Source organism: Alishewanella tabrizica (genome assembly GCF_014652375.1).
In the GTDB taxonomy this organism is placed as follows: Bacteria; Pseudomonadota; Gammaproteobacteria; order Enterobacterales; family Alteromonadaceae; genus Alishewanella; species Alishewanella tabrizica.
Genome location: NZ_BMYR01000008.1, coordinates 173,014 through 230,684, shown reverse-complemented (window position 1 = coordinate 230,684; position 57,671 = coordinate 173,014). Strand labels below are relative to the sequence as shown.

Annotated in this window: 56 protein-coding genes (2 of these 56 only partly in view); 13 read left to right on the top strand and 43 right to left on the bottom strand. The window is 45.6% G+C overall.

The window, feature by feature from the left end; genetic code table 11:
- The 7 genes from IE070_RS11135 to IE070_RS11105 all read right to left on the bottom strand — a co-directional run.
- Positions 1–194, bottom strand: partial view of a regulatory protein RecX gene (locus tag IE070_RS11135; protein WP_189483258.1) — the beginning only. Its footprint begins 256 nt before the window's first position; 194 of the gene's 450 nt are visible here — the first part of the coding sequence; its start codon is at positions 192–194; the stop codon falls past the left edge of the window.
- Complete coding sequence (locus tag IE070_RS11130) at positions 194–937, bottom strand: hypothetical protein (RefSeq protein WP_229797042.1); 744 nt, start codon at positions 935–937, stop codon at positions 194–196. The genes IE070_RS11135 and IE070_RS11130 overlap by 1 nt, the downstream gene beginning before the upstream one ends.
- Positions 938–1,103: 166 nt before the next feature.
- On the bottom strand, positions 1,104–3,725 hold the full coding sequence (metH, locus tag IE070_RS11125; RefSeq protein WP_189483256.1) for a methionine synthase: 2,622 nt from the start codon (positions 3,723–3,725) through the stop codon (positions 1,104–1,106).
- Positions 3,725–4,792, bottom strand: a complete 1,068-nt coding sequence (locus tag IE070_RS11120) for a homocysteine S-methyltransferase family protein (protein ID WP_189483255.1) — start codon at positions 4,790–4,792, stop codon at positions 3,725–3,727. The genes metH and IE070_RS11120 overlap by 1 nt, the downstream gene beginning before the upstream one ends.
- 3 nt (positions 4,793–4,795) lie before the next feature.
- Positions 4,796–5,719 (bottom strand): homoserine O-succinyltransferase, encoded by a 924-nt coding sequence (locus IE070_RS11115; protein WP_189483254.1) that lies wholly within the window; start codon positions 5,717–5,719, stop codon positions 4,796–4,798.
- Between the two features lie 223 nt (positions 5,720–5,942).
- Positions 5,943–7,004: a recombinase RecA gene (gene recA, locus IE070_RS11110; protein ID WP_189483253.1), complete on the bottom strand. Its 1,062-nt coding sequence runs from the start codon at positions 7,002–7,004 to the stop codon at positions 5,943–5,945.
- A 60-nt stretch (positions 7,005–7,064) separates the two neighbouring features.
- A complete protein-coding gene (locus tag IE070_RS11105) occupies positions 7,065–7,559 on the bottom strand; it encodes a nicotinamide-nucleotide amidohydrolase family protein (protein ID WP_189483252.1) in 495 nt (164 codons plus the stop codon).
- A 31-nt stretch (positions 7,560–7,590) separates the two neighbouring features.
- Here IE070_RS11105 and mutS point away from each other — a divergent pair, with 31 nt between their 5' ends.
- Together mutS and IE070_RS11095 are read left to right on the top strand one after the other, a co-directional pair.
- On the top strand, positions 7,591–10,188 hold the full coding sequence (gene mutS / locus IE070_RS11100; protein WP_189483251.1) for a DNA mismatch repair protein MutS: 2,598 nt from the start codon (positions 7,591–7,593) through the stop codon (positions 10,186–10,188).
- Between the two features lie 18 nt (positions 10,189–10,206).
- Entirely contained in the window at positions 10,207–11,370 is a 1,164-nt protein-coding gene (locus tag IE070_RS11095) for a benzoate/H(+) symporter BenE family transporter (protein WP_189483250.1), read from the top strand.
- A 272-nt stretch (positions 11,371–11,642) separates the two neighbouring features.
- Here the strand turns inward: IE070_RS11095 and rpoS are convergent, their stop codons facing one another.
- The 10 genes from rpoS to IE070_RS11045 form a co-directional block, all read right to left on the bottom strand.
- Positions 11,643–12,632 (bottom strand): RNA polymerase sigma factor RpoS, encoded by a 990-nt coding sequence (gene rpoS / locus IE070_RS11090; protein ID WP_189483249.1) that lies wholly within the window; start codon positions 12,630–12,632, stop codon positions 11,643–11,645.
- Positions 12,633–12,754: 122 nt separating this feature from the next.
- Positions 12,755–13,543, bottom strand: coding sequence for a peptidoglycan DD-metalloendopeptidase family protein (locus IE070_RS11085; protein ID WP_189483248.1), 789 nt, complete (start codon positions 13,541–13,543; stop codon positions 12,755–12,757).
- Between the two features lie 81 nt (positions 13,544–13,624).
- Complete coding sequence (locus IE070_RS11080) at positions 13,625–14,545, bottom strand: DUF368 domain-containing protein (RefSeq protein ID WP_189483247.1); 921 nt, start codon at positions 14,543–14,545, stop codon at positions 13,625–13,627.
- Between the two features lie 20 nt (positions 14,546–14,565).
- Positions 14,566–15,204 (bottom strand): protein-L-isoaspartate(D-aspartate) O-methyltransferase, encoded by a 639-nt coding sequence (locus IE070_RS11075; protein ID WP_189483246.1) that lies wholly within the window; start codon positions 15,202–15,204, stop codon positions 14,566–14,568.
- Positions 15,205–15,206: 2 nt separating this feature from the next.
- Positions 15,207–15,959, bottom strand: coding sequence for a 5'/3'-nucleotidase SurE (gene surE / locus IE070_RS11070; RefSeq protein WP_189483245.1), 753 nt, complete (start codon positions 15,957–15,959; stop codon positions 15,207–15,209).
- A complete protein-coding gene (truD, locus tag IE070_RS11065) occupies positions 15,960–17,054 on the bottom strand; it encodes a tRNA pseudouridine(13) synthase TruD (protein WP_229797041.1) in 1,095 nt (364 codons plus the stop codon).
- Positions 17,055–17,090: 36 nt separating this feature from the next.
- Entirely contained in the window at positions 17,091–17,570 is a 480-nt protein-coding gene (gene ispF / locus IE070_RS11060; RefSeq protein WP_189483244.1) for a 2-C-methyl-D-erythritol 2,4-cyclodiphosphate synthase, read from the bottom strand.
- On the bottom strand, positions 17,570–18,262 hold the full coding sequence (ispD, locus tag IE070_RS11055; protein ID WP_189483277.1) for a 2-C-methyl-D-erythritol 4-phosphate cytidylyltransferase: 693 nt from the start codon (positions 18,260–18,262) through the stop codon (positions 17,570–17,572). The genes ispF and ispD overlap by 1 nt, the downstream gene beginning before the upstream one ends.
- On the bottom strand, positions 18,262–18,540 hold the full coding sequence (gene ftsB / locus IE070_RS11050) for a cell division protein FtsB (RefSeq protein ID WP_189483243.1): 279 nt from the start codon (positions 18,538–18,540) through the stop codon (positions 18,262–18,264). Before ftsB ends, ispD begins: the two co-directional genes overlap by 1 nt.
- Before the next feature lie 66 nt (positions 18,541–18,606).
- On the bottom strand, positions 18,607–19,260 hold the full coding sequence (locus IE070_RS11045; protein ID WP_229797040.1) for a hypothetical protein: 654 nt from the start codon (positions 19,258–19,260) through the stop codon (positions 18,607–18,609).
- Between the two features lie 147 nt (positions 19,261–19,407).
- Here IE070_RS11045 and IE070_RS11040 point away from each other — a divergent pair, with 147 nt between their 5' ends.
- Positions 19,408–19,926, top strand: a complete 519-nt coding sequence (locus IE070_RS11040) for a DUF1569 domain-containing protein (protein ID WP_189483242.1) — start codon at positions 19,408–19,410, stop codon at positions 19,924–19,926.
- Between the two features lie 75 nt (positions 19,927–20,001).
- Here IE070_RS11040 and IE070_RS11035 read toward each other — a convergent pair whose 3' ends face one another.
- The 6 genes from IE070_RS11035 to rlmD all read right to left on the bottom strand — a co-directional run bounded on the left by IE070_RS11035 (position 20,002) and on the right by rlmD (position 28,383).
- A complete protein-coding gene (locus IE070_RS11035; RefSeq protein ID WP_189483241.1) occupies positions 20,002–20,613 on the bottom strand; it encodes a hypothetical protein in 612 nt (203 codons plus the stop codon).
- 153 nt (positions 20,614–20,766) lie between these two features.
- On the bottom strand, positions 20,767–22,059 hold the full coding sequence (gene eno / locus IE070_RS11030; protein ID WP_189483240.1) for a phosphopyruvate hydratase: 1,293 nt from the start codon (positions 22,057–22,059) through the stop codon (positions 20,767–20,769).
- A gap of 59 nt (positions 22,060–22,118) precedes the next feature.
- Positions 22,119–23,756: a CTP synthase gene (pyrG, locus tag IE070_RS11025; protein WP_189483239.1), complete on the bottom strand. Its 1,638-nt coding sequence runs from the start codon at positions 23,754–23,756 to the stop codon at positions 22,119–22,121.
- A 196-nt stretch (positions 23,757–23,952) separates the two neighbouring features.
- Positions 23,953–24,720, bottom strand: a complete 768-nt coding sequence (gene mazG, locus IE070_RS11020; protein WP_373296968.1) for a nucleoside triphosphate pyrophosphohydrolase — start codon at positions 24,718–24,720, stop codon at positions 23,953–23,955.
- Positions 24,721–24,801: 81 nt separating this feature from the next.
- Positions 24,802–26,997, bottom strand: coding sequence for a GTP diphosphokinase (relA, locus tag IE070_RS11015; RefSeq protein WP_189483238.1), 2,196 nt, complete (start codon positions 26,995–26,997; stop codon positions 24,802–24,804).
- Between the two features lie 63 nt (positions 26,998–27,060).
- Positions 27,061–28,383, bottom strand: coding sequence for a 23S rRNA (uracil(1939)-C(5))-methyltransferase RlmD (gene rlmD / locus IE070_RS11010; protein ID WP_229797039.1), 1,323 nt, complete (start codon positions 28,381–28,383; stop codon positions 27,061–27,063).
- Between the two features lie 89 nt (positions 28,384–28,472).
- Here rlmD and barA point away from each other — a divergent pair, with 89 nt between their 5' ends.
- Positions 28,473–31,226: a two-component sensor histidine kinase BarA gene (gene barA, locus IE070_RS11005; RefSeq protein ID WP_189483236.1), complete on the top strand. Its 2,754-nt coding sequence runs from the start codon at positions 28,473–28,475 to the stop codon at positions 31,224–31,226.
- Here barA and acpS read toward each other — a convergent pair.
- From acpS to rpoE, 11 genes are all read right to left on the bottom strand, one after another.
- A complete protein-coding gene (gene acpS / locus IE070_RS11000; RefSeq protein ID WP_189483235.1) occupies positions 31,193–31,570 on the bottom strand; it encodes a holo-ACP synthase in 378 nt (125 codons plus the stop codon). The genes barA and acpS overlap by 34 nt on opposite strands.
- A complete protein-coding gene (pdxJ, locus tag IE070_RS10995) occupies positions 31,570–32,301 on the bottom strand; it encodes a pyridoxine 5'-phosphate synthase (protein WP_189483234.1) in 732 nt (243 codons plus the stop codon). The genes acpS and pdxJ overlap by 1 nt, the downstream gene beginning before the upstream one ends.
- 35 nt (positions 32,302–32,336) lie before the next feature.
- Entirely contained in the window at positions 32,337–33,077 is a 741-nt protein-coding gene (recO, locus tag IE070_RS10990) for a DNA repair protein RecO (RefSeq protein WP_189483233.1), read from the bottom strand.
- A gap of 8 nt (positions 33,078–33,085) precedes the next feature.
- Complete coding sequence (gene era / locus IE070_RS10985) at positions 33,086–34,003, bottom strand: GTPase Era (protein WP_189483232.1); 918 nt, start codon at positions 34,001–34,003, stop codon at positions 33,086–33,088.
- Positions 33,993–34,667 carry a ribonuclease III gene (rnc, locus tag IE070_RS10980; protein ID WP_189483231.1) on the bottom strand — a complete coding sequence of 225 codons (675 nt, stop codon included), beginning with the start codon at positions 34,665–34,667 and terminating at the stop codon, positions 33,993–33,995. The genes era and rnc overlap by 11 nt, the downstream gene beginning before the upstream one ends.
- Positions 34,668–34,676: 9 nt before the next feature.
- The gene (lepB, locus tag IE070_RS10975; RefSeq protein ID WP_189483230.1) at positions 34,677–35,600 is read right to left on the bottom strand and encodes a signal peptidase I; all 924 of its coding nucleotides are present in this window, start codon (positions 35,598–35,600) and stop codon (positions 34,677–34,679) included.
- 25 nt (positions 35,601–35,625) lie between these two features.
- Positions 35,626–37,425 (bottom strand): translation elongation factor 4, encoded by a 1,800-nt coding sequence (gene lepA / locus IE070_RS10970; RefSeq protein ID WP_189483229.1) that lies wholly within the window; start codon positions 37,423–37,425, stop codon positions 35,626–35,628.
- A gap of 124 nt (positions 37,426–37,549) precedes the next feature.
- Positions 37,550–38,023: a SoxR reducing system RseC family protein gene (locus IE070_RS10965; RefSeq protein ID WP_189483228.1), complete on the bottom strand. Its 474-nt coding sequence runs from the start codon at positions 38,021–38,023 to the stop codon at positions 37,550–37,552.
- A 65-nt stretch (positions 38,024–38,088) separates the two neighbouring features.
- Positions 38,089–39,036 carry a MucB/RseB C-terminal domain-containing protein gene (locus IE070_RS10960; RefSeq protein WP_189483227.1) on the bottom strand — a complete coding sequence of 316 codons (948 nt, stop codon included), beginning with the start codon at positions 39,034–39,036 and terminating at the stop codon, positions 38,089–38,091.
- A complete protein-coding gene (locus IE070_RS10955) occupies positions 39,033–39,650 on the bottom strand; it encodes a sigma-E factor negative regulatory protein (RefSeq protein ID WP_189483226.1) in 618 nt (205 codons plus the stop codon). Before IE070_RS10955 ends, IE070_RS10960 begins: the two co-directional genes overlap by 4 nt.
- 37 nt (positions 39,651–39,687) lie before the next feature.
- Positions 39,688–40,263, bottom strand: coding sequence for an RNA polymerase sigma factor RpoE (gene rpoE / locus IE070_RS10950; protein ID WP_189483225.1), 576 nt, complete (start codon positions 40,261–40,263; stop codon positions 39,688–39,690).
- Between the two features lie 197 nt (positions 40,264–40,460).
- On the opposite strand from rpoE, the gene nadB reads away from it, so the two are divergent.
- Positions 40,461–42,065 carry an L-aspartate oxidase gene (nadB, locus tag IE070_RS10945; RefSeq protein WP_189483224.1) on the top strand — a complete coding sequence of 535 codons (1,605 nt, stop codon included), beginning with the start codon at positions 40,461–40,463 and terminating at the stop codon, positions 42,063–42,065.
- Here the strand turns inward: nadB and IE070_RS10940 are convergent.
- A complete protein-coding gene (locus IE070_RS10940; RefSeq protein WP_189483223.1) occupies positions 42,062–42,490 on the bottom strand; it encodes a protein YgfX in 429 nt (142 codons plus the stop codon). The two genes, nadB and IE070_RS10940, sit on opposite strands and share 4 nt — an antisense overlap.
- Complete coding sequence (locus IE070_RS10935) at positions 42,459–42,725, bottom strand: FAD assembly factor SdhE (RefSeq protein WP_229797038.1); 267 nt, start codon at positions 42,723–42,725, stop codon at positions 42,459–42,461. The genes IE070_RS10940 and IE070_RS10935 overlap by 32 nt, the downstream gene beginning before the upstream one ends.
- A gap of 175 nt (positions 42,726–42,900) precedes the next feature.
- Here IE070_RS10935 and ygfZ point away from each other — a divergent pair, with 175 nt between their 5' ends.
- From ygfZ to dbpA, 5 genes are all read left to right on the top strand, one after another.
- Positions 42,901–43,869 (top strand): tRNA-modifying protein YgfZ, encoded by a 969-nt coding sequence (ygfZ, locus tag IE070_RS10930; RefSeq protein ID WP_189483222.1) that lies wholly within the window; start codon positions 42,901–42,903, stop codon positions 43,867–43,869.
- Positions 43,870–43,878: 9 nt separating this feature from the next.
- Entirely contained in the window at positions 43,879–44,364 is a 486-nt protein-coding gene (locus IE070_RS10925) for an FKBP-type peptidyl-prolyl cis-trans isomerase (RefSeq protein WP_189483221.1), read from the top strand.
- 204 nt (positions 44,365–44,568) lie between these two features.
- On the top strand, positions 44,569–45,519 hold the full coding sequence (locus tag IE070_RS10920; RefSeq protein WP_189483220.1) for a M23 family metallopeptidase: 951 nt from the start codon (positions 44,569–44,571) through the stop codon (positions 45,517–45,519).
- A gap of 8 nt (positions 45,520–45,527) precedes the next feature.
- A complete protein-coding gene (locus IE070_RS10915) occupies positions 45,528–45,854 on the top strand; it encodes a bactofilin family protein (protein ID WP_229797037.1) in 327 nt (108 codons plus the stop codon).
- Positions 45,855–45,928: 74 nt separating this feature from the next.
- The gene (gene dbpA / locus IE070_RS10910; protein WP_189483218.1) at positions 45,929–47,317 is read left to right on the top strand and encodes an ATP-dependent RNA helicase DbpA; all 1,389 of its coding nucleotides are present in this window, start codon (positions 45,929–45,931) and stop codon (positions 47,315–47,317) included.
- Between the two features lie 83 nt (positions 47,318–47,400).
- Here the strand turns inward: dbpA and arfB are convergent, their stop codons facing one another.
- From arfB to yaaA, 3 genes are all read right to left on the bottom strand, one after another.
- Entirely contained in the window at positions 47,401–47,817 is a 417-nt protein-coding gene (arfB, locus tag IE070_RS10905; RefSeq protein ID WP_189483217.1) for an alternative ribosome rescue aminoacyl-tRNA hydrolase ArfB, read from the bottom strand.
- A gap of 39 nt (positions 47,818–47,856) precedes the next feature.
- On the bottom strand, positions 47,857–49,155 hold the full coding sequence (locus IE070_RS10900) for an inosine/guanosine kinase (RefSeq protein WP_189483216.1): 1,299 nt from the start codon (positions 49,153–49,155) through the stop codon (positions 47,857–47,859).
- A 61-nt stretch (positions 49,156–49,216) separates the two neighbouring features.
- Positions 49,217–49,990 carry a peroxide stress protein YaaA gene (gene yaaA, locus IE070_RS10895; RefSeq protein ID WP_189483215.1) on the bottom strand — a complete coding sequence of 258 codons (774 nt, stop codon included), beginning with the start codon at positions 49,988–49,990 and terminating at the stop codon, positions 49,217–49,219.
- Positions 49,991–50,250: 260 nt separating this feature from the next.
- Between yaaA and tal the strand changes: the two genes are divergently transcribed.
- The 3 genes from tal (at position 50,251) to IE070_RS10880 (ending at position 53,208) form a co-directional block, all read left to right on the top strand.
- Positions 50,251–51,201 carry a transaldolase gene (tal, locus tag IE070_RS10890; RefSeq protein WP_189483214.1) on the top strand — a complete coding sequence of 317 codons (951 nt, stop codon included), beginning with the start codon at positions 50,251–50,253 and terminating at the stop codon, positions 51,199–51,201.
- 18 nt (positions 51,202–51,219) lie between these two features.
- Positions 51,220–52,848, top strand: a complete 1,629-nt coding sequence (gene pgi / locus IE070_RS10885) for a glucose-6-phosphate isomerase (RefSeq protein ID WP_189483213.1) — start codon at positions 51,220–51,222, stop codon at positions 52,846–52,848.
- A gap of 186 nt (positions 52,849–53,034) precedes the next feature.
- Complete coding sequence (locus IE070_RS10880) at positions 53,035–53,208, top strand: DUF3545 family protein (RefSeq protein WP_189431374.1); 174 nt, start codon at positions 53,035–53,037, stop codon at positions 53,206–53,208.
- Positions 53,209–53,369: 161 nt separating this feature from the next.
- Here the strand turns inward: IE070_RS10880 and ung are convergent, their stop codons facing one another.
- The 4 genes in view from ung to thrA are tightly spaced (at most 4 nt apart) and all read right to left on the bottom strand, a layout consistent with a single transcriptional unit that may run on beyond the window.
- Positions 53,370–54,035 carry a uracil-DNA glycosylase gene (ung, locus tag IE070_RS10875; protein WP_189483212.1) on the bottom strand — a complete coding sequence of 222 codons (666 nt, stop codon included), beginning with the start codon at positions 54,033–54,035 and terminating at the stop codon, positions 53,370–53,372.
- The gene (gene thrC, locus IE070_RS10870) at positions 54,035–55,318 is read right to left on the bottom strand and encodes a threonine synthase (protein ID WP_189483211.1); all 1,284 of its coding nucleotides are present in this window, start codon (positions 55,316–55,318) and stop codon (positions 54,035–54,037) included. Before thrC ends, ung begins: the two co-directional genes overlap by 1 nt.
- A 3-nt stretch (positions 55,319–55,321) precedes the next feature.
- On the bottom strand, positions 55,322–56,275 hold the full coding sequence (gene thrB / locus IE070_RS10865) for a homoserine kinase (RefSeq protein WP_189483210.1): 954 nt from the start codon (positions 56,273–56,275) through the stop codon (positions 55,322–55,324).
- Between the two features lie 4 nt (positions 56,276–56,279).
- Positions 56,280–57,671, bottom strand: partial view of a bifunctional aspartate kinase/homoserine dehydrogenase I gene (thrA, locus tag IE070_RS10860; RefSeq protein WP_189483209.1) — the 3' portion only. Its footprint extends 1,065 nt past the window's final position; 1,392 of the gene's 2,457 nt are visible here — the last part of the coding sequence; its start codon lies beyond the right edge, outside the window — the gene reads right to left on this strand; it ends in the stop codon at positions 56,280–56,282.

Here is a 57,671-nt window from a genome sequence, read left to right as displayed (position 1 = left end):
TTACGAACTAGCATATATAAAAAGCGTTCTTCATTTAAATAGTTTTGCGCGCGGCACCAAACCAGTACCTCAGCAATGTCCGCTGCACTTGCCCCTTTACGTTGTAACTTTAGGCTTAACTCAGCACAACTATAATCACGGCGACTTAAATAGGCCAATGCAGCTTTACGTAAAGCCTGTTGTTGTTCAGTCATTACACTTCCAATATACCATCCTGCCGAGCGTTCACTTGTAATGCAAATAATTCATTAAACGACAAAAAGAAGGCAATATGTAGTATCGGTACAACCACAATTAATCCTAGGAGCATGGTAGGTATGGTTAACACGATCAGCCCCAAACTCAGTAGACCAAATAAACCAAGCGCAGACATATTACGCCAACAGGCTAAAAAGCTCGCTTGTAAAATTAAACTAATGCGTTGTTCTTTTAAAAAGTACGCAATCGCCACGGCATAAGCAAACAACATACTGATCAGTAATGTGCCTAACATTAATAATAGAAGTTGCCATGTTATGGCAGGATCCTGCACGCCTGTTTCCGCTGCTTGCGTCATGGTAATAAAAAGTTGCTCACGAAAGTGCACTAGAGGTACCGAAATAAAAAAATTCGCACTCGCAATTAACATCAGGATGCGTCGACAAGCGGATTCTTTAAACGCTTTAAATAACCAGTCAATACTGATGGTTTGTTTTTGTTGCACACCGACAATGGCATTATAAAATCCGGCGGTAAAAAACGGGCTAGCAAGTACGCCTAAAACCAGGGTAATGGGGTGTAAAGTAGCTAAAAAGGTGAGTACCAGCGTTAATAAAATCATTTGTACAAATACAAATGGCGCCTGTTTGAAAATTTCCCAAGCCTGCTTGAGCCAAGCAATGGCCGATGTGGCTACAACACGACGAATAATAAGTTTTATCTGAAACGGCTTTTCCACACGAACTCCATAACCAAACGCGGCGGTTATCACCAGCTTGTTGGTTCTTATCATACTGTAAATGGCAGCTAATTAAGAGACATAGCGACTGAAAAAACTGTGGTAACGACTAAACGCAGCCAATTACGGCGCGTTTAGTCGATTATTGCGAGGAAGAACGCAGTACTTAGCGGATATTAGGCGCTAACCAACTCTCGGCGGTGGCGAGATCCCAGCCTTTGCGCTGGGCATAATCACTGACCTGTTCAGCATCAATTTTACTTACAGCAAAATACTTACTGTGCGGATGCGCAAAATACCAGCCACTTACTGCTGCGCCTGGCCACATGGCATAGCTTTCCGTTAACTGCATGCCTATTTTGGAGGTCACGTCGAGTAACTCAAATAAGGTGCCTTTCTCGGTATGCTCTGGACACGCAGGGTAACCTGGTGCCGGACGGATCCCTTGATACAGTTCACGAATTAATTGTTCGTTGTCCAGCGTTTCGTCTGGTGCAAATCCCCAATATTCTCGGCGTACTTTCATGTGCAAATATTCAGCTAAGGCTTCAGCTAAGCGATCAGCAAGCGCTTTAACCATAATACTGTTGTAATCATCATGCGCTTTCGCAAATTCAGCAGCAAACTCATCGGCACCAAAGCCAGTACTGACGGCAAAAGCCCCTACATAATCGGCAACGCCCGATCCCACTGGTGCAATAAAATCGCTTAAACAGCAATTAGGCGCATTATTTCGCAATGCTAATTGTTGCCGTAATCCATATAAGCGACAGCGTTCGGTGTGGCGATGCTCGTCGGTGTAAATGATAATATCATCACCATCACTGTTCGCTGGAAAAAAGCCAAAGGCGGCTTTGCCTGCGATCCTGCGCTCTTGAATCATCTGATCTAAAATGGCATTAGCATCTTGGAATACTTTACGCGCCTCTAAGCCAACTTCAGCATGATTTAGGATGGCAGGGTATTTCCCAGAGAGCTGCCACGTTAAAAAGAAAGGTGTCCAATCAATATATTCACGCAGCGCCTGTAAATCAATGTCATGCCAATAGTGCACGCCAGGCTGTTTTGGAGCTGCCGCAACTTTGCTTAAGTCTAACGGAAAACGATTAGCACGGGCCTCTGTCAAACTCAGCATTTTTTCACCCGGGCGGCTACGATGATGCTGTTCTACCGCAATGCGATATTCTTCACTAACTCGAGCTAAATAATCAGGTTTATGCGTTTTACTGATCAACGATTGCACAACAGACACACTGCGGGAAGCATTGGGCACATACACTACACCATGTGCATAATGCGGTGCTATTTTAACTGCCGTGTGCGCCTTAGACGTTGTAGCGCCGCCAATGAGTAATGGCACCGTGAAGCTCAGGCGAGTCATTTCTTTAGCAACATGTACCATTTCATCAAGCGAAGGCGTAATTAAGCCAGATAAACCAATAACGTCTACCTGACGCTCTTTGGCAACGCGTAAAATTTCCGCACAAGACACCATTACGCCTAAATCAATGACTTCAAAATTATTACATTGCAACACAACACCCACAATATTCTTGCCAATGTCGTGTACATCTCCTTTCACGGTGGCCAATAGCACTTTACCTTGCGCCTGCCCGCCTTCTTTTTCTTGCTCAATAAAAGGTTGTAAATAAGCTACCGCCTTTTTCATCACCCGAGCAGATTTAACCACTTGTGGCAAAAACATTTTCCCTTCGCCAAACAAGTCTCCGACCACGTTCATACCGTCCATTAACGGACCTTCAATAACATGCAGTGGTTTTTCTGCTTGTTGGCGAGCGTCTTCAGTATCTTGGTCAATGAAGTCGGTTATGCCTTTTACCAAAGCGTGCTCTAAACGTTTGCCTACAGGTAAGTTGCGCCACGCATCATCTACCTTTTCTGCCACGCTGCCATCACCTTTGAACTGAGCAGCAATCTCGAGCAAGCGTTCTGTTGCATCGGCTCGGCGATTTAAAATAACGTCTTCCACGCGCTCACGTAACAATTCAGGGATATCATCATATACCGTCAATTGACCCGCATTGACGATCCCCATATCCATACCAGCACCGATGGCATGATACAAAAAGACCGAATGAATGGCCTCACGTACCGCATCATTACCACGAAACGAAAACGAAACGTTTGATACCCCCCCAGAAATTTTGGCATAAGGGCATAGGCGTTTTATATCACGGGTCGCCTCAATAAAATCGACAGCGTAATTGTTATGCTCTTCAATCCCTGTGGCAACCGCAAAAATATTAGGATCAAAAATGATATCTTCAGGAGGAAAACCAACCTGTTCAATCAATAAGTTATACGCCCGCTGACAAATCTCGACTTTACGGGCGCGCGTATCTGCTTGGCCTTTTTCATCAAACGCCATGACCACCACAGCGGCGCCATAACGGCGTAATAAACGAGCTTGCTGTAAAAAGGGCGTCTCGCCCTCCTTTAACGAAATAGAATTAACAACGGCCTTGCCTTGAATACATTTTAAAGCGGCTTCAATAACCTCCCATTTCGACGAGTCGACCATTATTGGCACTCTTGAAATATCGGGTTCTGATGCCAATAGGCTTAGATAACGCACCATGGCCGCCTTGCTATCAAGCATGGCTTCATCCATATTGATATCAATTATTTGCGCACCACTGGCTACTTGCTGCCTTGCAACATCAAGGGCGGTTTCGTAATCGCCTTTCAAAATGAGTTTCTTAAAACGGGCTGAGCCCGTCACATTGGTTCGCTCACCTATATTAATAAATCGTGCTTGTTGACGCATTACCACTCCACCGAAAACGCTTCTAGCCCTGCTAAATGAAAACTATGATCTGTCGCTTTAGGTTGCCGCGGTGGTGCGTTTTTCACCGCATCACTAATCGCTTTAATATGTTCTGGCGTGGTGCCACAGCAGCCACCCACAATATTTAAAAAACCTTGTTGCGCCCAATCAGCAATCTCTGCCGCCATGTCGCTAGCCCCTAAATCATACTCACCGAATTCATTTGGCAATCCTGCATTCGGGTGTACCGATACATAGGCCTCAGAAATGCCAGATAAGGTTTCAACATAGGGCCGCAACAAATCGGGACCGAGCGCACAATTAAGGCCAAAACTCACTGGTTGAACATGAGCCAATGAATGATAAAACGCTTCTGTGGTTTGCCCCGATAACGTACGCCCTGAGGCATCGGTAATAGTACCGGATATCATCACCGGTAAGGCATAACCACTGTCTTCAAATACTTGCAATACCGCAAAAGCAGCGGCTTTAGCATTTAAGGTATCAAATATGGTTTCTAGCATGATGATATCGGCACCACCGGCAATCAAAGCACGTGTCGATTCCATGTAAGCAAGTACTAACTCATCAAAACTCACATTACGAAAACCGGGATCATTCACATCAGGCGAAATAGAGGCTGTACGGTTAGTAGGCCCTAACACACCAGCGACGTAACGTGGCTTAGCAGGGTTTTGCGCAGTAAACTCATCACAAACACGTCTGGCCAGGGCGGCAGCTTCCTGATTGATGCGAGCCGACAAATGTTCCATTTGATAATCGGCCATAGCAATGGTCGTGGCATTAAACGTATTTGTTTCAATAATATCGGCACCGGCTTGTAAATATTGTCGATGTATCTCTGCAATTAACTCAGGTTGCGTTAACACCAACAAATCGTTATTGCCTTTTAGATCCGTAGGCCAAGCAGCGAACTCAGCGCCTCGATAACCGGCTTCATCTAACTGGTGTTGCTGAATCATGGTGCCCATAGCGCCATCCAAAATAAAAATACGCTGCTGCAATTGCTCACGGAATGCGCTTGGACTTAATCGTGCTGTTGTCATGCTTTATTTCCGACCAATTTGGTTAATATCAAAAGGCGTCGCTTGATACACATAATAGTTTAACCAATTACTGAATAATAAAAAGGCGTGTGATTGCCATAACTTTTGAGGACCTTGCAAAGGATCATTGTGCCGATAGTAATTTTCTGGCACTCGGGCTGAAAGACCTGCGCTAATGTCTCGTTTATACTCATCATCTAGGGTAGTAAGATCATACTCAGGATGGCCTGTCACAAAAATGCGACTGCCACTACTATTTTGTAATAAATAGGCACCGGTTACATCGGCTTCTGCCAGTATGTGCAAATCGGCATGTTGCTGATACTTTTGTTTAGGAACTTGTGCATAACGCGAATGAGGCACGAGGAACTGATCATCAAAACCTCTCACTAGTGGGCTTAGCGGTTGTGTAACCTGTTGCCAATATACCCCAGACAGTTTTTCACCTCTGATTTCTCGCTGTAACCCATAATAATGATATAGCGCGGCATGAGCTGCCCAACAAAGAAACAACGTTGACGTAACATGGGTATCAGCCCAACGTAATATCTCGCCAAACTGCTGCCAATAAGTCACATCTTCGTAATCCACTAAGCCTAGTGGCGCGCCGGTGATAATCAGGCCATCATATTTTTGTTGTTGTACATCTGAAAAAAACCGGTAAAAACAATTTAAATGGCTCTCAGAGGTATTTTTACTAACGTGATCATCAATACGTAGTAATTCAATATCTAACTGCAAGGGACTATTCGCCAATAAACGTAAGAGTTGTATCTCAGTGACGATTTTATTAGGCATCAAATTTAAAATAGCAATACGCAGTGGCCGAATGTCCTGTGCGGCAGCACGACTCTCAGTCATCACAAAGACATTTTCTGCCGAGAGGGCCTCAACAGCAGGTAATTGATCGATTACTTTTACAGGCATAACAGACTCCACGCACAGTTTAAGATGCCACTTTGCGTAAAAAAGCTGGAAAAGTCAACTTCTATACGTTTAGACGTCTAAAGATTGCGCTGGAGTACAAAAAAAGTGTTGGAAGCAACGAATAAAAAAATCCCTATGCTCAGATAGGGATTTTTATCATGCTTAGCGCTTGTTTAGAGAAGCGCTGACACGCTTGCTATCGCTTCTGCCTAACGATGCTGTTTTAGACATCATCAGCGTCAGGCATCTCATCAAGCTCAGGCACATCGGTAGCTTGGGCAATGGGCGACTCACCCGGTTTTAGTAATAAACGCTCACGTAATATTTTCTCAATTTCATCGGCTATAGCGGGGTTTTCAGCTAAAAATTTCATGGAATTGGCTTTACCCTGACCAATTTTATTGCCTTTGTAAGCGTACCAAGCACCGGCTTTATCAACCAGATTTTGCTGCACACCTAAATCAATGAGCTCGCCTAGCTTATTAATACCGGCACCATATTGAATAATAAATTCGGCTTGTTTAAACGGCGGTGCTACTTTATTCTTAACCACTTTTACCCGTGTTTCATTACCGGTAATTTCATCACCTTCTTTCACCGAGCCGATGCGACGAATATCTAAACGTACGGAAGCATAAAATTTTAAAGCATTCCCCCCCGTCGTAGTTTCTGGGCTACCAAACATCACACCAATTTTCATACGAATTTGGTTAATGAAAATACACAGCGTATTAGAGCGTTTGATATTAGCGGTTAATTTACGTAATGCCTGCGACATTAAACGGGCTTGTAAACCCATATGGCTATCACCCATATCGCCTTCAATTTCTGCCTTAGGCGTTAACGCTGCGACCGAGTCAACAACCACAACATCTACTGCTGCTGAACGCACTAACATATCGCAAATTTCTAACGCTTGCTCACCGGTATCGGGTTGCGAAACTAAGAGTTTGTCGACATCTACGCCAAGCTTTTTCGCATAAATAGGATCCAGTGCGTGCTCTGCATCTATAAAAGCACAGGTTTTGCCGGCCTTTTGTGCCTCTGCAATCACTTGCAAGGTGAGTGTTGTTTTACCCGATGATTCTGGACCATAGATTTCGACAATACGGCCATAAGGTAATCCACCGATACCCAACGCAATGTCTAAGCCCAAGGAGCCGGTAGAAACCGCTGCAATATCTAAGGCAGTACTATCACCCAATCGCATAATTGAGCCTTTACCAAATTGGCGTTCGATTTGGCTTAAGGCGGCACTAAGGGCTTTTTGTTTGTTGTCGTCCATTATTTGCTCCGGAAAAGTCGGTCAGATTCTAGCACTGTATGAGCATACAGTAGTCGAGTTTTACTGTGCTGTCAACAGCAAGATGCATTGTTGTAAGGCATGATCGATCGCTTGCTGGCGAATGTGTTGGCGATCACCATTAAACAAACACGTCTGTGTGGTTAACTGTCCCATCACCATAAAACCAAAACATACCGTTCCCACGGGCTTTAACACTGAGCCACCACCGGGCCCAGCTATACCTGAAATGGCTACAGCAACTTCAGCGGTCGCCGCTTTGGCTGCACCTTCAGCCATTTCTCTCACGGTTTCTTCACTTACCGCGCCAAATTGTAATAAAGTGGCACTGCGTACGCCAAGCAGCTGTTGCTTCGATTTATTACTGTAGGTGATAAAACTGCGATCAATATAAGCAGAACTGCCTGCTATGGCGGTTAACCAATAAGCTAGGCCACCACCCGTGCAGGATTCAGCAGTGGTGATACTGCTTTTTTTCCGTAATAATAGCTGACCTAACTCGCTGGCAAGCTCAACAGTTGTTATTGCCTTTGTCATAGTTAATCCAATGGGAATGAATAGTCACATTATGCCGTCAGACCAGAAACCGGAGCAAGCCCTAAGCGCACACACCCCTATGATGCAACAGTATCTAGGGCTTAAGAGCCAACATCCACATATTTTACTGTTTTATCGGATGGGCGATTTTTACGAATTATTTTATGACGATGCGAAAAAGGCCGCGGCATTACTAGACATTTCGCTTACTAAACGTGGACAAAGCGCAGGCGAACCCATACCCATGGCAGGCGTGCCTTATCATGCGGTTGAGGGCTATTTGGCGCGGTTAGTGCAATTGGGCGAGTCGGTGGCAATCTGTGAGCAAGTAGGTGATCCGGCAACAAGCAAAGGGCCGGTAGAACGTAAAGTCGTACGGATAGTAACGCCTGGCACGGTTACTGATGAAGCATTACTCAACGAGCGACAAGATAATTTGTTGTGCGCCATTAGTCACAGCCGTCAATGCTATGGCTTAGCACAATTGGATCTAAGCAGTGGTCGCTTCTTACTCAATCAAGTTACTCATCTAGATGATCTCGCGGCCTTGTTACAACGCTTAAATCCAGCCGAACTGCTGTATCCAGAAGACTTTAATCAGAGCACTATAACCAGTGGCAAAGGCGCGCGCCGTCGCCCTGTTTGGGAATTTGATCTCGCCAGCGCTGAACGCACGCTGTGTCAGCAGTTTGGCACGCGAGATTTACGCAGCTTTGGCGTCAGTGAGGCGCCAGTGGCACTCATGGCCGCCGGCTGTTTAATGCAATATGTTAATGATACACAGCGCGCACAGCTTCCGCATATTCGCAGCATCGCCTTAGAACGTCCAGAAGATTATATTGTGTTGGATGCGGCTACCCGCCGTAATTTAGAACTTACCAGCACCTTGTCTGGGCAAACTGATAATACGCTTGCAGCGGTGTTAGACCGCTGCCAAACCGCGATGGGATCACGTTTATTAAAACGCTGGATCCATGCGCCACTGCGCGATCATGCGCGCTTAAACCAGCGTTATGACGCCGTATCCGAGTTAACAGATGATTATGAGGTATTGCAACCGCATCTTAAGCTTATTGGAGACATTGAACGCGTGATCGCACGGATTGCCTTAAGAAGTGCCAGGCCACGTGATTTTGCTCGTTTACGTCAAGCGCTTATGGCACTGCCCGAATTACAGCAACAGCTTCAGTTAGCCAGAAGCTCGCTTTTATTACAACACGCGAGAGACAGTAAACCGCTACCGGAGTTACTGGCTTTATTAACGCGTGCCATTGTTGAATCGCCTCCGGCACTCATTCGTGATGGGGGTGTGATTGCCACTGGCTATAATGCTGAACTTGATGAGTGGCGTAATCTCGCCACTGGCGCTACCGATTATCTACAGACATTAGAATTACGCGAGCGTGAGCGCACGGGAATTCACTCCTTAAAAGTAGGGTTTAACAAAATCCATGGTTTTTATATTGAGACCGGCCGCAGCGCAGATAATAAAGTACCTGCTGATTATGTCAGACGGCAAACACTGAAAAATAATGAACGCTATATCATTCCTGAGCTAAAAGAGTATGAAGACAAGGTATTAGGTAGCCAGAGCAAAGCGTTAGCGTTAGAGAAACGCTTGTATGAGGAATTATTTGAACTGGTTAGCCCAGCACTTGCTGCGTTACAACAATTAGCAACGGCCTTGGCAGAGTTAGATGTGCTAGCCAGTTTTGCCGAAGTTGCCATCGTGCAACACTATTGCCGCCCTCAACTGAGTGAACATACTGGTATTAACATTGAAGCAGGGCGACACCCGGTGGTAGAGCATGTGCTTAAAGAGCCTTTTATTGCCAATCCATTGCACTTGCATCAACAACGCCGGATGTTAATTATTACTGGCCCCAATATGGGCGGGAAATCAACCTATATGCGCCAAACCGCACTGATCACTTTAATGGCAGCGATAGGCAGTTTTGTACCGGCAAAAGCGGCGATTATTGGGCCAATTGATCGTATTTTTACCCGCATTGGTGCATCAGATGATTTAGCCTCTGGGCGCTCTACGTTTATGGTAGAAATGACTGAAACAGCCACCATTTTGCATCATGCCACCGCACACAGCTTAGTATTAATGGATGAAATTGGTCGAGGCACCAGCACCTATGATGGGCTAAGTTTAGCCTGGGCCTGTGCCGATCATCTGGCAAACCGGATCCACGCGTTAACCTTATTTGCAACGCATTATTTTGAGTTAACCCAGTTACCCGCGTTATTACCCGGCGTTGTTAATGTGCACTTAGATGCGGTAGAACATGATGACAGTATTGTGTTTATGCATCATGTACAAGAAGGCGCAGCAAGTAAAAGTTTTGGCTTACAAGTTGCGCAATTAGCTGGCGTACCCAAACAGGTTATTTCACAAGCCAAACAAAAACTACTGCAGCTGGAACAACAAGCACCCGCTTCCCTCCCCCCCGTTGCTTATGCAGCGCAGAGGTTAGCGACATCGCCGCAGCAATTACCCTTGCTCGCCCCTGAGCACCCTATTATCCGTCAGCTCAAACAATTGCAACCAGATGAATTGACCGCTCGACAAGCATTAGAAATATTATATAAATTAAAACAAGAACTCGATGCAGAGCACTAATCGCGTAAGGATATCTTTATGATACAGAAGGATTTGAGTCTATCTGCTATCGTGGCAGGCTTTGTTGCGGTACTCGTTGGCTTTGCCAGTTCTGTCGCTATTGTTTTTCAAGCCGCAGCGGCTGCAGGGGCAAGCAACGAAATCATGGCTTCTTGGCTATTAGCCTTGGGTATTGGCATGGCCATCACGTGTATAGGCCTATCGTGGTATTATAAAGCCCCTGTTATTACCGCGTGGTCAACCCCTGGTGCCGCTTTGCTGGCCACCAGTTTACAAGGGTTAACGCTGGCTGAAGCAACCGGGGTCTTTATTTTTACCGCGATATTGGGCGTAGTCATAGGTTTAACGGGCATGTTTGATCGTTTAACCAAATTACTCCCCTTGCCTTTAGCCAGTGCCATGCTAGCCGGTATTTTATTACAGTTTGGTTTAGCCATCTTCAGTGCAATGCAACAAGAACTCGTGTTAGTCAGCGTTATGTGTCTTACTTATTTAGTCGCAAAAGCGCTCAGCCCGCGTTACGCTATTTTATTGGTTCTACTTAGCGGTGTGATTACCGTTATTGTTGCTGGAAATCTCGACTTGTCTGGCGTTACCTTAAGTTTGGCAACGCCTGTCTGGGTGAGCCCTGACTTTTCACTAACGGCAATGCTTGGGGTGGGCTTACCGTTGTTGTTGGTGACGATGGCGTCACAAAATATTCCAGGCGTAGCGGTGTTACGCACCAGTGGCTATGACACACCCGTTTCCCCTCTGATCACGGGTACTGCATTAAGTACCCTATTACTCGCCCCTTTTGGGGCATTTTCAATTAACCTTGCGGCAATTACCGCAGCCATATGCAGTGGTAGTGAAGCCCATGCCAATCCAACTAAACGTTATATTGCGGGTATCGCTGCGGGGGTGTTTTATTTGTTGGCGGGACTTGCTGGCGCTACCGTTGTCGCACTGTTTGCGGCCTTTCCGCACGCCATGGTCGCTGCGTTAGCTGGGCTTGCCCTCATCAGCACGATTGCAACAAACCTACAAGCCACCACCGCAGATCCAGAATATCGCGATGCCGCGGTGATCACGTTATTGGTAACCGCTTCTGGCGCAAGTTTTTTTGGGATTGCTTCGGCGTTTTGGGGTTTGGTAGCTGGCGTGCTCGCATTGCTCGTGCAGCGTGTTCGCCGTCAATAACATAAGATACGTGGTTGTTCGACGCTATATCACAGCGTCGTCTAGGCGTTAATAAGTTAGCCCAAATTTAAGCATGTTGGTAAGGAAATGTATGGCGCACTTTACCTGCCGCCAAGAGAGGTACGGAGTAACAGTGTTTTAGAATTTAACGTGCTTACTGCCAGCCTGTTGCCACGACAACAGGCTGGCAGTGTACACAATACACCAAAAACCTAACGCAAATAGCGTATAACACGCGCTCACAGAAAATTGATTACAGGTGTCACTCGCACTTATTCTTGAAACAGTGTTTCAATATTCAAGCCTTGATGGGTCACAATTTCCCGCAAACGACGTAATGCCTCTACTTGTATCTGACGCACGCGCTCTCGGGTTAAGCCAATTTCATGGCCAACATCTTCCAACGTTGAAGGCTCATAGCCAAGCAATCCAAAACGCCGGGCTAACACTTCTCGCTGTTTTGGATTTAACTCTCCCAGCCAAATTACAAGATGCTGTCGAATATCGGCGTCTTGTAATTCCAGTTCAGGACCAAGCTCTTTATCATCAGCAATAACATCTAATAATTGTTTTTCAGTGTTACCAGCTACGGGCGTATCAACAGACGTAATTTTCTCATTTAATTTGAGCATCTTACGAACATCTTCAACAGGTTTATCTAACGCAGCAGCAATTTCTTCAGCTGAAGGTTCATGATCAAGTTTTTGTGAGAGTTCGCGCGCAGCCCGTAAATAAATATTTAGCTCTTTCACCACATGTATGGGTAAACGAATCGTGCGGGTTTGATTCATAATCGCCCGCTCAATAGTTTGACGGATCCACCATGTAGCATAGGTAGAAAAACGAAAACCGCGTTCTGGATCGAATTTCTCAACCGCTCGGATCAGGCCTAAATTACCTTCTTCGATAAGATCCAATAGCGCTAAACCGCGATTAATGTAACGTCGTGCAATTTTCACCACTAACCGCAAATTACTGACGATCATGCGTTTCCTGGCATTTTTATCGCCTTTTAACGCTAACCTAGAAAAATATACCTCTTCTTCAGCAGAGAGTAGCGGAGAAAAACCAATTTCACCCAAGTAAATCTGGGTAGCGTCCATGGTTTTTTGGCTATCATCTTTTACAAATAGCTCATCTTCTATCCCCTCATCGACTGACAGCTCCATCAATTCGGGATCTAAGTCGTCGTCAGATAAAATACTGTCTTCAACTAATTCGTCTTCTTTAAACTCTGCCTGACCATTGTCTTTTGTTGCCATATCCATTCTCCCCTACTCAGTCCATGCTTAACTGCACGCCTTTGCTTCCATGCAAGTGATCATCGATTTTTAGTTTTTTTTTTAATCTGAGTTATCGTTTTTAACATTAATTATTTTCGTCTTTACTTTGGCAGATACCTGAGTGGATCAACAGATTGACCTCGGAATCTGATCTCAAAGTGTAATCGGGTACTCGCAGCATCGGTATCACCCATTTCAGCTATTTGTTGTCCCGCTTTTACGTTTTGCCGTTCTTTTACCAAAATACGCTTATTATGGGCATAAGCGCTCAGATAATCATCGTTATGCTTTATGATAATTAAGTTACCATAACCTCGCAATGCATTGCCGGCGTAGACAACCTGCCCATCCGCAGCCGCGTTGATACGGCTGCCATCTCGGCCCCCAATATCAACGCCTTTATTGCCCTGCTCGGCACTGGAAAACCGCGCTAAAATTTGACCTCGAACTGGCCACTGCCAATTAACCCGCCCAGTATTCAGTGGTGAAGGTTGCGCTGATTCACGTGATACGGGCGCTGAACGTACTTGACCATAACCGTTTTGCGGAGAAGCCGCAACTGGTTTAGTTGTATTTGCGCTATTCTCACGACTACCAGTAACCACCGTTCTCGTCGCAATACTCGAGTTTACGTTGGCAGAAGCCGGTTGCAATTGAATGACTTGACCTGGAAAAATGGTATAGGGCGCACGAATATTATTGCGCGCCGCTAAGGTCCGAAAATCTTGACCGGAACGAAAAGCGATAGAATAAAGTGTGTCACCACGCTGCACCACATAACGACTATTCGTTAAACGCGCTTGCTGCTGTTGATGTTGCTGCTTTCTGAGTTCCAGCGTGGTAACGGGAGCGGGGGTAGAGCGACCAGCACAACCAGTTAGCAATACCATAAATACCAGCGTTGCAAGCCCAATGTAGCTTACAGCACCGAAGGTATGTTGCTTTACCGATCGTATTGGACCAATAATAGATTACTCCTTATTCTGTTGCTGTGTTGCAGCCATTACGGACGTGTTCTCTGTTGTTTGTCCTAGCCATTTTTCTAAGTTTAATAACAACAACATCACGCCAATCGCTACAATAAAACAGCCCGTCGCTAACAATACATCATGCTGCCCAAACATTGTTGCGTAATCACTTGGGCTATACATGGTTGTACCTTGCTGCCAAGGCCACAGTCGATACATCGCCCCTACCACAACTCCCGTTAATAGCGCTAAAGTGGCATCATGGTAACGTTGTAATAGCCATTTAAGAAAGTGCGAAAAACTCAATAAACCAACAACACAACCTGAAGTAAACAATAATAAAACGCTGAGCTGCAGTTCACGCACCGCCAAAATCACTGGCGCATACATCCCAGAGACTAACAGAATAAAACTACCTGAAATGCCGGGTAAAATCATAGCGCAGATGGCAATGGCTCCAGCGATAAAAAACATCCAACTGGCTGGCTGTACTTGCACAGGTGCCAACATGCCAATCGCAATAGCGAACGCAATGCCTATCACAAACAACACGCTACGCCATAAGGTCCAGTTTACTGCCCGCAGTAAAAATGGCAACGCGGTAAGCATAAGGCCATTAAAAAACGCCCATAAAGGCACAGGTCGATGTTCTAATAACCAACTGATTCCCGATGCTAGTGAAAAAATACTCAGCAAAATACCGGTAAATAAACAGACCAAAAAAGTCCCATCAATGTGTTGCCAAAACAGTTGAAAGCGACCTTTAAACACCAGTTGCACTGCCTTACCATTAAACGCGCTAATGGCATTGAGCAAGCGATCATAAATGCCTAAAATAAACGCTAATGTCCCTCCTGATACCCCAGGCACCACATCGGCCGCGCCCATCGCCATGCCTTTAATCATCCATTGTAAATAGTTCATACACTTCCTGAAAGTTGATATTATGCCAAAGCACCCGGTACTAAAGGGACAAAACGCACAGTTTCTATATCTTGACTATGCCATTGTTCAGCGTGACGCTGATATACCCTTAAGACTTGTTGCTCTGAACCTACGGGGATCACCAAGCGCCCGCCATCGGTCAATTGTTCCAATAACGCTTGCGGCACGTCAACTGGCGCGGCGGTAACAATAATGCTATCAAACGGGGCTTTACTTAACCATCCTTGCCAACCATCGCCATGTTTCATCGAGACATTATGTAAATCTTGCTGTTGTAATCGCCGCTTCGCTTGGAATTGTAACGATTTGATGCGCTCTACGGTGCACACGTGGCTAAATAGACGCGCTAAAATGGCCGTTTGATAACCAGAACCCGTGCCAATTTCTAGCACTTTGCCACAACTGCCACCTTGAAGTAGCAATTCTGTCATTCTTGCCACGATATAAGGTTGAGAAATGGTCTGCCCCTGACCAATGGGCAACGCGGTATTTTCATATGCTTTATGCGCAAGTACGGGCTCAACAAATAAGTGTCGAGGGGTCAGCGCTATGGCGGATAACACGTTCGCGTCTCGGATCCCTTCGCTTTGTAATTTCTGTGCCAACACCTGAGCACTTCGAGACGTTACCACCGCCATAACTATAAACGGATCCCATCAAGCCACGTTGCCAACGTTTCCATACTTTTATAAGCAGACATATCGACATGTAACGGTGTAATAGAGGCGTAACCATTTGCAATGGCATAAAAATCTGTGCCTTCCCCTGCATCTAATTCTGGTCCCAACGCACCATACCAATAAATTTTACGTCCCCAGGGATCGATTGCACTGCTCATGGTCTCGGCTTTATGTCGCCGGCCTAAACGCGTTACCTGAATGCCTTTTAACTCACTCAGCGGAATGGCTGGCACATTTATATTGAGGATTTGATCAGCAGGTAACGGATGCGCTTGCAGTTTACGAATCACTTCAACGGTAACATGGGCCGCAGTGGCAAAGTGCTGTTCATCGTGGCCTGCTAATGACACCGCTATTGCAGGCAGACCGAGATGTCGCCCTTCCGTGGCGGCTGCAACAGTACCAGAATACAGTACATCATCGCCCAAATTGGCACCATGGTTAATCCCCGCCACCACCAAGTCTGGGGTAAAAGGTAACAACTGACTAATGGCAAGGTGCACACAATCGGTTGGCGTGCCATTAACGGCAATAAAGCCATTCTCCAGTGTTTGCGTCCGTAGCGGATTGAGCAGGGTGAGAGAATTACTGGCGCCACTGCAGTTTCGATCAGGGCCAACGGTCGTGACCTCGGCTAATTGCATTAGGGCTTGGTGCAGCACTTGAATACCACGGGCATAAACCCCATCATCATTGCTTAATAATATTCGCATTTAAGACTCCATTTGGGCGAGTTCGCGGGCACTGTCGCGGTACGAGACTAATTCCCTTAACACACTGGTGGCAAAGCAGCCTGCGGGTAAGGCAAATCGTAAAATAACGCTATCGTCTTCAATCTCAGCCTGAAGCTGCTGCGGGAGCACTCTGATACTTCTTCGCCCTGCTTGCACCCGTAACGCTTGTAACCCTGTTTGCCAATGTGACCAAGCGGCAATAACCGCTTGCTCAAACGCTGCTGCATCAGCGCTAACCATATTATTACCCTCGCCCACCAGCGGTGCGGTAATATGCAGATCAGTGTCTTGCAGCCGCTGGCTTAGTAATTCATCCACCTCATGCACCGCAAAAATAGAGCCTGAACCATCCAGTTGCACCACATCACCGGCTAATAGCGTTGTGAAATACTGTTGCGTAATTCGTGCGCTAAGCACCTGATTAAATAAAAATGAACGACTAGCCGATAACGCTAAACCACGAATTTTTCTGTCTGCAATACTTTCACCGGCAAACAATCGTTCAGCTAAGTGCAAATTCCCACCCTCAATACCAAAGCGTTGCTCACCAAAATAATTGGGAACACCTGCCTGCACAAGCGCTAATCTATCTAGCAGTGCTTGCGGATCGGACACTTGACTTAATCGAATAGTAAACTGATTTTGCTTTAACGCCCCAAGCCGTAATTTGCGAAAATGCCGAACGACGTGCAATACCGTTGCACCTTCAATCTGCCAATCTTGCCACCGTAACTCGGCTTTAATGGGCCATTTAAAACAAAACCATTGTCGGGTAACAGCATGGCGATCTTTTAGGCCAGCAAAGCTAATGTCCCGTACACGCAACCCCGTTAAGCGCGCTAACTCACGCGCAATGAATTGAGTATTTTGTCCTGTTTTTTCAATGTGCAGTAATACATGTTCTCCGGCGCCACTGGGCTGAAAGTTTAAGGTCTCAACAACCTGAAAATCAGCAGGTACTGCCCGGATCCGCGCTTGTATAGTCGGCTGACCGTACAAATGCGCTAACGGATAGTGTTCAAGTAAATTCCCCGACTGCGCGGTAAATGGCGTATCCATCGTTGTTTTATCCATGCTGCAAAGAACTCGTTATGCTAACAGTACTATGCATTATTTCTGACATAACAGTACCACCGCTTCTACTGCAATACCTTCTTTACGACCAACAAAACCGAGCTTTTCCGTCGTGGTCGCTTTTACATTAACTTGGGACAGGGCGCAATTCAGATCAATCGCAATACACTGGCGCATCGCATCAATGTGCGGAGCCATCTTGGGGGCTTGTGCCATAATAGTAATATCAACATTACCTATGTGGTAGCTGCGTTGTTGTACCTCTGCAAACACTTTACGTAATAGAATTCTACTGTCGATACCGTGATACGCGGCATCGGTGTCAGGAAAATGGTGTCCTATGTCGCCTAGGGCAACAGCGCCTAATAAGGCATCAGAGAGGGCATGTAACACAACATCGCCGTCAGAGTGCGCTAATAAGCCTTGTTCATAGTCAATTTTTACACCGCCTAATGTCACAGGGCCATCGCCACCAAAAGCATGCACATCAAAGCCATGACCAATTCGTATTGTCATTATCGGTTTTGCTCCAGATAAAATGCGGCCAATTGTAAATCTGCCGGTCGGGTAATTTTGAGATTATCACTGTGACCTTCTACGAGTAATACCGGCTCATTAGCCCACTCGATTGCCGAGGCTTCATCGGTGATGGTTACGCCTGCAGCCAAGGCTCTAGTGATACAATCACGTAATAATGCTGTCGGAAAAAATTGCGGCGTTAACGCATGCCAAAGTTGCTGCCGATCGACGGTATGTTGCACAAGCTGTGATCCACGCTTCATCGTATCTCTCACCGGCGTAGCCAAGATGCCACCATGGCCAACCGCCATACAACGTGTAATCAATAGTTCAATATCCTCACGTCGGACTAACGGCCTTGCGGCGTCATGCACTAAAACCCATGGGGTCTCAGTGGCGTCAATATGTTGCAGGGCATTGAGTACAGAGTTAACGCGTTCGGCGCCGCCGTCAACACGAATCAATCGCTCATCGGTTAAGCCCGTTGCTGAAAAATAAGGATCATCAGGACTTAATGCCAAATACAGATGTTTAACGGCATCTAGCATAAACAGCGGTTTAATACTGTGCTCAAGAATGGTTTTACCATGCAACCGCAAGTATTGTTTTGGCTTATCAGCCTGCATGCGCTGGCCAACCCCAGCCGCAGGGATCACCGCAGAAATAGCGGGAAACGAATTGATTGGCATCATGGATCTCGCGGTATTATCCGAAAAAAAACTTCATCTGCAGCAATTAAGCCTAGTTCGTTGCGAGCACGCTCTTCAATAGCTTCCTGTCCCTGACGCAAATCATTTACATCGGCCAACAACATTCTGTTGCGTTTAATCAGTTCTTGATTACTCGCTTGCTGCTGAGCAATTTCTTCTTGCTGTTTTAAGTAATCGGTAACACTAAGCTGACCAAACCATAATCGGTATTGTAAGGCTGCTAACGTTATCAATAATACGGCAATTAATATACGCATAGTCGATATCAGGTAATCTCTGTCAGTTTATTATGAAGCGTCTAGCGCTGACTGCAAAGCATTAATTTATAGCGTTTTACCAAGATGAGGCCTAGCAAAGTTACGCCAATTCAGTCGACTGGCCAGTAATAGCTCGCGCAATGCAAGTAATCGCGGTTCTTTCTTCTGCAGATTCAGCCATTGATGACCACAACACGCCGCCGTCATTATCGTTTTGTCAGGTTTAAGCAAAAACATATTACTGTTTTCAGATTGTAACGGCATACCGCTAAAAGCAAACCAACCATACTGATTACAATGAAGTTTTTCTTCCAGTAGATCAATTTCATCCACACTGTCTAACACAATACTTTCTAGCGTTTTGTCTTCAACGTACAGTGGCACAATCAATCCCAGTTTCGCGGCCTTACGATAAAACCGATCGATGGGTTCTGCTTGCTGCTTATTGGCTGGGCAACGACTATATTGTTTGGCATACCATGACGCATTTTGACTATCTAGAGCCAACGCGGTGGAATACTGCAAAATATTGCTGGCGGCTCGCCGGATATAAAAAGGTAAACTGGCTAAGCGTTTGGGCAATAGCGCTAACTCATCAGCCCGACACTGCGCTAAGCGCGCAAGCTCGCGCTCATACAAAGCATTGCAGAGCTCTGTATAAGTCTGGTTATCTGGCGTAACTTGCCAGAAGTGTGGTTGATTTTCATGCGTCATCGTCATGTGTCGATGTTAGCCAATCGCTCAATTTTTGTAAAACGCTAAATACGCAATTAATACGATAAGATCAAGCGAACGCCAGCATTCGCTATAGACGCTGTTTTAGAAAAACGGTAGTTTAAAGGAAATAGACTTAACACATTATCCTGTATGAATCGCCGACAATTTTTACAAGCCGCCGCTATCTCCCCCCTAGCTGTTGTCTTAGGGCTGAAATTTATTGCAACGCTACGCCCCTATCCACTACAAACCTTGCATACTCGCTTAAGAGGGCTGCAACCCGATCGGCTAATCAGCACGGGCACATGGCGTGTCAGCCAGATATTTCAGCATTGTGCGCAGAGTATTCGTTACTCTATTCATGGCTATCCTGAACATTATTCTGCGCTGTTTAAAAACACCGCAGGGAAGTTGGCGTTAAATGCTTTTGCGGCTTCGGGCAGTATGTCACACCCGCTGGATGAGGTTATTCCCGGTGCACCAGCACTCGCGCCTGACGTACCAAATGATGTTGCCCTACGGGAATTGCTACACGAACTCCAGCAATTTATTAATTGGCAAGGTGAACTTGAACCCCATTTCGCTTACGGCAGCCTTACTAAAGCTCAATATTACAGTGTGCATTACTTGCATCTAGAAAATCATCTCTTGGAGATTCAACAAGGTTAATGTGCGTGTATCCGCGGTGTACGATTTAGCAGGTTAGCTTAACGACTTAACGTTTCTTATTAAAACAAGTCTTATCTAAGGGGTGTTTAAGCTGTTGTCACGAAGCTCAAATTCACTTTGCGCTACGCCTTTGGCAAAAGGTTCGCATTTAATCTGCACCCGATATCCGAAAACACTGTTATCGGCAGGATCAGGATGGCCCTGCTTATTTAATCGAAGAGATACAGAGTGTGGCCCGTAAAAATGCTGCTGATTATTGGGGCTATATTGTTGACGTAAGCCATCTAATTGCTCATTACCTAATGTTAAACATTCTTCAGGAGTAGCACCAAGCTGAGCTTGCGTTTCCATACTAATCCAGTAAACCTGCAGTTGCGCATTAAAATGAATATCCAACAAAGTACTTCCTGCGGCGCCAGCCTGCTGCGCCTGACATTGCCGCTTTACGCATTTAAACGCGGCAATACTGGCTTTATCGCTTTGTTTTGACGTCGAAAAACGCTGCTGCAAGAGTGCTTCAACCTGTGCTTTATCCATACCTAAAGTCACATCATTTATGCTAATTTTACTTAGGTCAGTCTCAGTGAGTTGCGTTTTAGCCGAAGCGCTCGTGTTCACCTGCGACACCACAGCACTATTTAGTCCAGCAAAAACCAGCAGAGTAGGTATCGAAAACATTACAGACATAGCAAACCTCTTTGCAATAACAGCAACGAACTATAACGCAATACTATCGTAAAAAGCAGCGTATACAGAAGATAATAATTGTAGTGAGAGGAAAAGTGGCGGACGGAGACTGTTAAAAAAGAGGTTGCAGACGCAACCTCTTAGTGGGCAATATTACTGCCCTTTAATTTCGCTACGACCTTTATAGGGCGCTTGCGAACCTAATGCTTGTTCTATACGTAATAATTGATTGTATTTAGACACCCGATCAGAGCGGCACAACGAGCCCGTTTTAATTTGGCCAGCTGCAGTACCTACCGCTAAATCAGCAATGAAGGCATCTTCTGTCTCACCACTACGGTGTGAAATTACAGCAGTAAAACCGGCATCTTTTGCCATTTTAATCGCGGCTAAGGTCTCGGTTAATGAACCAATTTGGTTAAACTTGATTAAGATCGAATTACCAATGCCTTGTTCAATACCGCGGGTTAAAATTTTAGTATTGGTTACAAATAAATCGTCACCCACTAGTTGGACCTTATCACCAATTTTATTGGTTAAATCTTTCCAACCATCCCAATCGCTTTCATCTAACCCGTCTTCGATAGACACGATCGGATAACGCTGAGTCAGACCGGCTAGGTAATCGTTAAAGCCATAAGAATCGAAGCTTTTATCTTCACCACTCAGCACATATTTGCCATCTTTATAGAATTCTGAGGCGGCACAGTCTAAAGCAAGCGTGACATCTTTGTTCATCTCGTAACCAGCTGCTTTTACTGCTTCTACAATTACAGATAACGCTTCTTCATTTGATTTTAAATCTGGGGCAAAACCGCCCTCATCGCCCACGGCGGTATTCAGGCCGCGTTTTTGTAATTCTTTTTTCAGGCTATGGAAAATCTCTGCGCCCATCCGCAATGCTTCAGCGAATGTTTTTGCACCCACTGGCTGTACCATAAATTCTTGAATATCAACATTATTGTCAGCATGTTCGCCGCCATTAATGATATTCATCATAGGTACTGGCATGCTGTAAACACCCGACGTGCCGTTTAAATCAGCAATATGCTGGTATAACGGGATCTTTTTGTCCGCCGCTGCCGCACGCGCCACAGCTAAAGACACCGCTAAAATCGCGTTAGCCCCTAAGTTTGACTTACTTTCAGTACCATCTAAATCGATCATCAGTTGATCAATGTCTGCTTGTAAGTAGGCGTTTTTACCGATTAACGCCGCTTGAATTGGCCCGTCGATATTTGCTACCGCTTTGGTAACACCCTTGCCTAAATAACGACTTTTATCGCCATCACGCAGTTCTAGTGCTTCACGTGAACCGGTAGACGCACCTGAGGGCGCACAACCACGCCCCATAGCACCACTGGCTAAGTACACATCGGCTTCAACCGTTGGGTTTCCCCGTGAGTCCATAATTTCACGGGCGATAATTTTCACAATTTCTGACATAGCAATAAATCCCCTGTTAAAAACGAAAAAGCCGTGCAATATATCACGGCTTTGTAAAGTTATACGCGCTGCTGTTTTTGAAACTTGTGCGCTGCGGCAACAAAGCTTTGAAACAGCGGATGACCATCACGCGGTGTAGAATTAAATTCTGGATGAAATTGTCCAGCGACAAACCAGGGATGATCTGGGATTTCTATCATTTCTACCAACTGATTATCTGCTGATAGACCTGAAATCACCAAACCGGCCTCTTCTAATTGTGGGCGCAGGTTATTATTCACTTCGTAACGATGACGATGCCGTTCCTGAATAACCGACTTACCGTAAATATCACGAGCTTTGGTATTGTCGATAAGGTTACAGTTTTGACTGCCAAGGCGCATGGTGCCACCCAAGTCAGACTTATCGGTGCGAACTTCCACTGAACCATCGGCATCACGCCATTCAGTGATAAGGCCTACAACCGGGTAAGGTGTTGCTTTATTAAATTCAGTTGAATGTGCACCGCTTAGTCCAGCAACATTCCGGGCGTACTCAATCAGCGCCACTTGCATACCTAAACAAATACCCAAATACGGGACTTTTTGTTCACGCGCATATTTAGCCGCTAAAATTTTACCTTCGACACCACGCTCACCAAAGCCACCTGGCACTAAAATACCATCTAGACCGGCAAGTACAGCAACGCCTTTGCTTTCCACATCTTGCGAATCGATGTATTTAATGTTCACGGTTACGCGATTTTTTAACCCTGCATGGCCTAACGCTTCATTGACCGATTTATACGCATCGGGCAATTCTACATACTTACCCACCATACCAATGGTAATTTCGCCGGTAGGATTGGACTCTTGATACAGCACTTGCTCCCATTCCACCAAATCCGCTTCTGGGGCTTCAATATAGAATCGACGGCACACTAAATCGTCTAAGCCTTGAGACTTTAATAACGCAGGAATTTGGTAAATGCTGGACACGTCTTTTAACGAAATAACGGCTTTTTCTTCCACATTAGTAAACAACGCAATCTTAGCGCGTTCATTGGTTGGAATAGCCCGATCTGAACGACACACCAGAATATCTGGCTGGATACCGATAGAACGTAACTCTTTCACCGAATGCTGGGTAGGTTTGGTTTTGATTTCACCTGCCGTGCCTAAATATGGCACTAAGGTTAAATGCATATAGAGGGTACGCTCACGGCCAACCTCGGTTCCTAACTGCCGAATCGCCTCTAAGAAAGGCAATGACTCGATATCACCAACAGTACCGCCAATTTCGACAATCGCTATATCATAACCTTCAGCACCTGCCACCACCCGGTTTTTAATCTCATTGGTGATATGGGGGATAACCTGAATAGTCGCCCCTAAATAATCACCGCGACGTTCACGCCGCAGCACGTCAGCATAAATACGCCCTTGCGTGAAGTTGTTCAGTTTTGTCATTTTAGTGCGGATAAAACGCTCATAGTGACCTAAGTCTAAATCGGTCTCAGCGCCATCTTCGGTGACAAAGACTTCACCATGCTGAATGGGGCTCATGGTGCCCGGATCCACATTGATATAAGGATCAAGTTTAAGAATGGTCACGTTCAGACCACGCGCTTCCAGTATAGCCGCCAATGAGGCTGCAGCAATGCCTTTACCAAGCGATGAGACAACCCCACCCGTCACAAAGATATATCGTGTTGTCATAAGACCCCAGAAACGCAGTAAAATAAGATTAAGCCAAACCGGAAAAAGCAAAATGTCCGGTAAACAAAGTGATTACTGGAAACTTTAGGCTTTAACTATTTGGTATCAGGACGGGAGGAAAGTATAGCAAAGCACCAAGCGCGGCTCAATCTAAAGAAGGTCGAAGTGCTAACTTATTTCGTTTGCAGCTCTCGATTCAGCAACGCGATAGCTGTTTTACCTGCTGCCACAGTGCATCCATTTCTGCTAAATCACTTTGTTCAGGTGTTTTGCCTTGTGCTGCCAAGGCCTGTTCCACTAAACGAAACCGCTGCTCAAATTTGCTGTTGGCGGCCCGTAATACCGCTTCGGGATCTAATTTATGTTTGCGCACCACATTTACCATGGCAAACAGTAAATCGCCCAACTCTTCGGCTAACTCAGGGCTATCAGCTTGGGTTTGCTCTACTTCCAGCACTTCTTCTTTTACTTTATCCCAGCACCCAGCGACATCAGGCCAATCAAACCCCACATTGGCGCAGCGTTTTTGTAACTTATACGCGCGGCTTAAGGCTGGCATAGCCTGTGGGATATTATCTAAAACACTGTGCTGCCCCACTTGCTGGCGCTCATGGCTTTTTAACGCTTCCCAGTTTTTTAACACGGTATCTGCGTCGGCAGCGACTACATTGCCAAAAATATGCGGATGACGTCGCTCTAACTTGTCGCAAATAGCCGCAACACAATCCGCAAACTGAAAACGCGCTTCTTCTTGTGCCATTTGGGCATAAAACACCACTTGAAACAATAAGTCTCCCAGCTCGTCTTTCAGCTCATCAAAGTCCCCACGCGCAATAGCATCGGCAACTTCATACGCCTCTTCCAAAGTATAAGGCACGATAGTGCTGTACGTTTGTTTTAAATCCCAAGGGCAGCCATTGGCCGGATCACGTAACCTCGCCATAATAGTTAGCAATCTGGCGATATTGCTCTCGGGCGTCTTACCAGTACTTGCTTGTTGCTGACTATCAGCGAGTTGTGAATATGACACGGACAATTTTACCTATTAATGATGAAAACGCTTGGCTTCAATAACATCGTCAATTTGACTGACTTTACTGAGTAATTTATTTAACGAATCTAAATTATACAGCTCCATCGTCATATTGATTACGGCAGTTTGCGCTTTAATATCGGAGCTGCTGCTCATTTTAGTCACATTGGCTTTTTCGTTGGCTAAAATACTGGTGATATCGCGCAATAATCCGTTACGATCATGCGCGACAATACGAATATCTACTTCGTAACCCGAGGCATATTTATCGCCCCACGTTGCCTCAACCACCCGCTCAGGATGGGCATCGAGCAACGTTTTAAACTGCTCGCAATCATCGCGATGAATAGCAATACCGCGGCCTTGCGTAATGTAACCAATGATGGCATCACCCGGTAAAGGCTGACAGCACCCGGCCATATGGCTTAATAGATTACCGACACCTTGCACCACCACATCACTTTTCACTTTAGTGACTGGCAGCGGTTTTGTTTTTAACCTTGGATCAATCTCTGGCAATTCATGTTTCGGGCTCTGGCTCTGAATAAAGTGGACAACTTGTGTCACTTTAATTTCGCCGCCGCCAATCCCCACCAAAAGCTCATCCATGCTATTCACATTAAAACGCGCCAGCACCTTAGTTGGGAAATCCATCACTAAATTTAAACGATTTAACTCAGCATCAAGCAATTCGCGACCCGCTTGCAGATTTTTATCCCGATCTTGCAGCCGAAACCAATACTGCACTTTTGAGCGAGCGCGGCTCGATTTTAAGTAACCTAAATTGGGGTTTAACCAATCTCGGCTTGGATTGGGTTCACGTCCAGTTAAAATTTCGACTTGATCACCCGTTTTCAATTGATACGTAAAGGGAACTATCCGACCAGATATTTTAGCGCCAATACAACGATGGCCCACATTAGAATGCACATAATAGGCAAAGTCGAGCGGTGTGGAGCCTATCGGCAAATCGACAATATCGCCTTTTGGCGTAAACACGTAGACTCGATCTTCTATAACTTGCGTACGCAATTCTTCGGCTAAGTCGGTACCATCGGTTAAATCTTCTTGCCACTGCAACAGCTTGCGCAACCAACCAATTTTTTCATCATTTGCAGCAGTTTTTCCAGCTGCAGCGCCTTCTTTGTAGCGCCAATGCGCGGCTACGCCTAACTCAGACTCTTCATGCATTTGCCGAGTGCGTATTTGGATCTCAATAGGTCGGCCTAAAGGCCCCACTACTACCGTATGAATAGATTGATAGCCATTTTGCTTAGGTGTAGCAATATAATCGTCAAATTCTTTAGGTAAATGACGCCAGCCCGTGTGCACTAACCCCAGCGCCGCGTAGCAATCTTGTACCCGCTCAGTGATAATTCGGACGGCACGAATGTCATACAGCTGCTCAAAAGACAGCTGTTTTTTTTGCATTTTTTTCCAGATACTAAAAATATGCTTCGGTCGGCCATAGACCTCCGCGTGTAATTGCGCATCCTGCATTTTTAGGCGAACCGCCGAGACAAAATCTTGCATATATTGCTCACGATCCAACCGACGCTCCTCAAGCAAGCTCGCCACTTGCTTATAGGTTTGTGGATGTAAATACCGAAAAGCCAGATCTTCTAATTCCCACTTTAACTGACCAATTCCTAACCGATTGGCCAGAGGGGCAAAAATAGCGTTGGTTTCTTTCGCGGCTAAAACACGGGTTTCTTCATCGGCATTTTTAACATCACGCAAATAACAAATTTGCGCCGCCAGCTTAATCACCACCGCACGCACATCTTCTACCATGGCCAACAGCATGCGCCGTAAATTGTCGGCCTGCTGACCATCTGCACCTTGTTTAACACTGGTGGGAATAGTGCGGATGGCTTCCATTTGCTGTACTGAGGTTAACAAGGCGCTGACCGCCGCAGAAAAGTGTTGTCCCAATACGGGTAAATCTAATAAGCCCGCCTCAAACGCGGGAAATAGCAACGAAGCAATTAACGCATCATGATCCATTCTTAGCTCAGCCAGGATTTCAACCATCTCCCAACCGGTACGAACCTCAGCAACGTCATCATCTAATTGCTGTTGCTTGAGCCAACTGGCACACTCTAACAGCGCACCAATTTTTTTATCTGATAGACCTAATGAGCACAACCACTCTATTGTCTCACCTCCATGGTAACCACTGCTGTGTGATTGGCGAACCCTAACCATGCTCTGTCCTCATTCAATGCGCTGCGCAGCGAGTCTGCTGTACAACTTAATTAAGCGTCATGATTAATGACGGCTGAATAGTGCCATAAGTTCAAAATGACTGGTATGAGGAAACATATCCATTCCAGCAATTTTTTGTAATTGATACCCCGCATTAAGTAACCCTTTGCTGTCTCTAGCAAAGGTAGCGGCATTACAAGATACGTACAATATTTGTGCCGGTTTCAATGCAACTATCTGAGCAATGGCACCCTCTGCACCCGCTCGGGCTGGGTCCAATACGACTTTATCGTATAAGGGACGATTCCATTCCGCATTCCCCCAAGGTAAGTGTAAATCGGCTTGCCAAAAATGCACATTGTGTAAGTCATTAACCTGCGCATTATGCTGCGCTTGCTGCACCATTTTTGTCAGACCCTCAACACCATGCACCAATTTAGCGCGCTGCGCCAGCGCTAGGCTGAAGTTACCCATCCCAGCATAAAGATCAAGAATGGTTTCATCTGCTGTCGGCGCTAACCAGGCCAAAGCTTGATTCACCATCTGTTGATTAATCTGTGCATTTACTTGAATAAAATCGTCAGGGGCAAAAGATAACGACAATTGTTGATCGGCTAAAGTATACATGGGTGAGGCACGGTCAGTTTGCCAATAGCACAATTCGCCGGCGGAGGCTTCGCCTAGCCACGTTGCTTCAGGCCACGCGGCAACAAACGCCTGCCGTTGAGCTTCTGTTAAGGCCGCAGTATGGCGTACCACGACAAAGGGTTGCCCCTGTGCGTCAATCACTTCGGCATGAGTAATACACCCTGGCTGCGGCAATGCACTCACAACTTGTTTTAAAACGGCAAAAATTGGCGTTAAAACGGGACTGAGTACCGCACATGCCGCAATTGGGGTAAGGGCCTTATTGGCTGGCTGACGAAAGCCCACGATAACGTTTCGCGTTTTTTTATCAAACCACACACCAATCCGTGCTTTACGCCGATAACCTTGCGCTGCACCGCTTAATAACGGTTGCCATGGTAGCTCAGCAAGCTGTAATTGATGACGCAACAACGCATCAATACCCTGCTGTTTTATTTGTTGTTGCGCAGTTGCCGACAGATGTTGCAATTGACATCCGCCACATTGATGAATGTGTGCACAGAACGGTTCTATTCGTAATGGACTTGGTTGTATAACCTGCTCTGTGCGCGCTTTTAAAAATCCTGGTTTGTCTTCAATTATCTTAACCAAGACCTGTTCGCCAGGCAAAGCGCCACTCACAAAAGTGATCCTGTCTTGATAACGCGCAATACCGTTACCTTCATAATCCGCACGGTCTATCAGCAACTTCAATTGCTGACCGGTGCGCTGCGTTTTTTGTTTCTGTTTATAGAGCATTACCATTCGAAGCAGGTCTTATAGGCATTTTACAATGGATGTGTCATTATGACATGGCTGAGCTTAATTGTAACAAGTGCCGAGCCCTGATGAAGAAAATTGGTTTACGCTTTTGGTTAATTTTATGCAGTGTATTGCCTGCATTGCTAGTTGCATTGCTTCTGGGCAGCTATTTTAACCATAAACAACAGCAAGAAAGCGCGCTACATTTACGAGAGAGAGCCGCGAATATTGCACTATCATTAGCGATCAGTAGCCAAGAGCTACTGCAGCAACAGCAATTACAGACGATCAAATTATTATTAGAGCAGGCGCATCGGCTAAATTCGCCCTTGGTGATCAGCATTTCACTGTTTAACGCTAAGGGCGATCTATTACTCACCAGTAACACACAACACGATTTAAGCGCAGAAGCCTGGCATCAAAACACGGCTAAACCAACACATCTGAGTTATTTAGATCAGCAACAACACTTGTTGGTATATCAACCATTATTAAAAACGAATCCCCTGCGGGATATCGAGCCCGGTTATTTGTTATTGCAATTTGAACAACAACAATTGTTGTTAGAACAAAAAATTGGGTTTTTACACAGCAGCTTATTAGTAGCGTTGGCGCTTTTTCTCGCCTTATGTTTGGCCTTTTATTTAATTCAAAAGTTACAGCCAGAAATTCATCGCATCAAAAAACAAATGCAACAATTGATGGATGGGCAATATCGCGTTCGCGCCTACCCACTAGGGATCCGAGAATTAGATCAACTGCAAACCGGTATTATGCAACTGGCTGATCGTTTAGCGCAGTTTGAGCAAGATATGCAACAAAATATTGAGCAAGTAACCAGCGATCTCCAACAAAGTATGGAACAGCTCGAAATACAAAATATCCAACTGGACTTTGCCAAGCGTAAAGCGCTTGAAGATAATCGTCAAAAATCAGATTTTTTAGCCAAGATGAGCCACGAGTTGCGCACGCCGCTAAATGCCGTGATTGGCTTCACCCGACAATTGTTAAAAACCCCACTCAGTCATCACCAAAGTGATTATTTACATACTATTCAAAAGTCTGCCAATAGCCTGCTCAATTTAGTCAACGACGTACTCGATTTTTCGCGCCTTGAAGAAGGTCGCATGTCAATAAATCCAGAACCATTTTCGCTGCGCGATACGTTAAATGATGCCACTGAATTGCTCGCAGCAAACGCCTTTGATAAACAATTAGAATTGGTGTTGATTGTCGATCCCGAGTGTCCTGATGATGTTATTGCCGATCCGGCGCGCCTTAATCAGGTATTAATGAATATTGCGGGTAACGCCATTAAATTTACTGAACATGGCAGCGTTGTGATTAGAGTAACCGCCACAACCTTAAATGAAGAGCAAACACTAATTCATATTTCAGTAAAAGATACGGGACGTGGCATCAATAAAGAAAAGCAAGCTCGGTTATTTGATGGGATCTCACCGATTGAACAGAACGATCAACAAACTGGATCGGGCTTAGGATTGCTGATCTCAAAGCGGCTGGTAAACGCCATGCAAGGGAATATTGGCTTTGAAAGTTCGCCAGGCGAAGGCTCTACCTTTTGGTTTACCATTAAATGCCAGCGGCATCAATTAACCGTAGCAGAGCCGCTCCCGCTAGAGTTATTAGAACAAAAAACGGTTTTATATTTTGAACCCCAACAATATTCGCGCGAAGCAACCCTACAACTGCTGAAAAGTTGGGGCATGCACGTTACGGTATGTGCAACTAAAGCCCAATTACAGCAGGCGATAAGCCAAAATGCACACTACGCAATTGGCTTACTGGGGCGTGCTGTTGCCATTAACCAAGTAAACGAAATTATCAGTTTGGTACAACGTTTAAAAACACATTGTCAGCATATGTATTTGCTGGTTAATACGTTATCACCCAATTTACGGGAGGCATTGCTCAGTTCCGGCGCCAATGCGTGCTTACCAAAACCTGCGCATATGCGTAAATTGGCGTTAACCTTAGCACAACCTTATCATCAGCCTTTTTTAGAACAGATCGCCCCGGCTAAACCCAGCTTATACCCTTTAAAAGTGCTAACAGTAGATGATAACGAAGCTAATTTAAAACTTATCAACACGCTATTAAGAGAACGGGTGCAACAATTGGACTCTGCCCGCGATGGCGCTGAAGCCTGGCAAAAAACCACGCAACATGTTTATGATATTATTTTCATGGATATCAATATGCCTGTAATGGACGGCATTAGTGCGTGTCAGCGCATTCGCCAAAGCTCACTGAATGAACACACACCCATTATTGCCGTGACCGCACATGCTATGGATGGAGAGCGCGCGCGCTTAATCAGTCTAGGGTTCAGTGAGTTTTTAACCAAACCTTTAGATGAAAAGATGCTACATTACACGTTACAGGAATTTTGTCAGCTACAGAAAAATCCGCAACAAGTACCGGATCCGCATTTAACAACAATACCCTTAATAGATTGGCCTGCGGCATTGCAGCGCGCGGCTGGCAAACCCGAGTTAGCGCAAGAGATGTTGCTTTTATTGATCAAATCGCTACCTCAGTCTGATAAACAAATACGCCAAGCTATCACCGACAATGATCAACAAGTGTTGCTACATGCCTTGCATAAGCTCCATGGTGCCTGCTGTTACACTGGCGTACCGCGCTTAAAAAATTTGTTAGAAGCCTTGGAGACCCAACTGAAAAAAGGCGCCCATATTAAGTTATTGGAGCCTGAGTTATATGAGTTAGACGATGTGATACAGATGTTATTAGAGGCAGATACCAGCATGCCTGAAGAACTACTTCAGGCTTCTAATATCACCGTGGCGCAAGCGTAGGCCTGCTCATCACTGATACTGATCCACGTATACTTTATGCCCATTGTGGCAGCGAGCTCAGCGGCAAAGCCGTTCAGTACAAGCTCTGGTTTACCTTGGACATCATGGCGAATTTCGAAATGCTGAAATGAAATACCGCGGCCAATACCGGTCCCTAACGCTTTTGCAGCGGCTTCTTTCGCCGCAAACCGCTTGGCAAAATAACGTTCAGGCTGATTATGCGCGGCAAACTCTTCTTGCTCAAAAGGGGTTAATACCCGCGGCACTAGCCGCGGGCTTTGCTGCAAGCTGCGACTGATCCGTGCTATTTCAATAATATCAGTACCCAGCCCACGAATAGCCATTACCCTCTGGCCTCCACCATTAAACGTTTCATTTCTGTTACCGCCGGACCTAACCCGCTGAAAAGCGCTCGGGCAATAATGGCATGGCCAATATTTAATTCATACATCTGTGGAATGGCGGCGATGGGTTGTACATTATGATAATGTAAACCGTGACCGGCATTAACAATGAGGCCGAGTGATGCGGCATAAGCTGCCGCGTCGGCAATCCGGGTTAGCTCGGCTTGCTGTTCAGCCGCTTTCGTTGCTTCAGCATACCTTCCGGTATGAATTTCAATATAAGGCGCCCCTGCGGCTACTGCGGCTTCAATTTGTTTTTTATCGGCATCGATAAATAATGACACTAAAATATCAGAGTCGGCTAACTGCGCAACAGCATCAGTCATTCGGCTTAGCTGTCCGGCTACGTCTAGGCCACCTTCGGTGGTTAATTCAGAGCGCTTCTCGGGTACTAGACAGCTAAAATGAGGCTTTAATTTACAGGCTATGCCTAACATTTCCTCGGTTACCGCCATTTCGAAATTCAGCCGAGTTGCTAGGGTGTCGCGTAAAATAAATACGTCTCGATCAATAATATGACGACGATCTTCGCGTAAATGCACAGTAATGCCATCGGCACCCGCTTGCTCAGCCATTAGCGCGGCATGTACGGGTTCAGGATAAGCCGTACCGCGGGCGTTACGAACAGTAGCAATGTGGTCAATATTGACCCCTAAATAAATTGCGCTCATGTGACTCTCCAATATTTTGCCACCCTAACGTGGCATCATGACTGCGGCGAGGCCGGTGAAGGATTCATTTTTTCTAACTGATTAAACAACGCACGACTTGCAAGCGGTTTATTACCTAACAAGGGCGCAAATAATTGGCGACTCAGCAATTTGGCGGCAAGTAAGGTTTCAGGTTCATGCCAATGTTGTGCTGCAATAGCCCAAAGCTGCCGTCCTTGCCAAGTGTACTTTGGATAGGGTATTTGCTGCGTTATAGGCATAAAACCGTGTTCGGGCACATAATAATAATGCTGCTCAGCCTGTAAACTCTGTTGTAACGCATCATAATCCCAATCTGGCAGTACGCCCAATTCAGCTAATAAGGAAAACTCAAATTGCCGTAAACAGGGCTCTAATTGCTCAGAGGCGTGCAGCGCTAACGTTAAAGACTGCAACGCTGTTTCATAATACGTAAACAATTGCTCTGCGGCGGTATCTGTTGGCCAAAGTCGACAAATTAATTCGTTAATATACAAACCACTAAACAACACTTTACCGCTAAATAGATGCGCGGGTTGTTGCTCTTCGAGTTGCCGTACATTTTTTAAGCTACCTCGACCAACTAGCGCTATAGTGAATAACTGAAAAGGCTGTAACGCACGGTATTGTTTACCTTGTCGCTTACGAATAACAGCATCTAACCGCCCTTGTTCGGGCAACAGTAATTGCAATAAGAGTTTGTCTTCCTGAAAGGGACGGCTATGTAAAATATAGGCAGGCCATAATTTACCGTCCATTATCGAGGCTAATCTTCGCCGTATCCCAAGCTGCGTAATGCTCTTTCATCATCCGCCCAACCTGATTTGACCTTAACCCAAACCTGTAAAAACACGGGAGCATCCAGCATATCAGCCATATCTAAACGTGCTTCGGTAGCGATTTGCTTAATACGCTCACCTTTGTTACCGATCACCATACGTTTTTGGCTTTCGCGCTCAACCAACACCAGCGCAGCGATATGAAAATGCTTTTCTTCCCATTTAAATCGCTCTATCTCAACCGTAACCGCATAGGGCAATTCATCACCTAGAAAACGCATTAATTTTTCGCGTACAATTTCTGCCGCCATAAAACGCTGCGAACGATCGGTGATGTAATCATCCGGGAAAAAGAATTCGCATGGCGGTAATTGTTGTTGAACTACTTTGCGTAATGCACTGACGTTATCGCCTGATTCTGCTGATAAGGGCACCACTTGCAGAAAATTAAGCTGAGTTCCAAGCCATTGTAAATGTGGTAATAATTCAGATTTATCTTTGTACAGATCAACTTTGTTAACCACTAAAATAACTGGCTTCTGCGCCGCAATCAGTTTGTTAAGTACCATCTGATCATCATCATGCCAGCGGGTACCTTCAACCACAAATACCACCAGTTCGACATCTAAAATTGAAGAGGCTGCAGCTTTGTTCATCAAACGATTAATCGCGCGCTTTTCTTCTATATGTAGGCCAGGCGTATCAACATAAACAGTTTGGTGCTGACCATCAGTATCAATACCTACTATACGATGCCGAGTGGTTTGTGGTTTTTTTGAAGTTATACTCACCTTCTGCCCGACTAATTTATTCAGTAGGGTTGATTTACCTACGTTGGGGCGTCCAACAATAGCCACTAATCCTGCAAAGGTTTCAGGGAGTAGTTCATTTGACTTATCTGTCATGTTTAATTTTTTCCAAAGCATACTGAGCAGCATCTTGCTCAGCTTTGCGCCGAGAGGAACCGGTCGCGGTAATGGGTGTCATGCCCGGCACAGTACAGCGCACCGTAAAGGTTTGCTGATGTGCTTCTCCCACTGTAGCGATGACATCGTAAGTGGGTAAGGGTTTACGTAAGCCTTGTAGGTACTCTTGTAACAAGGTTTTTGAATCTTTTTGCTGACCCGGCGTAATCTCAATAAGACGTTGCTCAAACCACAACATTATTTGTGTTTTACAGGCGGCCATGCCACTGTCTAAATAAATTGCCCCAATAATCGCTTCTAAGGCATCGGCCAGAATTGATTCACGTCGAAAGCCACCGCTTTTTAATTCTCCGGGGCCTAATCGCAAAAACTCTGATAGGCCTAATTCTTGCGCAATAGAGGCCAACGTAACACCTTTTACCAATGCAGAGCGCATTCGCGTAAGATCGCCCTCCCGGGTATCTGGAAAGCGGGCAAATAAGGCTTCAGCAATAATCAATCCTAGTAACGCATCACCTAAGAACTCGAGGCGTTCGTTATGTTGCCCTTTACAACTGCGGTGGGTTAACGCCTGCTCTAATAACGCAGGCTCTTGAAACTGATAGCCGATCTTGCGCATTAATGGCGCTAATGGTTTTTGCATAACACACTCTTAATCGATCGGACCCAAACGCCCAAAACGCACACCAACGGGCACCCACCGAGGTAACCAGCTGTTTGGATCTTCACTAAATTCAAAACTCATCCAAATAAAGACGGCTTTACCCACCATATTATCGGCAGGTACAAAGCCCCAAAAGCGACTATCAATACTGTTATCGCGATTATCACCTATGACAAAATAATGCCCTTCAGGCACCACAAACTCATCAATCGCAGTATTAGGTTGCCGATAGTAATTGGCAATATCATCTGGTCGCATTGGCGTTTGTAGAATATTGTAGCTTGCCTCACCCAATTTTTCGACAAAACGGCGTTGCGGCAGTGGACCAAAAAAGAATTCGCCATCTGCTTGAAAATCTTGAGCAATTGGCTGCAATACACCACAATCTGTAGTTTGTGCTGATTGGCAAACCTTCGCGATATATAATTGTTTATCTTGGTACACAATACGATCGCCAGGTAAGCCAACAACGCGTTTAATGTAATCTAAGCGCGTATCTAAAGGGTACTTAAATACAGCTACATCACCACGAGCAGGTGCATTGTTTTGCCATAATGTTTTGCGCCATACAGGATCTTTGACATCATAGGAAAATTTTTCCACCAAGATAAAGTCGCCGACCAGTAACGTCGGCATCATTGATCCTGACGGAATTTGAAATGGCTCATACAGAAAGGAGCGAAACAGCATAATGCCGGCCACTAATGGAAAGATCGATTTCGCGGTCTCAATTACGGTTGGCTCTCTTAAGATGGCCTGCTGCGCTTGCTCAGATAACGACATGTTGGCTTGTGCCTGCGCGCTCACTAACGCTTGCTGCCGTTTTGGTGCAAGCAATAGCGCGTCAAGTAACCAAATTAATCCACATGCCAGTGTAAGTAGCACTAAAAAAATTGCAAAATAACCTGCCATGAAGCGTCCTTAAAATTTGCTAAGCTTATTTACCGACTTTTAAAATAGCCAAGAAAGCTTCTTGTGGTACTTCAACATTTCCCACTTGCTTCATACGCTTTTTACCGTCTTTCTGTTTTTGTAACAGCTTTTTCTTACGGCTGATATCACCACCGTAACATTTTGCCAATACGTTTTTACGCAACTGTTTCACCGTGGTACGCGCAATAACGTGGTTACCAATGGCTGCTTGAATCGCGATATCAAACATTTGACGCGGAATTAACTCTTTTAGCTTTTCAGCTAATTGACGCCCCCGGCCTTGGGCAAAATCGATATGACTGATGATGGCTAAGGCATCCACGCGCTCACCGTTAATCAGAATATCGACACGCTGCATGTTAGAGGTTTGGAAACGTTTAAAACTGTAGTCTAAAGACGCATAACCCCGGCTAGTCGATTTTAATCGATCGAAGAAGTCCATAACCACTTCGGCCATAGGGAGTTCATACACTACGGCAACCTGACGACCGTGATAGCTCATATTAACTTGCGTTCCGCGCTTCTCGATACACAAGGTAATCACATTACCTAAGTATTCTTGCGGTACTAAAATATGCGCTTCAACAATGGGTTCACGTATTTCGTCTATATCATTCACAGCAGGTAAAGCGCTGGGATTATCAACCAAAACGGTTTCGCCGTTTTTCTTAACCACTTCATACACTACCGTTGGAGCAGTAGTGATTAAGTCTAAGTCGTACTCACGCTCTAAACGCTCTTGAATGATTTCCATGTGTAACATACCCAGGAAACCTATACGAAAGCCAAACCCTAAAGCGCCAGAGTTTTCTGGTTCATAGAATAGCGACGAATCATTTAAACTGAGCTTAGCTAACGCGTCGCGAAAATCTTCATAATCATCACTGGAAACAGGAAATACGCCTGCATACACTTGGGGCTTGATGCGTTTAAAGCCAGGTAAAGGTTTTTCTGCACTGTTTTTAGCCAGCGTTAAGGTATCGCCTACTGGCGCACCCTTAATTTCTTTAATACCGGCAATAATGAAACCTACTTCGCCGGTTTTCAGCTCGCCAGTATCGGTCGCTTTGGGACTGAACACGCCCACTTTGTCCACTTCGTATGTTTGACCAGTCGACATCACCTTGATTTTGTCTTTGGCTTTGATACTGCCGTGTTTAACGCGAACTAGCGAAACAACTCCTTGATACGCATCAAACCAAGAATCAATAATTAGGGCCTGCGTTGGCAGCTCTGCATCACCTTCTGGGCAAGGCACTTGCTTAACAATAGTTTCTAACACATCTTTGATGCCCAACCCTGTTTTAGCAGAGCATTGCACCGCGCCAATAGCTTCAATACCGATGATGTCTTCAATCTCTTCCGACACACGTTCAGGTTCAGCTTGCGGTAAATCAATTTTATTCAGTACTGGAATAACTTCTAAATTCATATCCAGCGCCGTGTAACAGTTGGCAACGGTCTGTGCTTCAACACCTTGCCCTGCATCAACCACCAATAAAGCACCTTCACACGCTGCCAACGAACGACTTACCTCATAGGTAAAATCAACATGGCCAGGGGTATCGATGAAATTGAGCTGATAGGTTTTACCATCATCGGCTTTGTAATACAGCGTTACACTTTGCGCTTTTATCGTAATACCGCGCTCACGTTCTAAATCCATTGAATCTAGAACTTGTTGTTGCATTTCGCGATCGCTTAAACCACCGCAAAATTGAATAAGACGATCTGACAAGGTAGATTTACCATGGTCAATGTGGGCGATAATAGAAAAGTTTCTGATATGTTCGAGTTTAGGCATGTTATCCGCAAAAAACTGAAGGCATGTTTGCCGACGCGTTAGCCTAAAGCTAAAGACGTGCAACTGAGCATGCTGGTTGTTAACATTAATTAGCGCGAATTGTACTCTATCCGACAGCAGCTTGCTATGGTTGTTGCGTTTCGCTGATGGGGTTACTTACTTTCAAATTAGGTAAAACGTATAGAATCTTGACCTGCTCTTGTTGCTGCTGCACATTTTGGCTGTAACGGCTAGCGAGATAAAACCCGCTGGCGCCGGCCAAGATGGCGCTAAGCATTAACCACCCCTCTGCTAGCTGCCAAATAGACTGCAGCAATACCATGGTGATTAAGGCAAGTAGCAAAGGCACCAGATAAACCATTAAGGCCGCGACGACCAAACCGTGCTCTGCTATGCCAATTTGCACTTGCTCGCCGGGTAATAAATTCTCGGTAGTTTTTACAAAAAAACGATTTTGTCTAGGCGTAAAGGTTTTGGCCACAATACCGGTGCCGCAATCACTGCTTACCTGACAACTATTGCAGGTACCAACGGGCGTGGTCACTAACCATACTCCATCAGACTCAGTTGCCACCACAGTGGCAATTTCTTCTACCATTTAAGGCTCGATATCATGTTAACTACCTAGATAGTGAGTAGACAAGCGCATAAAGATGACATGCATTAACGTACCGCAGCGGCTAAACGCTGCGCAACATCAACATTAATTGGACCAATAACGGTAATATCGCGCTGTGCATCGGATTGCACAAAAATAGTCACAGCACCATCACGGTAAGCTTGTGTTGGCAATTGATGGCTGCGTTGCACAAACACAGATACCTGATGCAAACCATCACTTAATAGCCAATAACTTAATACTTCTGGCGTTAATTGCGGTACATGCAAGGGCTCAGGAATGATCTCAAAGCCCGCAGGTAGCCAATTAAGTTCGTGCTGTTGCGGCGATGCCGAAGCAGTTGTCTCGGCAGAGGACGTATCAGGTAATTCAATCGTTAGTAATTGTGCCAAACTGCCAGGCATCTCGGGGGTTATGCGCAAGTGAGTAACTTGCCACGTTTCTAAAGCGCGATTTTGTCGGCTTTGATCTTGTTCGGCTAAGGTATCAATACGTAATGGAAATCCAGTTTCAACATCTACCCACAACCAGTAATGATAACGTGTTTCATCAATGGCAGAGAGACGTAACAATTGCGCACTACGGCCATCAATCATCGAGCTACTGCCCGCAACAGCATCATATAGCTTACGAATTTTTGTTGGATCTTCAAACAGCAAAGCGGGTAATTCTTTTATACGCTCACTGCGCGTAATAAGGGATGGACGTTCGGCTAATAGGTAATAAACACGATCATTACGTCTGACAATATCGACACCTTCGGCAAACATCGGTATCAAGTGCTCTATATCAGCTTCGCCGTCACGTCCATGCAACCAGCGATAGGTTTCAGCTTGCCCACCTTTTAATACGACATAAGACACGTCAAAGTTATGCTGCCTAACACTGCCTTGTACTTTATCAAATAATACCCATCCCGTTCCGTCAGCGTAGACTGGCATGACTACATTGAGTACAACCAAACAACACATGCCAAACAGCCATTTCATCATTTATACTCGCGTGGTTCCTGTTCAGCTGTTGGGGCTGCAGTAGGCTGAGCTTCAGTGATTCGAACTTGCTGCCGATGCGCTTGCAACAACGCTTGTAAACGTCGTTGTTGTTCTTGCATGGCCTGCTGCTCTTGCGCTTCAAAACGACTGTCTACCGAGGTTTGACTTAAACTCACCGGTGTAGCAAACCCTGCCACTGGACGTGTTTGTAATACAGGTGAAGGCATAGATAAATCGGCCTCAAGCGGTTGCTGATATTGTTGCACACCCAATACTGCGACCAAGGCTACACTGGCTGCTATCGCCCCATGGGCAGCAGGTTTAAACCATTCTGCATTCGCTGCTTGACGCACACCCATCTTCATCTTTTGCAGCAAACTACGCTGCGTTTGCAATTGATAAGTGGGTTCTTGTTCAAGCAAACTGGCAAACTTATCACTAAAATCAACAGGCAAAACACTGTCGGCTTCATTACGCATGATCGCGCCAGTTAATTGATAGCGCTGCACAGTTTGCTGCAACTCAGCTTGCGTTAACAACGCAGACAGCTGCTCTGGTGTAACGGGCTTATTATCTGCGGCCTGTGACAGCCATTCCTGCTTTTCTGACAACATAAAGTTTCCTGTCAAATGGTCTTGTTCAGATTAGGTGTTACCCAATAAGAGGCTTCAACTGCGCATCAATTGCTTCACGTGCCCGGAAAATACGACTGCGAACTGTACCTATTGGACATTCCATTACTTCAGCAATTTCTTCATAACTCAGCCCCTCTAACTCACGCAAAGTAATCGCGGTACGTAATTCATCAGGCAGTTTTTCAATAGTACCAAATACAACATGACGAATTTCTTCCGATAATAACAAGCGTTCCGGCGAATCTTGTTCTTTTAAGGCATCACTACCTTCAAAATACTCAGCATCTTCAGCGTCCACATCACTGGCGGGGGGTTTACGCCCATTTGCAACCAGATAATTTTTAGCACTATTTACGGCAATTCGATAAAGCCAAGTGTAAAAGGCGCTCTCACCTCGGAAACCCGGTATGGCACGATAGGCCTTAATAAAGGCTTCTTGTGCAACATCTGCAACATCGCCATGGTTAGAGACATATCGCGAGATTAAGTTCGCTATCCTATGCTGATATTTTTTAACCAGAACATTAAACGCTGCTTTATCGCCTTGCTGTACGCGCTGGACTATCTGCCAATCTAATTCTTGCTCGCTCATTCTGTGAGCCTGCCCCTGTAATACTTTTTAGGTGTTGTAAACGAATGGCGCTAGTCAAGCGTATACACTATGACTGTAAGCTGAATAAATAGTTCTGTTTATTTTGACAAAAACGCTAGAATAAGTCGAACTACGTGCCGCAATGCGGCCCAACCTGCTGTAAAAGCAAGGGCCATCAATAGAGTTAAGTGTATCCTATGACACAACCAAAAGAATATCTTTGTGATGTATTAATTATCGGCAGCGGTGCTGCTGGTTTATCACTGGCATTACAACTGGCCGATCAGGCTAAGGTTATCGTCTTAAGCAAAGGCCCATTGCGTGAGGGTTCTACCCTATATGCGCAAGGTGGCATTGCGGCAGTATTTGATGAAAACGACAGTATTGCCTCGCATGTTAACGATACCCTAATCGCAGGCGCTGGATTATGTGAGCCCGCAGCCGTGCAATTTACTGCCGAGCATGCCAAAGAAGCTATGGAGTGGTTAATTGCTCAAGGTGTGCCGTTTGATCAATACCTTGATACTGATGGCAGTATGAAGTACCACCTGACGCGTGAGGGCGGCCATAGCCATCGGCGAATTCTGCACGCAGCCGATGCGACAGGTCGTGCTGTGCAAATTACCTTAGTTGATCAAGTCAAAAACCATCCAAACATTCAATTGCTGGAAAATTATAATGCGATTGATTTGCTTACGGGTAAAAAGTTAGGGCTAGATGCCAAACGCTGTTACGGTGCTTATGTCTGGAATAAAGCAGCGTCGCAAGTAGAAACTATCCAAGCAAAAGCGGTGGCATTAGCAACGGGCGGCGCCAGTAAAGTCTACTTGTATACCAGCAATCCAGATGTGGCCAGTGGTGATGGCATAGCCATGGCCTGGCGCGCCGGATGCCGCGTAGCCAATATGGAGTTTAATCAATTTCACCCAACAAGCCTGTATCATCCCGCTGCGCCAAATTTTTTGATTACTGAAGCCATGCGTGGCGAAGGTGCCTATCTCAAACGCCCCGATGGTAGCCGTTTTATGCCTGACTTTGATGACAGGGCAGAACTGGCGCCGCGCGATATCGTGGCACGTGCTATTGACTTTGAAATGAAACGCTTAGGCGCCAATTCGGTTTTTTTAGATATTAGTCATCAACCAAAAGATTTTATTATTGAACACTTCCCTACCATCTACGCTAAGTGCTTGAGTGTGGGCATCGATATCACTAAAGAAGCCATCCCTGTGGTACCAGCAGCCCACTATACCTGTGGTGGTGTAATGACCAATTTAAATGGTCAAACCGATCTAGATAATCTGTATGCTATTGGTGAAGTAGCTTATACCGGCTTGCATGGCGCTAATCGCATGGCGTCTAACTCTTTACTAGAATGTATTGTGTTTGCGCAAGCAGCTGCTCGGCATATCTTATCAGAGCTTGTCAGTACACAACCCACCCTCACCTTACCCGCTTGGGACGATAGCCGAGTCAGTAACTCTGATGAAGAAGTGGTTATTACCCATAATTGGCATGAGCTTAGATTATTTATGTGGGATTATGTTGGGATTGTGCGGACCGATAAGCGATTAGAACGGGCGTTACACCGCGTTGAGTTATTAAAACAAGAGATCCATGATTACTATAGTCACTTTCGGATCAGCCACAATTTACTGGAATTACGAAATTTAGTGCAGGTCTCTGAGCTCATTATTCGCTGTGCGATGCAACGAAAAGAAAGTCGCGGTTTGCATTACAATTTAGACTACCCTGAGCAACTCGCTGACAGCAAACCTAGCATTCTTACACCCCAGGCTTAACGCCAACGCTGCAATTGGATATGCCGGGCTAATGCCCGGTAATCCGCAGCCGAAAGTTGATCTGAAAAAATCCATTTTATGTGATTTTTCTGTTGCTGATCTTGCCAACATAACTGAATAAACCACTGGGTAACTAAACTGCGGGGGCTTAATTGCCCAGCGTCTTGATTAGCCGGCTGCCAATGCACCCCCCCCTCAGCCGTAATATGTAATACTCTATACTCAAACGGCATATACCAAGCGCGTAACAGCATATAAAACCACATGCTTAATATCACGGCGGCAACCGCATAACGATAACCCGATAACGGCAATAATAAAAAAACCAATGCTCCCCATAACATGGCTAGCAGCAGAGCATATTGTCGATACCGCGAAGACGTTAACGCAATGCTAGACTCTAACACGATTGACGATAAGCTCAATTAACGCTTGAACAGCAGCATCTTCTGAACGATTATGCCCCATAAACCAAGCAAATAAATCTGGATCATCACACGCCAATAAACGTTCAAAATCCACTTTTTGTTGTTCAGACAGGGCGTCATAGCCTTCTTCTACAAAGGGCGCCAATAGCACATCCAATTCCAACATCCCGCGACGACATGCCCAACGTAGTTTAGGCTTACTCATTAATGGTGTAGCGATTACTTCTGACATAAATGTTCCTTAATACATATATTAACGATTTATTGCACTTAACAGCCTGTTCGTCGCTGCGTTTTACAAAGATAAAGATATAAATAGATAGTAACAAAAATTGGCCTAAGGGGTTGAGCTTTTACACCAAGCCCCAATCTCATTACTATCACGAGCAATATGAAAGATACCGGCAATGCAAACAACTTGGCTTTCTGCAGAACAATACGCGCAACTCTCCTCTCAAGTTCAAGGCGCTTTTATTTCTCCGTTACCCGCTTTTCAAGTATTGAACATTAGCGGCCCTGATCGCGTAAAGTATTTACAGGGACAATCGACCTGCGATCTGACGCAACTCACCTCAGACAGTTTTTTACGAGGCGCCCATTGCGATGCCAAAGGGAAAATGTGGTCGATTTTTCATGTCTTTCAACAGGCGGATACACTGCAGATTATCGCCTTTCGGGATGAATTAAACGCTTCTACGCTGCAATGGCAAAAGTTTGGCGTATTTTCCAAGGTTACATTTGAGCGCTCAGCGCACCATGCTGTTTTCGGTATAGGTGGTGAGGGTGCTGAGCAATTAATTGAAAAAATGGGCTTTACTCCGCCGCAAGCCAATGGCGAACTACGTCGATTGCACGACGCGACATTATTAAGACTGGAAAAAGATCATTATCTCTTGGTAACATCAGCGAGTGAGGCTCAGCAATTAATGCAGAATAATCTGCCCTTAGCAGCGTCAACCCTATGGTTAAAGCAACACATACTACAGGGTTTTAGTTATCTGGAGCAGCCCCTAATAGGCGAGCTGGTACCCCAGATGCTTAACTTGCAAGCTGTTGATGCCATAAGCTTCACTAAAGGCTGTTATGTTGGCCAAGAAACGGTGGCACGTTTGAAATATCGCGGCGGTAATAAACGCGCAGCGTACATTTTACATGCGGACACCGTTGAGTGTCCCGTTGCCGGTTCAGATATTGAGCTGCAATTGGAAAATAACTGGCGCCGAGTTGGCCAGGTCGTTAACGCAGTGAACATTAACAATCAACTATGGTTGATTGCATTATTGCCTAACGACATAACACCGGCAGACGCTTTGCGGTTAAAGTCTGAGCAACCCATAGTGTTGCAGCAACTACCGCTACCATACTCCCTTAATTAAGAGGTTTGCATGACCATTTCTCAAGACAAAGTTGTCGCCATTCACTACACCGTTACCGACACAACCGGTAATCAACTTGATTCTTCTTCCGGCGGCGAACCTCTGGTGTTTTTATTCGGCCATGGCGCGTTAATCCCAGGTTTAGAACAGGCGTTGCTTGGCAAACAGGCCGGCGAAACGTTCTCTAGCCAAATTGCCGCCGCTGATGCCTATGGTGAGCGTCATGATCAGTTAGTTCAAGCGGTGCCTAAATCAATGTTTGAAGGGATGGACGTGGCTGTGGGTATGCGTTTTCGCGCATCAGGACCCGATGGCCGTGAACAACCCGTGATTATTATTGATGTCACTGAGGAAGAAGTTGTAGTAGATGGTAACCATCCCTTAGCCGGCATTGAACTTCGCTTTGATGTTGAAGTAGTGCTGGTTCGTGATGCTACTGCCGAAGAATTAGCCCATGGCCATGTCCATGGCTTAGATGGCCATGCTGGACACTAACACTAAGGTGTGCACTGGCATATCGCTACTAAAACCGCTTTTTTGGCGGTTTTTTTGTAAAAAAACGCTATTAAAACAATTATAAAGCGGTGCTAACGGCTTAAAACCCGCAACATATGCCTTATGAACTGCTTGACAGCCAGCACAAAGCCACATATTTTTAGCCATCGTATTTAACCCATTTCGAGTAAAAAACCACCGCTGATGAAAGATCGTATTACTATTTCAATATCAAGCGTAAACGGAACCCGACATTTTAATATCGGTAAGATATTCAAACGAAATGCGGTTATCGGTCTGTGGCTAGTACTCTTCTCTGTACTGATCACTGCTGCGGTTATTAATTATCTGATGCATACCGTAGATCAAGCCAAAACAGAACAACAATTACTCACTGAACAAACTACCGTTTTACAAGAGCAACTTGCACAATTAACGGCCGCGAGAGAAACCCTCGAACATGAGCTGACCCTAAAACAAGATGAGATGACTCAAGTCACCCAACGATTAGGTGAAATTGAGGTAAGTTTAGGCTTAGAACAAGATCTTGATCAAAACTTCGAAGCACGTTTAGATATTGCTACAGTAACCTCTAGCGCCAGAATGGCCATGTTACAACTTGTGCCAAATGGCTCACCATTAGATTTTAACAAACGCTCTTCACGCTACGGCGTGCGCACTCACCCCATCTTAGGCAAACGCAAACATCATAATGGTATTGATTTAACCGCACCCAGAGGTACGGCCATTTATGCCCCAGCTGATGGTGTCGTAGAAGTGGTTAGACGCAGTAATAGTGGTTATGGCAATTTATTAAAGATCCGCCATGCCTTTGGCTTTGCCACACTCTATGCCCACTTAGACAGTTTTAATGTTGCCAGTGGAACCTTTGTTCACAAAGGGCAGCTTATTGCAAAGGCGGGTAACACAGGCAGCTCAACTGCACCGCATTTACATTATGAAATTCATTTTCTAGACCGTTCACTCAATCCACAACATTTTATGGAATGGGATTCAGGCAATTTCGATCTCTTGTTCGAAAAAGAAAGGAGCATCAAATGGGATTCTTTGGTCACTATGCTGCAAACCAAGGCAAGCACACAATTACAACTGTCATCGCTGAAGGATGTGTCTGCCACGGAAGTTGCCGAGTAAACGGGGACATGCAAATAGATGGCGAGTACGATGGTGATATTGATTGTCGCAGTACCGTTATCATTAGCAGCTCAGGTAAAGTGACGGGCGAAATCCGTGCTGATAAAATCATGATTAACGGGCAGTTTGAAGGCAACATTTTTGCCAACACGGTTGAAATTCTCGCGCAGGGGAAAGCCCAAGGTGTATTACATACCGATAATCTCTGCATTGAACGTGGGGGCAGCTTTTTGGGGGAAACGCATTTAGCACAATCACAACAACAAAGCCTATTGCTAAATGAACAATCTACCGCCACCTCTCTGAACGTAGGCTTTAGCTCCGCAAACCCATAACGACCAAAATTGATGTTATAATATGGTACTTTTTGCACAAACACAGGGTTTGTGCGGGTTGCAGGATTTTTGCTTTGACTCATCCAACATCATTTAACGCCTTTGCGTTACCCCAGGCACTGTTAGACACACTTGATAGCCTCGCGTTTCATCATGCTACCCCCGTTCAGGCGTTAAGCCTACCTGCGATTCTGGCTGGTAAAGATTTATTGGCACAAGCCGCAACTGGCTCCGGTAAAACCGCCGCCTTCGCCCTGGGGATCCTAAGCAGACTGAATGTGAAACGCTTTCGTGTGCAAAGTTTAGTCCTATGCCCTACCCGTGAGTTAGCAGAGCAAGTTGCCACCGAAATTCGGACGCTGGCTCGTGGCATTCATAATATTAAGGTATTGACCTTGTGCGGTGGTGTACCAACCAAAGGTCAAACCCTTTCATTGGAACATGGTGCGCATATTATTGTTGGCACACCTGGCCGAGTATTGGATCATTTACAGCAGCAACATCTGCAGTTGGATGAATTGAGTATGCTCGTGCTAGACGAGGCTGATCGCATGTTAGAGATGGGGTTTGCCGACGACATGCAGCAAATTATTGCCGCAACGCCTGCACAACGCCAGCAATTGCTGTTTAGTGCGACCTTTGCGCCAGCAGTAAAAAAATTAGCTGATGCCCTGCTTAAATCACCAGAGCATGTTGTCATCGACAGCCCAGCCGCCAAGGCTAGCATCGCGCAGCAATTTTATCTGCTGCCATCACCTAACGATCGGCTTAGCGCCACGGTGCGTTTATTGCTGGCAAAAATGCCTACCAGCTGTGTCATCTTTGCGAATACCCGTAAAGAAGTACAACAGCTTACCGAACACTTGCAACATGCTAAGTTTAGCGTCGCGGCATTACACGGTGATTTGGAACAACGCGATCGCGAGCAGCAACTCTTACAATTTGCCAATGGTAGCTTACAATTGCTGGTTGCTACCGACGTTGCCGCCAGAGGCTTGGATATTGAAAAGCTTGATCTCGTCATTAATTATGAGTTGGCCCATGATACCGACACCCATATTCACCGTATCGGCCGCACGGGCCGCGCGGGTGAGCAAGGCGTGGCTTGCACCCTTTATACCGAGCAAGATGGCTATAAAATCGGCTTACTTGAAGATGTACTCGCCCAGCCCATTACGCCAGAAACCCTACCCGAATTACGCCAAGTTCCCCCCCCTATTCCGGCCATGATCACCTTGGAAATCGATGGCGGTAAGAAACAGAAACTGCGCCCAGCCGATATTGTCGGTGCGCTCACTCGGGATGAGCAAGTGGCATTTGCTGATATAGGTAAAATACAGCTGCAAGAAACACGCGCCTATGTAGCAGTGCGTCGCAGCGCATTTAAAGCGGCATTGCAGCAACTAAATAACAGTAAAATGAAAGGCCGAAGCTTTCGCGCTTATCGCTTAACACCGGCCTAATGGCCGTGTGCTCTATCGAGGTAACAGTAGGGGGAATCCCCCCCTTCATACCCTTAGCGCAGTGTTATACGATTAGCACAGTGCTATTCAAAGGTTTTTTGACGTCGCAGCAGCTTGGTTAATCCTTGCTGCTTTTTACTTTCTAAGCGTTTCAATTGACTGCTAAAGCTTGGCTTGGTTGCCAAACGTTTTTTTGGGGTTTTGGTTACGCTTTGCAGCAACAGAATAAATTGCTTTAGGGCTATTTCGCGGTTTTGCTCTTGGCTGCGACTTTGTTGGCATTTAATCACAATCTTGCCGCTTTGCGTGATTCGATGATCCGCAAGTTGACTTAATCGTGTTTTATACAATTCCGGTAAACTTGAGCTGGCTATATCAAATTGCAGTAATACTGCAGTTGATACTTTATTCACATGCTGGCCACCTGGGCCAGATGCGCGAATAAATTGCCAACTGATTTCTTCATCTGCTAACTGCAGCGTAGGTGTAATAGTAATCACGTGCTAATACTCCAGCCCCAAGGCGTAGTACAAATAGGATCACCGCTCCCAATACGCTTCTTCTAAGCTATCTTCACGCTCGGGTAAGCCTTTCGATAGGCGCGGTGCATTTTGTACCAGTATTTCATAACTGACCCGGTTAGCATACTTACAAAGCTGTGCAAAAGACGAATACGCCAGATAAGCCTGCTCATGTTTACTGGATAACGGCTGTACCTGTTTATGGTAATGATTTGCTGCCATATCATGCAGAATAGCCGCTAAGGCGCCATCACCTGCACCATTGGTATTTTTAATCCGCTCAGGCCCGCCCAAATAAGGATCTATATGCGAGTAAACCTTTAAGGGTTGCCGGCAATCTTTTCGCAACATAGGACGACTAAACTCATAACGGTTAAAATCGGCTAACGTGGCCGATTTAATCGGATTACTGCTTTCCCGTTTAATCGGCTCGTCCGTGTATCCACACAAATATAAGCCATCAGCCCCAGCGGTGATCAGTACCATATCGGTAAATTCTAGCGCAGCTTCTGCCGCCAATAAGGGATCAGTAAACCCGGTCAGCGCTTCTGCTTCTAACTCATTCATCGCCAGCACATTCACATAGCGATTAACGGTTTGCAAAATCTGCTCCCGATTCTCTTCTACCAAATGCCGTGTGCCTAAACTCATCACTACAGGCACCTGATGCGCATTGGCATCCGCTAAGGCTTTTAACATAGCTTGCTGGATAGGTTGTCCGGTCGCCCGTAATGGATAGGCACTTACAACAAATGCCGCGGCTGCAGCAATAATGTCGGTAGGAATATAATCAGGGGCAAGCTGATCCATATCGCTAGGATCAATCACGAAAGTACGTTCACCATCGGGTGTAATCATCGTTATACCACGGCCAATATCACCCGCCACACCTTGCAAACGATTCATATCAACTTTCGAACTGGTGTGACACACGTAATGGTAGGCAGGTGAACCTAGAGCAATATTGGCCGACATAACGCCAAGCAACACCGATTTATCATCAGCCAGTACAGAATAATTATGAATAGTATTGCCAATCGTTCCGCCCGCAAAATGATCCGAAATAGCTTGCTCAACCACTAATTCATGATAAATCCGATTGGCTTTTTCGTGCCCCACCAAATTAGATAAGCCTTTAGGAATATTATGCTTGGCTAAGAAATCATCACTAACACTGGCAACGACATCAACGATTGTTTGATCGAGACCCACAATATAGGTATCTAATTCCGGACGCACTTCAAAGCTAGGTAACTGGGGTTTAGGTTGAGAGACAGGAAAATAATGCTTAATTTTGCGTAGACCAGGAAATTTCATAACGTAGGCTCACCAAAGGACAGACCGGTATTTTACCAAAAATACCGGCAAAAAAGTAATGTCAGTTTGCTTCACGCAAAAAAACAGGCTTGTCAGCAGTTGAATCTGCTGCACTGTAGTAATACCCAGCGACATTAAACGCGCTTAACTGCGCGGCAGAGGTTAAACGTTGCTCAATAACATAGCGTGCCATCAAGCCACGCGCTTTTTTGGCATAAAAGCTAATGATTTTATACTGACCATTTTTGTAATCTTTGAACTCTGGCGTAATAATACGGGCGTTAAGTTGTTTTTTGTCAACGGCCTTAAAATATTCTTGAGAGGCTAAATTAAGCAGCGTATCGCTCTGCAAAGCCGATAATTGTTGCTGTAAATGATTGGCGATTTTACTTTGCCAAAAAGCATATAAGTCGGCACCGCTTCGATTGGCTAGTTTTGTGCCCATTTCAAGGCGATATGCCTGCATTAAGTCTAAAGGTCGTAATACACCATACAAGCCACTTAAAATGCGTAAGTGTTGCTGTGCAAAAACCAAATCCTCTGCCGTTAAGCTTTCGGCAGCAAGGCCTTGATACACATCACCATTAAACATAAAAAGTGCGGCTTTAGCATTATCTTGTTGAAAAGGCGGTTGCCACTGCGCAAATCGAGCCGCATTTAAGCCAGCTAATTTGTCGCTAATATGCATTAATGATGCTAAATCGCTCGGCGTTAAGGCCTTGCACACCTGTGCTAATTCTGTGGCGTCAGCCAACAACGCCGGTTGCGTTACCGATACAGTGGGCGAATAAGGCGTTAAATCCAAATCTTTGGCGGGCGAAACAACCATTAACATAGGACGATCTCTCTAAAGTAAAAAAAGTAAGCAGGTTATCCCGCCTGATAGCGACTTGAGAGCTTGCAGACGGCGCTGACGCCCATTATGCTGTTTAGCAGCATGATTGCAAAAGGAATCTGCAAAACGATGCCTAATCGATTAGGCTTCCCCGTGGCCAGGTCGTAAAATGTTGTTTTTTTATTACACATTTTCCACACATTAGGCCAAATAGCCGTATAATTCAGCATATCTCTGCACTTAAATGGTAATTAAACAACATGAATGATCTCTTAAGTCAATTAAAAGCCGTAACAACCGTGGTAGTAGATAGCGGCGATCTCGGCGCCATAGAACAATTTCGGCCGGTAGATGCCACCACAAATCCCTCTTTACTGCTGAACGCTAGCCAATTGGACTTTGCTAAACCTTTACTGGCGGCTGCAGTAGCCTTTGCTAAAACACAAACCGATGACGCTGCAGCACAGTTAAGCCTAGCTAGCGATAAATTCGCTGTAGATGTCGGTACCGCTATTAGCAAACTGGTACCAGGCCGTGTCTCTACTGAAGTGGATGCGCGTTTATCATTTGATACCACAGCAACGTTGGCGAAAGCCCATCAATTAGTGGCACTTTATCAACAAAATGGCATTAGCAAAGATCGGATCTTAATCAAAATTGCCTCTACTTGGGAAGGGATCCAAGCCGCAAAAGTGTTGGAGCAAGAAGGCATTCAGTGTAATTTAACGTTATTATTTCATATGGCACAAGCCCGCGCCTGTGCCGAAGCCGGCGTGTTTTTGATCTCTCCTTTTGTCGGCCGAATTTTAGATTGGTACAAAGCCAATACGAAACAAGAGTACACCGCAGAAACCGATCCTGGCGTTTTGTCGGTACGGGAAATTTATCAATTCTTTAAGACGCATGGCTATCCTACCGTGGTAATGGGCGCCAGCTTCCGAAATGTTGGCGAAGTTTTAGCCCTTGCGGGATGTGATCGCTTGACGATTAGCCCAGGCTTACTGGATGAATTAAGTCAGCAACAAGGGGAACTGGTGGTGAAACTACAAGATACCGGTGCAACGCAACCTAAACCGCTCCCCCTAAACGAACAGGCATTCCGTTGGGCGTTAAATGAAGATGCCATGGCAACCGAAAAGCTCGCTGAGGGCATTCGTAAATTTGCCATTGATCAACGTAAATTAGAAGATGTGATTAAAGCGCAGCTTTAAATCATTGGGGAGAAGAGTATGTCGATTACGTTATCAGCGTTGTTGCAACCTTTAGCGCAGCAGCAACCGCCTTTACGTGAGCTGTTTGCCGCAGAACCGGGTCGCGCCAAGCGCTTTAGTGCTAAAGCCTGTGGCATTTACCTAGATTATTCTAAAAATTTAATCGACGAACAAAGCTGGCAGACACTGCAGCAATTGGCGGCACAAAGCCCCATTAAACAGCTTTGCCAACAAATGCAGGCGGGGGCCGCAATTAACAATACCGAGCAACGGGCTGTCTGGCATACCCGTTTACGGCAACAAAATTTGAGCAACCTCTCGTTAGACGGTGAAGATATTGGTGCGGCAATTTTAGCTTGTCGCGAGAAAATGGCGGCATTGATCACGCAATTGCATCAGCAACAGTATATTGGCTACCAAGGCCAACCTATTACAGATGTTGTTTGGGTAGGCATTGGTGGCTCACTGTTAGGGCCACAAATGGCCGTTGAGGCTTTAACACCCTATCATTGTAGTCCGGTCAAATTGCATTTTGCCGGTAACATTGATGGCGCGGTGGTTAGCGATATTACGCAAGCGTTAAATCCGGCTACCACTCTGGTTATTGTCGCGTCCAAATCATTCGGAACCGAAGAAACCAAACAAAATGCGTTAGCGCTGCGCCAATGGTTTCAAGACGCTGGCGCTGACAGTTCCGCTATTGCACAACATTTTTGGGCAACGTCCTCCAACATCCAAGCGGCAGCCGATTTTGGGATCATTGAGCAACATATTTTACCCATGTGGGATTGGGTGGGCGGCCGCTATTCTCTTTGGTCTGCTATCGGTTTCCCCGTGGCACTCATGATTGGCAATGACGCCTTTGCCCAGTTATTGAACGGCGCGGCTGACATGGATCAACACTTTTTCAGCACGCCATTTAGCGAAAACCTGCCGGTGATCCTAGCATTATTAGGCGTGTGGTACATCAATGGGTTTGGCTGCCAAGCACAAGCGCTGCTGCCATACAGTCATTATCTACGTTTACTGCCCTCCTATGTGCAACAACTGGATATGGAGAGTAATGGTAAATCAGTCGATCGCGCTGGGCATGCCCTAACCGATGCTACTGCCCCCGTTATTTGGGGAGATGCTGGGACTAATGGCCAACATGCTTATCATCAGTTATTGCATCAAAGCCAATTAAAAGTGCCTGCAGATTTTATTCTGCCGTTGCAGGTAAGCCATAATTTATCTGATCAGCATCAACGTCTGGCGGCACATTGTTTTGCACAAACCCAAGCACTTATGCAAGGTAAAACCTTGCAAGAAGCCACAGCAGAATGCTTAGCACAAGGTCTGTCGGAGCAAGCGGCGGCTGCGCTGGCACCCCATAAAGTATCCCCCGGCAATAAGCCCAGTAATACGCTACTACTGGATGAGTTATCGCCATATCATCTTGGTGCATTAATTGCGCTTTACGAGCATAAAGTGTTTTGCCAAGGCGCTATTTGGGAGCTAAATAGCTTTGATCAATGGGGGGTTGAATTAGGTAAACAACTGTCTGGCCCCATTTATCAGGCATTAAGTGGTAAAACATCGGGTAACTTTGATAGCTCAACCGCCCGTTTAATTGCGCATTTCTTAGAAAGTCGAGCCGCGCAATAGTCATCGGCACTTTTGGCACCCGTTGCCGAATACCTTGCTTAGTAAAGGCTGCTTTTGCAGCCTTTTTCTTTGGTGTGTCATCAGTCTGTCACGTATTACGGTTATTTTTGTTTCAATTTCGACCAAAGTATGGTAGAAACTTTGTTGAAAATAACAACAATAATCCACATCAGATGAGGCCGTAATATGGAAAGCTTCGAAGACTTACTGAATATGTTGGAACGCCCCGCGGCAAAAACCCGTGCGGTTAAACGTAAATGGCGTGAAATTGAAGAATTGAAGGAGCGCCAGCGCTTAAAAAAAGAGCTTTGTGATATCGATTGGACGATAGAACCTGAGCTAAGTGATATCGAATTATAAAAAATGGCTCACGGATTTCCGTGAGCCATTTTTTTTCGGTTCCTGTTTAAGCCGCCTCACTTTGCTATTTCGCCCTGAATAAAGCGAATAGCGGGTGAGCATACGCTTAGGCTCGAGGAAATCACTTGCTAGCGCCTGACTGATCACAGTCAGTGTCGCTATCAGTACATGACACTGTGCCAGTTAATGGGCTTTTGTCCTTTTGACACTAAAAGGCTATTGGTCTGTAAAAAATGACCACAGCCTATAAACCCCCGATGTGCTGACAACGGGGAGGGATGTGGCGCCATTAAAATCGCATGACGCTTACCCTCTATTAACGTGGCTTTCTTCTGGGCATGCGATCCCCAGAGCAAAAAAACCACATGCTCGGCATGTGTACTGATTTGCCGAATCACTTGATCGGTAAAGTTTTCCCAGCCTAATTTTCTGTGAGAATTGGGTGTATTGGCTTCAACGGTCAGTATGGTATTCAACAGTAACACCCCCTGCTCTGCCCAGCTTTGTAAAAAACCGTGTTTAGGGGGCTGAAAGTCTGCATACTCCAACGCTAACTCTTTATAAATATTTACTAAAGAAGGCGGCACACGCACACTGGTGCGAACCGAAAAAGCCAAACCATGTGCTTGGTTCGGCCCATGATAAGGATCTTGCCCTAAAATCACCACTTTAAGATCGGCAAAGCGAGTTAACTTAAACGCGTTAAAAATTTCGCTATCTGCAGGATAAATCACCGTACCGTTAGCACGACGTTCCTTGATCTGTGCTAAACAGTGTTGAAAATAAGGCTGTTGCTTTTCCTCGCTCAGTAGCGCTTGCCAGTCCATTAACGTTGTACCACTTGACGAATAACCTGTTCTAAGGCCGCAAATTCTGCAGGAATATCTAGGTTTAATCCTGGCTCTGCTGCGCACTGCGCTAACACAGCCGGCAACGCAATCGGATTCCCTAAGATATTTTCAACTTGCTCTTTAAACTTTGCTGGATGAGCCGTACCTAAAAAGATACCTACTTCACCAGGCTGTAAACTGCGCTTTAAGGCTTTATAGGCTATCGCTGCGTGTGGCTCACTTAAATACCCTTCTTGTGCCAAGATACGCATACCCAGCTGTGTGTCATCCTCATCTACCGCCACCGCTTCAATATCGCTTCGGGCAATCATCCCTTGCGCTAATAACGCTTCAACTCTCGGCCAGTTATTTGGCGCACTAACATCCATAGCATTTGAGAGAGTCGGGACTGTAGCATGCGGCTGCCACACACCACTTTGCCAATAACGGGGAACTGTATCGTTAGTATTAGTTGCAGCAACCATGCGCTTAATAGGGAGACCTAATGCTTTGGCAATTAAGCCAGCGGTTAAATTACCAAAATTACCACTGGGTACAGCAATGACGACCTGATCGCGCTGCTCAGCGGGAACCTGCGCAATCGCTTCAAAATAATAGCAAATTTGTGCAAATAATCGACTAATATTAATTGAGTTAGCTGAATTAATATTAAATTCGCTGACCAAGGCCTTATCATCAAATACCTGTTTTACCAGTGCTTGGCACTGATCAAAATCGCCATCTACCGCCAAGGTGGTGATATTTTCACCCAGCGTGGTAAATAGTTTTTCCTGTAAAATACTGATCTTGCCTTTAGGGTATAAAATAACGACCTGCACACCAGGCTGGCGAAAAAAAGCATGTGCTACGGCTGCCCCGGTATCGCCCGAAGTCGCGGTAACAATGGTCGTGTGTTGTTGTTGCTGGGCCTTTGCTAAGGCCTGTGCCATAAAGCGCCCACCAAAGTCTTTAAATGCTAAGGTTGGGCCGTGAAACAATTCTAAACAATGCATATTTGCATTAACAGCCACAAGCGGTGCTGGAAACGTAAATGCCTGACTCACCATCTCGCGTACTTGCTGCGGGCTTAACTCATCACCAATTAACGCCGATAAAATTTCGGCGCTGCGCTGTACTAAAGGCAAACTCAGTAAATGATTGATATCAAGTTTTGGCCATGAGGTTGGAAAAAATAATCCTTGTTGCTGCCCCAGACCTTGACGAACGGCTTGTAAAAAACTCACCTGCTCTGCAGGTACTTTTAAATTAGTTAATTGCATTTGTTAGTCCTCGAGCGCGCGTGCGCCTAATGTCGCTAAACGACACACTACCGTGAGCGCATCCTGATTTTTTGCATAATGACGTTGCAGATAGTCTGCGGTTTCCGTTGCCAGCGCTTCATTCTGGCATACGGCAAACAACGTTGGTCCTGCCCCAGAAATCCCTAAATGTGCAACCCCCTCAGCCATTAATGTCTGACGCAGCGATAACAATTCAGGGATCAGAGGGAGACGTGCGGGCTCCGCAATAAGATCGTGTAATGCACTGACCGCATCCTGCTCATCGTCACTGTACAGCGCACTAATGAACCGGCTTAATGTCCCCGCAAAAGCGATACTATGCGCTAATGATAACTGCTGCGGCAATACCTGACGTGCAGCTTTGGTTGATAACACTGTACCGGGATAACACAGCACCACCCGCCAGTGAGCAAACCAAGGTAACTGGCGACACAATTTTGGACTTTCCGGCAGCATCAATTGCAAGCCCCCTAAGTAAGAAGGCGCAACATTATCATAATGCACGCTTCCACTTACGCCCCCTTCGGCAATCGCCATTAAGGTTAATAATTGTGTTTGAGTAAAAGGTCGACCAAAATAGTCATTAAAGGCATAAAAGGCCACCACAATCGAACAGGCACTGGAACCTAAACCACTGCCTACGGGTAAATTTTTGTGCAGATGCAAACTGAGGCGAGGTAAAGGTTTACCCAATGCCTGCTCAAAGGCATAAAATGCCTGAGTAATCAGATTTTCCGTGGTATCGGCAGGTAGCTGGTGCACATAGCGACCACTGATCGTTAACGATAATTGTGGTGTTTCTGCAAGAATGTCCAGCACATCGCCCAACAAACTGCCATCAATCGGCTCAAAAGCGGCCCCTAATAAATCAAATCCTACCGAGACATTGCCCGTGGAGGCCGGCGCATAATAACGTTTTATAACCTGTTTTTGCATAAGACTATACCTGTTGCTGCCAACTTAGTGTGCGCAGAATATCGCTAAACACACCCGCAGACGTTACAGCGGCCCCGGCGCCATATCCCCGTAAGACAAAGGGGATCGGTTGATAATAGCGGCTCAGTATAGAAAGCGCATTTTCGCCATCTTTCACTTTAGCTAATGGATGATCACTCGCTAAGGCCTTAATCGCCACTTTACATTTGCCTTGGCGAATTTCACCTATATAACGAAGGACTTTGCCTTCTGCTTTCGCCTGCTGCAATTTTGCAGTAAATACTGAATCGACTTCTGTTAACCGCGCCATAAAATGCTCTACACTGCCACTCGCATCAAAATCAGCAGGCAACACCGATTCCACCTCAACATCAGACAGATCCAAAGACAAACCTGACTCGCGCGCCATAATTAACAGTTTGCGTGCGACATCCATCCCCGACAGATCATCACGCGGATCCGGCTCAGTAAAGCCCATCGCTTTGGCTTTTTCGGTTACTTTTGACAACGCCACACCGGCTTCTAACTCTCCAAAGATATAAGACAATGAACCCGACAAAATACCTTCAAACGCTAACAGTTCGTCACCCGCATTGATTAACCCTTGCAGCGTATCAATTACCGGTAAACCAGCACCTACCGTGGTTTCATACAAAAAGCGACGACGTTGCTGCTGCGCAACCGCACGAAGCTTATGATAATAATCAAGACTGGAAGTATTGGCTTTTTTGTTAGGCGTCACCACATGAAAGCCCGCAGCCAAAAAGTCGACATACTGATCAGCAACTTGCTGCGCACTGGTGCAATCCACTAGAACCGGGTTAGTTAAATGCTGCTCTTGTACAAAACGGTTTAGTGCTGTTAACGAAAATTGCTCGGTAGCCGCCGGTAATTGTTGTTGCCAACTGTCTAAAGCAATACCCTCTGCCGCCAGGAGTAATTGCTTACTATTGGCAATACCATACACGGTTAGTTTGACTTGACGTTGTTTTAAAAACGCTTGTTGGCGATGGATTTGTGCCAGTAATTCGGCGCCTACAACACCACATCCCACTAAAAACACATCAATACTAGGAATATGACTAAAAAAGTTTTCGTGACAGACCTTTACCGCATTTTGACAGCTGCGTTGTTCCACGACTGCCGAAATTGAACGCTCGCTGCTATCTTGGGCAATAGCGACAACGTTGACACGGGCTTGTGCTAACGAGGCAAAAAACTTGGCGGCGACGCCTTGATGTTGCCGCATACCATCTCCCACCAAACTCACAATCGCCATATCCGATAAAATACTTAAGGGACGCAGCAGTTTATTTTGCAATTCTAACTCAAACTCGGCTTCCAAGGCTTTTTTCGCCGCGGTTAAATGCAATTGTGGGACACAAAAACTAATACT

What these genes read in the sequence shown, in the direction of transcription:
- metH (WP_189483256.1), bottom strand. Translation starts at nt 3,725, where the DNA reads ATGCGTCAACAAGCACGATTTATTAATATAGGTGAGCGAACCAATGTG.
- IE070_RS11120 (WP_189483255.1), bottom strand. Translation starts at nt 4,792, where the DNA reads ATGACAACAGCACGATTAAGTCCAAGCGCATTCCGTGAGCAATTGCAG.
- IE070_RS11115 (WP_189483254.1), bottom strand. Translation starts at nt 5,719, where the DNA reads ATGCCTGTAAAAGTAATCGATCAATTACCTGCTGTTGAGGCCCTCTCG.
- recA (WP_189483253.1), bottom strand. Translation starts at nt 7,004, where the DNA reads ATGGACGACAACAAACAAAAAGCCCTTAGTGCCGCCTTAAGCCAAATC.
- IE070_RS11105 (WP_189483252.1), bottom strand. Translation starts at nt 7,559, where the DNA reads ATGACAAAGGCAATAACAACTGTTGAGCTTGCCAGCGAGTTAGGTCAG.
- mutS (WP_189483251.1), top strand. Translation starts at nt 7,591, where the DNA reads ATGCCGTCAGACCAGAAACCGGAGCAAGCCCTAAGCGCACACACCCCT.
- IE070_RS11095 (WP_189483250.1), top strand. Translation starts at nt 10,207, where the DNA reads ATGATACAGAAGGATTTGAGTCTATCTGCTATCGTGGCAGGCTTTGTT.
- rpoS (WP_189483249.1), bottom strand. Translation starts at nt 12,632, where the DNA reads ATGGCAACAAAAGACAATGGTCAGGCAGAGTTTAAAGAAGACGAATTA.
- IE070_RS11085 (WP_189483248.1), bottom strand. Translation starts at nt 13,543, where the DNA reads ATGGTATTGCTAACTGGTTGTGCTGGTCGCTCTACCCCCGCTCCCGTT.
- IE070_RS11080 (WP_189483247.1), bottom strand. Translation starts at nt 14,545, where the DNA reads ATGAACTATTTACAATGGATGATTAAAGGCATGGCGATGGGCGCGGCC.
- IE070_RS11075 (WP_189483246.1), bottom strand. Translation starts at nt 15,204, where the DNA reads ATGGCGGTGGTAACGTCTCGAAGTGCTCAGGTGTTGGCACAGAAATTA.
- surE (WP_189483245.1), bottom strand. Translation starts at nt 15,959, where the DNA reads ATGCGAATATTATTAAGCAATGATGATGGGGTTTATGCCCGTGGTATT.
- truD (WP_229797041.1), bottom strand. Translation starts at nt 17,054, where the DNA reads ATGGATAAAACAACGATGGATACGCCATTTACCGCGCAGTCGGGGAAT.
- ispF (WP_189483244.1), bottom strand. Translation starts at nt 17,570, where the DNA reads ATGACAATACGAATTGGTCATGGCTTTGATGTGCATGCTTTTGGTGGC.
- ispD (WP_189483277.1), bottom strand. Translation starts at nt 18,262, where the DNA reads ATGCCAATCAATTCGTTTCCCGCTATTTCTGCGGTGATCCCTGCGGCT.
- ftsB (WP_189483243.1), bottom strand. Translation starts at nt 18,540, where the DNA reads ATGCGTATATTAATTGCCGTATTATTGATAACGTTAGCAGCCTTACAA.
- IE070_RS11045 (WP_229797040.1), bottom strand. Translation starts at nt 19,260, where the DNA reads ATGACGATGACGCATGAAAATCAACCACACTTCTGGCAAGTTACGCCA.
- IE070_RS11040 (WP_189483242.1), top strand. Translation starts at nt 19,408, where the DNA reads ATGAATCGCCGACAATTTTTACAAGCCGCCGCTATCTCCCCCCTAGCT.
- IE070_RS11035 (WP_189483241.1), bottom strand. Translation starts at nt 20,613, where the DNA reads ATGTCTGTAATGTTTTCGATACCTACTCTGCTGGTTTTTGCTGGACTA.
- eno (WP_189483240.1), bottom strand. Translation starts at nt 22,059, where the DNA reads ATGTCAGAAATTGTGAAAATTATCGCCCGTGAAATTATGGACTCACGG.
- pyrG (WP_189483239.1), bottom strand. Translation starts at nt 23,756, where the DNA reads ATGACAACACGATATATCTTTGTGACGGGTGGGGTTGTCTCATCGCTT.
- relA (WP_189483238.1), bottom strand. Translation starts at nt 26,997, where the DNA reads ATGGTTAGGGTTCGCCAATCACACAGCAGTGGTTACCATGGAGGTGAG.
- rlmD (WP_229797039.1), bottom strand. Translation starts at nt 28,383, where the DNA reads ATGCTCTATAAACAGAAACAAAAAACGCAGCGCACCGGTCAGCAATTG.
- barA (WP_189483236.1), top strand. Translation starts at nt 28,473, where the DNA reads ATGAAGAAAATTGGTTTACGCTTTTGGTTAATTTTATGCAGTGTATTG.
- acpS (WP_189483235.1), bottom strand. Translation starts at nt 31,570, where the DNA reads ATGGCTATTCGTGGGCTGGGTACTGATATTATTGAAATAGCACGGATC.
- pdxJ (WP_189483234.1), bottom strand. Translation starts at nt 32,301, where the DNA reads ATGAGCGCAATTTATTTAGGGGTCAATATTGACCACATTGCTACTGTT.
- recO (WP_189483233.1), bottom strand. Translation starts at nt 33,077, where the DNA reads ATGGACGGTAAATTATGGCCTGCCTATATTTTACATAGCCGTCCCTTT.
- era (WP_189483232.1), bottom strand. Translation starts at nt 34,003, where the DNA reads ATGACAGATAAGTCAAATGAACTACTCCCTGAAACCTTTGCAGGATTA.
- rnc (WP_189483231.1), bottom strand. Translation starts at nt 34,667, where the DNA reads ATGCAAAAACCATTAGCGCCATTAATGCGCAAGATCGGCTATCAGTTT.
- lepB (WP_189483230.1), bottom strand. Translation starts at nt 35,600, where the DNA reads ATGGCAGGTTATTTTGCAATTTTTTTAGTGCTACTTACACTGGCATGT.
- lepA (WP_189483229.1), bottom strand. Translation starts at nt 37,425, where the DNA reads ATGCCTAAACTCGAACATATCAGAAACTTTTCTATTATCGCCCACATT.
- IE070_RS10965 (WP_189483228.1), bottom strand. Translation starts at nt 38,023, where the DNA reads ATGGTAGAAGAAATTGCCACTGTGGTGGCAACTGAGTCTGATGGAGTA.
- IE070_RS10960 (WP_189483227.1), bottom strand. Translation starts at nt 39,036, where the DNA reads ATGATGAAATGGCTGTTTGGCATGTGTTGTTTGGTTGTACTCAATGTA.
- IE070_RS10955 (WP_189483226.1), bottom strand. Translation starts at nt 39,650, where the DNA reads ATGTTGTCAGAAAAGCAGGAATGGCTGTCACAGGCCGCAGATAATAAG.
- rpoE (WP_189483225.1), bottom strand. Translation starts at nt 40,263, where the DNA reads ATGAGCGAGCAAGAATTAGATTGGCAGATAGTCCAGCGCGTACAGCAA.
- nadB (WP_189483224.1), top strand. Translation starts at nt 40,461, where the DNA reads ATGACACAACCAAAAGAATATCTTTGTGATGTATTAATTATCGGCAGC.
- IE070_RS10935 (WP_229797038.1), bottom strand. Translation starts at nt 42,725, where the DNA reads ATGTCAGAAGTAATCGCTACACCATTAATGAGTAAGCCTAAACTACGT.
- ygfZ (WP_189483222.1), top strand. Translation starts at nt 42,901, where the DNA reads ATGCAAACAACTTGGCTTTCTGCAGAACAATACGCGCAACTCTCCTCT.
- IE070_RS10925 (WP_189483221.1), top strand. Translation starts at nt 43,879, where the DNA reads ATGACCATTTCTCAAGACAAAGTTGTCGCCATTCACTACACCGTTACC.
- IE070_RS10920 (WP_189483220.1), top strand. Translation starts at nt 44,569, where the DNA reads ATGAAAGATCGTATTACTATTTCAATATCAAGCGTAAACGGAACCCGA.
- IE070_RS10915 (WP_229797037.1), top strand. Translation starts at nt 45,528, where the DNA reads ATGCAAATAGATGGCGAGTACGATGGTGATATTGATTGTCGCAGTACC.
- IE070_RS10900 (WP_189483216.1), bottom strand. Translation starts at nt 49,155, where the DNA reads ATGAAATTTCCTGGTCTACGCAAAATTAAGCATTATTTTCCTGTCTCT.
- yaaA (WP_189483215.1), bottom strand. Translation starts at nt 49,990, where the DNA reads ATGTTAATGGTTGTTTCGCCCGCCAAAGATTTGGATTTAACGCCTTAT.
- tal (WP_189483214.1), top strand. Translation starts at nt 50,251, where the DNA reads ATGAATGATCTCTTAAGTCAATTAAAAGCCGTAACAACCGTGGTAGTA.
- pgi (WP_189483213.1), top strand. Translation starts at nt 51,220, where the DNA reads ATGTCGATTACGTTATCAGCGTTGTTGCAACCTTTAGCGCAGCAGCAA.
- IE070_RS10880 (WP_189431374.1), top strand. Translation starts at nt 53,035, where the DNA reads ATGGAAAGCTTCGAAGACTTACTGAATATGTTGGAACGCCCCGCGGCA.
- ung (WP_189483212.1), bottom strand. Translation starts at nt 54,035, where the DNA reads ATGGACTGGCAAGCGCTACTGAGCGAGGAAAAGCAACAGCCTTATTTT.
- thrC (WP_189483211.1), bottom strand. Translation starts at nt 55,318, where the DNA reads ATGCAATTAACTAATTTAAAAGTACCTGCAGAGCAGGTGAGTTTTTTA.
- thrB (WP_189483210.1), bottom strand. Translation starts at nt 56,275, where the DNA reads ATGCAAAAACAGGTTATAAAACGTTATTATGCGCCGGCCTCCACGGGC.